The organism is Sagittula stellata E-37 (genome assembly GCF_039724765.1).
Lineage (GTDB): Bacteria > Pseudomonadota > Alphaproteobacteria > Rhodobacterales > Rhodobacteraceae > Sagittula > Sagittula stellata.
The window spans coordinates 280,107-336,037 of sequence record NZ_CP155729.1 but is presented as its reverse complement, the minus strand read 5'-3'; the positions used below and the strand labels follow the sequence as shown (position 1 = coordinate 336,037).

54 protein-coding genes (2 of these 54 cut by a window edge) are annotated in these 55,931 nt (G+C 62.1%); 24 read left to right on the top strand and 30 right to left on the bottom strand.

The genetic code is table 11. The annotated features are described in order from the left end of the window. From ABFK29_RS01655 to ABFK29_RS01610, 10 genes are all read right to left on the bottom strand, one after another. A protein-coding gene (locus tag ABFK29_RS01655) for an EscU/YscU/HrcU family type III secretion system export apparatus switch protein (protein WP_005858532.1) crosses the window boundary here: on the bottom strand, positions 1–373 show its 5' end (the start). It extends 719 nt beyond the left edge of the window; 373 of the gene's 1,092 nt are visible here — the first part of the coding sequence; its start codon is at positions 371–373; its stop codon lies beyond the left edge, outside the window. Between the two features lie 3 nt (positions 374–376). Next, on the bottom strand, positions 377–1,147 hold the full coding sequence (locus ABFK29_RS01650; RefSeq protein ID WP_005858530.1) for a flagellar biosynthetic protein FliR: 771 nt from the start codon (positions 1,145–1,147) through the stop codon (positions 377–379). Further along, positions 1,144–3,225: a flagellar biosynthesis protein FlhA gene (flhA, locus tag ABFK29_RS01645; RefSeq protein WP_005858528.1), complete on the bottom strand. Its 2,082-nt coding sequence runs from the start codon at positions 3,223–3,225 to the stop codon at positions 1,144–1,146. The genes ABFK29_RS01650 and flhA overlap by 4 nt, the downstream gene beginning before the upstream one ends. 182 nt (positions 3,226–3,407) lie before the next feature. Beyond that, positions 3,408–5,699 (bottom strand): hypothetical protein, encoded by a 2,292-nt coding sequence (locus ABFK29_RS01640; protein ID WP_040604488.1) that lies wholly within the window; start codon positions 5,697–5,699, stop codon positions 3,408–3,410. Further along, a complete protein-coding gene (gene motA / locus ABFK29_RS01635) occupies positions 5,696–6,565 on the bottom strand; it encodes a flagellar motor stator protein MotA (protein ID WP_005858525.1) in 870 nt (289 codons plus the stop codon). The genes ABFK29_RS01640 and motA overlap by 4 nt, the downstream gene beginning before the upstream one ends. Positions 6,566–6,635: 70 nt before the next feature. Further along, positions 6,636–7,742, bottom strand: a complete 1,107-nt coding sequence (locus tag ABFK29_RS01630; RefSeq protein WP_005858524.1) for a flagellar basal body P-ring protein FlgI — start codon at positions 7,740–7,742, stop codon at positions 6,636–6,638. Continuing rightward, a complete protein-coding gene (locus ABFK29_RS01625; RefSeq protein ID WP_005858522.1) occupies positions 7,742–8,740 on the bottom strand; it encodes a flagellin in 999 nt (332 codons plus the stop codon). The genes ABFK29_RS01630 and ABFK29_RS01625 overlap by 1 nt, the downstream gene beginning before the upstream one ends. 12 nt (positions 8,741–8,752) lie before the next feature. Beyond that, positions 8,753–10,201, bottom strand: a complete 1,449-nt coding sequence (gene flgK, locus ABFK29_RS01620; RefSeq protein WP_005858520.1) for a flagellar hook-associated protein FlgK — start codon at positions 10,199–10,201, stop codon at positions 8,753–8,755. Between the two features lie 34 nt (positions 10,202–10,235). Beyond that, a complete protein-coding gene (locus ABFK29_RS01615; RefSeq protein ID WP_005858519.1) occupies positions 10,236–11,543 on the bottom strand; it encodes a flagellar hook protein FlgE in 1,308 nt (435 codons plus the stop codon). Between the two features lie 102 nt (positions 11,544–11,645). Then, a complete protein-coding gene (locus ABFK29_RS01610; RefSeq protein WP_005858518.1) occupies positions 11,646–12,485 on the bottom strand; it encodes an OmpA/MotB family protein in 840 nt (279 codons plus the stop codon). 325 nt (positions 12,486–12,810) lie between these two features. Between ABFK29_RS01610 and ABFK29_RS01605 the strand changes: the two genes are divergently transcribed. Together ABFK29_RS01605 and ABFK29_RS01600 are read left to right on the top strand one after the other, a co-directional pair. After that, positions 12,811–14,847 carry a YjbH domain-containing protein gene (locus ABFK29_RS01605; RefSeq protein ID WP_005858516.1) on the top strand — a complete coding sequence of 679 codons (2,037 nt, stop codon included), beginning with the start codon at positions 12,811–12,813 and terminating at the stop codon, positions 14,845–14,847. Continuing rightward, a complete protein-coding gene (locus ABFK29_RS01600) occupies positions 14,844–15,524 on the top strand; it encodes a YjbF family lipoprotein (protein WP_005858514.1) in 681 nt (226 codons plus the stop codon). The genes ABFK29_RS01605 and ABFK29_RS01600 overlap by 4 nt, the downstream gene beginning before the upstream one ends. Here ABFK29_RS01600 and ABFK29_RS01595 read toward each other — a convergent pair. Both ABFK29_RS01595 and ABFK29_RS01590 read right to left on the bottom strand, forming a co-directional pair. After that, positions 15,518–16,150, bottom strand: a complete 633-nt coding sequence (locus tag ABFK29_RS01595; protein WP_005858512.1) for a sugar transferase — start codon at positions 16,148–16,150, stop codon at positions 15,518–15,520. The genes ABFK29_RS01600 and ABFK29_RS01595 overlap by 7 nt on opposite strands. Further along, complete coding sequence (locus ABFK29_RS01590; RefSeq protein ID WP_005858510.1) at positions 16,138–16,998, bottom strand: NAD-dependent epimerase/dehydratase family protein; 861 nt, start codon at positions 16,996–16,998, stop codon at positions 16,138–16,140. The genes ABFK29_RS01595 and ABFK29_RS01590 overlap by 13 nt, the downstream gene beginning before the upstream one ends. 164 nt (positions 16,999–17,162) lie before the next feature. Between ABFK29_RS01590 and ABFK29_RS01585 the strand changes: the two genes are divergently transcribed. Continuing rightward, positions 17,163–18,374, top strand: a complete 1,212-nt coding sequence (locus ABFK29_RS01585) for an MFS transporter (protein ID WP_005858508.1) — start codon at positions 17,163–17,165, stop codon at positions 18,372–18,374. Positions 18,375–18,377: 3 nt separating this feature from the next. Here the strand turns inward: ABFK29_RS01585 and ABFK29_RS01580 are convergent, their stop codons facing one another. From ABFK29_RS01580 to ABFK29_RS01570, 3 genes are read right to left on the bottom strand one after another with little or no spacing between them, the layout of a single operon-like run. Further along, the gene (locus ABFK29_RS01580) at positions 18,378–18,977 is read right to left on the bottom strand and encodes a Smr/MutS family protein (RefSeq protein ID WP_040604486.1); all 600 of its coding nucleotides are present in this window, start codon (positions 18,975–18,977) and stop codon (positions 18,378–18,380) included. Further along, on the bottom strand, positions 18,974–19,972 hold the full coding sequence (mltA, locus tag ABFK29_RS01575; RefSeq protein WP_005858505.1) for a murein transglycosylase A: 999 nt from the start codon (positions 19,970–19,972) through the stop codon (positions 18,974–18,976). Before mltA ends, ABFK29_RS01580 begins: the two co-directional genes overlap by 4 nt. Before the next feature lie 38 nt (positions 19,973–20,010). Further along, positions 20,011–20,670: a Tim44/TimA family putative adaptor protein gene (locus ABFK29_RS01570; RefSeq protein ID WP_005858503.1), complete on the bottom strand. Its 660-nt coding sequence runs from the start codon at positions 20,668–20,670 to the stop codon at positions 20,011–20,013. A gap of 141 nt (positions 20,671–20,811) precedes the next feature. Between ABFK29_RS01570 and ABFK29_RS01565 the strand changes: the two genes are divergently transcribed. Next, a complete protein-coding gene (locus ABFK29_RS01565; protein WP_040604485.1) occupies positions 20,812–21,306 on the top strand; it encodes an FxsA family protein in 495 nt (164 codons plus the stop codon). A 57-nt stretch (positions 21,307–21,363) separates the two neighbouring features. Beyond that, entirely contained in the window at positions 21,364–21,861 is a 498-nt protein-coding gene (secB, locus tag ABFK29_RS01560; RefSeq protein ID WP_005858499.1) for a protein-export chaperone SecB, read from the top strand. Between the two features lie 16 nt (positions 21,862–21,877). Here the strand turns inward: secB and dnaQ are convergent, their stop codons facing one another. The 4 genes from dnaQ to ABFK29_RS01540 are packed head-to-tail and all read right to left on the bottom strand — an operon-like array spanning position 21,878 to position 24,579. Further along, positions 21,878–22,567 carry a DNA polymerase III subunit epsilon gene (gene dnaQ, locus ABFK29_RS01555; protein WP_005858497.1) on the bottom strand — a complete coding sequence of 230 codons (690 nt, stop codon included), beginning with the start codon at positions 22,565–22,567 and terminating at the stop codon, positions 21,878–21,880. After that, the gene (coaE, locus tag ABFK29_RS01550) at positions 22,560–23,153 is read right to left on the bottom strand and encodes a dephospho-CoA kinase (RefSeq protein ID WP_005858495.1); all 594 of its coding nucleotides are present in this window, start codon (positions 23,151–23,153) and stop codon (positions 22,560–22,562) included. Before coaE ends, dnaQ begins: the two co-directional genes overlap by 8 nt. Further along, a complete protein-coding gene (locus ABFK29_RS01545; protein ID WP_005858493.1) occupies positions 23,150–23,983 on the bottom strand; it encodes a shikimate dehydrogenase in 834 nt (277 codons plus the stop codon). The genes coaE and ABFK29_RS01545 overlap by 4 nt, the downstream gene beginning before the upstream one ends. After that, positions 23,980–24,579, bottom strand: coding sequence for a Maf family protein (locus ABFK29_RS01540; RefSeq protein ID WP_005858492.1), 600 nt, complete (start codon positions 24,577–24,579; stop codon positions 23,980–23,982). Before ABFK29_RS01540 ends, ABFK29_RS01545 begins: the two co-directional genes overlap by 4 nt. A 537-nt stretch (positions 24,580–25,116) precedes the next feature. Between ABFK29_RS01540 and rho the strand changes: the two genes are divergently transcribed. The 6 genes from rho to ABFK29_RS01510 are packed head-to-tail and all read left to right on the top strand — an operon-like array spanning position 25,117 to position 31,914. Then, positions 25,117–26,388 carry a transcription termination factor Rho gene (gene rho, locus ABFK29_RS01535; RefSeq protein ID WP_040604484.1) on the top strand — a complete coding sequence of 424 codons (1,272 nt, stop codon included), beginning with the start codon at positions 25,117–25,119 and terminating at the stop codon, positions 26,386–26,388. Between the two features lie 7 nt (positions 26,389–26,395). Beyond that, positions 26,396–27,679, top strand: coding sequence for a tRNA uridine-5-carboxymethylaminomethyl(34) synthesis GTPase MnmE (gene mnmE / locus ABFK29_RS01530; protein WP_005858488.1), 1,284 nt, complete (start codon positions 26,396–26,398; stop codon positions 27,677–27,679). Between the two features lie 3 nt (positions 27,680–27,682). After that, on the top strand, positions 27,683–29,560 hold the full coding sequence (gene mnmG, locus ABFK29_RS01525) for a tRNA uridine-5-carboxymethylaminomethyl(34) synthesis enzyme MnmG (RefSeq protein ID WP_005858486.1): 1,878 nt from the start codon (positions 27,683–27,685) through the stop codon (positions 29,558–29,560). Next, positions 29,560–30,177 (top strand): 16S rRNA (guanine(527)-N(7))-methyltransferase RsmG, encoded by a 618-nt coding sequence (gene rsmG / locus ABFK29_RS01520; protein WP_005858484.1) that lies wholly within the window; start codon positions 29,560–29,562, stop codon positions 30,175–30,177. Before mnmG ends, rsmG begins: the two co-directional genes overlap by 1 nt. Further along, a complete protein-coding gene (locus ABFK29_RS01515) occupies positions 30,170–30,979 on the top strand; it encodes a ParA family protein (RefSeq protein WP_040604528.1) in 810 nt (269 codons plus the stop codon). The genes rsmG and ABFK29_RS01515 overlap by 8 nt, the downstream gene beginning before the upstream one ends. Positions 30,980–31,005: 26 nt before the next feature. Then, a complete protein-coding gene (locus ABFK29_RS01510; RefSeq protein ID WP_040604481.1) occupies positions 31,006–31,914 on the top strand; it encodes a ParB/RepB/Spo0J family partition protein in 909 nt (302 codons plus the stop codon). Here ABFK29_RS01510 and hemW read toward each other — a convergent pair. Genes hemW through rph form a run of 3 tightly spaced genes read right to left on the bottom strand, consistent with a single transcriptional unit; the run spans position 31,911 to position 34,382 of the window. Further along, positions 31,911–33,068 carry a radical SAM family heme chaperone HemW gene (gene hemW / locus ABFK29_RS01505; protein ID WP_005858478.1) on the bottom strand — a complete coding sequence of 386 codons (1,158 nt, stop codon included), beginning with the start codon at positions 33,066–33,068 and terminating at the stop codon, positions 31,911–31,913. The two genes, ABFK29_RS01510 and hemW, sit on opposite strands and share 4 nt — an antisense overlap. Further along, on the bottom strand, positions 33,061–33,672 hold the full coding sequence (gene rdgB, locus ABFK29_RS01500) for an RdgB/HAM1 family non-canonical purine NTP pyrophosphatase (RefSeq protein ID WP_005858476.1): 612 nt from the start codon (positions 33,670–33,672) through the stop codon (positions 33,061–33,063). Before rdgB ends, hemW begins: the two co-directional genes overlap by 8 nt. Further along, positions 33,669–34,382: a ribonuclease PH gene (gene rph / locus ABFK29_RS01495; RefSeq protein WP_040604480.1), complete on the bottom strand. Its 714-nt coding sequence runs from the start codon at positions 34,380–34,382 to the stop codon at positions 33,669–33,671. The genes rdgB and rph overlap by 4 nt, the downstream gene beginning before the upstream one ends. Before the next feature lie 107 nt (positions 34,383–34,489). Here rph and hrcA point away from each other — a divergent pair, with 107 nt between their 5' ends. Both hrcA and ABFK29_RS01485 read left to right on the top strand, forming a co-directional pair. Next, positions 34,490–35,554 carry a heat-inducible transcriptional repressor HrcA gene (gene hrcA, locus ABFK29_RS01490; protein ID WP_005858472.1) on the top strand — a complete coding sequence of 355 codons (1,065 nt, stop codon included), beginning with the start codon at positions 34,490–34,492 and terminating at the stop codon, positions 35,552–35,554. Between the two features lie 3 nt (positions 35,555–35,557). Then, entirely contained in the window at positions 35,558–36,121 is a 564-nt protein-coding gene (locus ABFK29_RS01485) for a nucleotide exchange factor GrpE (protein ID WP_005858470.1), read from the top strand. Between the two features lie 39 nt (positions 36,122–36,160). On the opposite strand, the gene mutS is transcribed toward ABFK29_RS01485, so the two are convergent. Beyond that, entirely contained in the window at positions 36,161–38,794 is a 2,634-nt protein-coding gene (gene mutS, locus ABFK29_RS01480) for a DNA mismatch repair protein MutS (RefSeq protein WP_005858468.1), read from the bottom strand. A gap of 202 nt (positions 38,795–38,996) precedes the next feature. On the opposite strand from mutS, the gene ABFK29_RS01475 reads away from it, so the two are divergent. Next, positions 38,997–41,252 (top strand): NADP-dependent malic enzyme, encoded by a 2,256-nt coding sequence (locus tag ABFK29_RS01475; RefSeq protein WP_005858466.1) that lies wholly within the window; start codon positions 38,997–38,999, stop codon positions 41,250–41,252. A 70-nt stretch (positions 41,253–41,322) separates the two neighbouring features. Here the strand turns inward: ABFK29_RS01475 and ABFK29_RS01470 are convergent, their stop codons facing one another. Both ABFK29_RS01470 and ABFK29_RS01465 read right to left on the bottom strand, forming a co-directional pair. Further along, positions 41,323–41,625 (bottom strand): hypothetical protein, encoded by a 303-nt coding sequence (locus ABFK29_RS01470; protein ID WP_005858464.1) that lies wholly within the window; start codon positions 41,623–41,625, stop codon positions 41,323–41,325. Positions 41,626–41,627: 2 nt separating this feature from the next. Then, entirely contained in the window at positions 41,628–42,494 is an 867-nt protein-coding gene (locus ABFK29_RS01465) for a hypothetical protein (protein WP_005858462.1), read from the bottom strand. Positions 42,495–42,581: 87 nt separating this feature from the next. Here ABFK29_RS01465 and ABFK29_RS01460 point away from each other — a divergent pair, with 87 nt between their 5' ends. Continuing rightward, positions 42,582–43,454 carry a ribokinase gene (locus ABFK29_RS01460; protein WP_040604479.1) on the top strand — a complete coding sequence of 291 codons (873 nt, stop codon included), beginning with the start codon at positions 42,582–42,584 and terminating at the stop codon, positions 43,452–43,454. Positions 43,455–43,460: 6 nt separating this feature from the next. On the opposite strand, the gene msrA is transcribed toward ABFK29_RS01460, so the two are convergent. Then, positions 43,461–44,102: a peptide-methionine (S)-S-oxide reductase MsrA gene (msrA, locus tag ABFK29_RS01455; RefSeq protein ID WP_005858458.1), complete on the bottom strand. Its 642-nt coding sequence runs from the start codon at positions 44,100–44,102 to the stop codon at positions 43,461–43,463. 197 nt (positions 44,103–44,299) lie between these two features. On the opposite strand from msrA, the gene ABFK29_RS01450 reads away from it, so the two are divergent. After that, the gene (locus ABFK29_RS01450) at positions 44,300–44,713 is read left to right on the top strand and encodes a DUF7282 domain-containing protein (RefSeq protein ID WP_040604478.1); all 414 of its coding nucleotides are present in this window, start codon (positions 44,300–44,302) and stop codon (positions 44,711–44,713) included. 69 nt (positions 44,714–44,782) lie between these two features. Here ABFK29_RS01450 and ABFK29_RS01445 read toward each other — a convergent pair whose 3' ends face one another. Continuing rightward, positions 44,783–45,067, bottom strand: a complete 285-nt coding sequence (locus ABFK29_RS01445) for an SCP2 sterol-binding domain-containing protein (RefSeq protein ID WP_005858454.1) — start codon at positions 45,065–45,067, stop codon at positions 44,783–44,785. A gap of 65 nt (positions 45,068–45,132) precedes the next feature. Continuing rightward, a complete protein-coding gene (locus ABFK29_RS01440; RefSeq protein ID WP_040604477.1) occupies positions 45,133–46,356 on the bottom strand; it encodes an argininosuccinate synthase in 1,224 nt (407 codons plus the stop codon). A gap of 166 nt (positions 46,357–46,522) precedes the next feature. Between ABFK29_RS01440 and ABFK29_RS01435 the strand changes: the two genes are divergently transcribed. Further along, on the top strand, positions 46,523–47,242 hold the full coding sequence (locus ABFK29_RS01435; protein ID WP_005858449.1) for a hypothetical protein: 720 nt from the start codon (positions 46,523–46,525) through the stop codon (positions 47,240–47,242). A gap of 41 nt (positions 47,243–47,283) precedes the next feature. Next, positions 47,284–48,510: a threonine ammonia-lyase IlvA gene (gene ilvA, locus ABFK29_RS01430; protein WP_005858447.1), complete on the top strand. Its 1,227-nt coding sequence runs from the start codon at positions 47,284–47,286 to the stop codon at positions 48,508–48,510. Between the two features lie 6 nt (positions 48,511–48,516). Here the strand turns inward: ilvA and ABFK29_RS01425 are convergent, their stop codons facing one another. Beyond that, a complete protein-coding gene (locus ABFK29_RS01425; RefSeq protein WP_005858445.1) occupies positions 48,517–48,852 on the bottom strand; it encodes an Hpt domain-containing protein in 336 nt (111 codons plus the stop codon). A gap of 157 nt (positions 48,853–49,009) precedes the next feature. Between ABFK29_RS01425 and ABFK29_RS01420 the strand changes: the two genes are divergently transcribed. After that, positions 49,010–50,275 carry a PP2C family protein-serine/threonine phosphatase gene (locus ABFK29_RS01420; RefSeq protein ID WP_005858443.1) on the top strand — a complete coding sequence of 422 codons (1,266 nt, stop codon included), beginning with the start codon at positions 49,010–49,012 and terminating at the stop codon, positions 50,273–50,275. Between the two features lie 9 nt (positions 50,276–50,284). Here ABFK29_RS01420 and ABFK29_RS01415 read toward each other — a convergent pair whose 3' ends face one another. After that, a complete protein-coding gene (locus tag ABFK29_RS01415; protein WP_040604476.1) occupies positions 50,285–50,722 on the bottom strand; it encodes an NUDIX domain-containing protein in 438 nt (145 codons plus the stop codon). A gap of 90 nt (positions 50,723–50,812) precedes the next feature. On the opposite strand from ABFK29_RS01415, the gene ABFK29_RS01410 reads away from it, so the two are divergent. From ABFK29_RS01410 to ABFK29_RS01390, 5 genes are all read left to right on the top strand, one after another. Continuing rightward, on the top strand, positions 50,813–51,799 hold the full coding sequence (locus ABFK29_RS01410) for an Hsp33 family molecular chaperone HslO (protein WP_005858439.1): 987 nt from the start codon (positions 50,813–50,815) through the stop codon (positions 51,797–51,799). Next, positions 51,786–52,388, top strand: a complete 603-nt coding sequence (locus ABFK29_RS01405; RefSeq protein WP_005858437.1) for a CoA pyrophosphatase — start codon at positions 51,786–51,788, stop codon at positions 52,386–52,388. Before ABFK29_RS01410 ends, ABFK29_RS01405 begins: the two co-directional genes overlap by 14 nt. Next, positions 52,385–53,548, top strand: coding sequence for a CCA tRNA nucleotidyltransferase (locus ABFK29_RS01400; RefSeq protein WP_005858435.1), 1,164 nt, complete (start codon positions 52,385–52,387; stop codon positions 53,546–53,548). Before ABFK29_RS01405 ends, ABFK29_RS01400 begins: the two co-directional genes overlap by 4 nt. Before the next feature lie 172 nt (positions 53,549–53,720). After that, positions 53,721–55,571 (top strand): ABC transporter ATP-binding protein, encoded by a 1,851-nt coding sequence (locus ABFK29_RS01395; RefSeq protein ID WP_005858433.1) that lies wholly within the window; start codon positions 53,721–53,723, stop codon positions 55,569–55,571. Beyond that, a protein-coding gene (locus tag ABFK29_RS01390; RefSeq protein ID WP_005858431.1) for an ABC transporter ATP-binding protein crosses the window boundary here: on the top strand, positions 55,571–55,931 show its beginning. Its footprint extends 1,502 nt past the window's final position; 361 of the gene's 1,863 nt are visible here — the first part of the coding sequence; it begins with the start codon at positions 55,571–55,573; the stop codon falls past the right edge of the window. Before ABFK29_RS01395 ends, ABFK29_RS01390 begins: the two co-directional genes overlap by 1 nt.

Sequence of the window (55,931 nt, the reverse complement as noted above, 5' to 3'; positions counted from 1 at the left end):
GGAGTTTCGTGCCCGCAAAAGTGAAACCCCGGGTCGCGAAAAGCGTCAGAAGCACAAACACTCCGGGCACAAGCAGAAGGGGAAGCACGGGCGAGATGGCCGCGACCATGACCGACCCGGCCAGAGGCGCGGCGTTTCCGCCAAAGAACCCCTTGGCGATGCGGTCGGGCTGTTCCAGCAACGGCAGCATGACTTCGGCGAACTGGGACAGCATGTACCCGCCCGCGGCAGTGCCGCAGACCAGCATCCCGAGGTAGGACATGGCGGTCAGAAGGTCCGTGGACCGGGGAATTTCCCCTTTCTTGCGCGCCTGGTCCAGCTTTCGCTGGGATGGTTCATGGCTCTTTTCGGCGGCTTCGTCCTGATCGGCCATGCGTCACCGGGCAAAGGGAGCGGCAAGGAACCCTTCGACCGCCGTCAGCCAGACAGACAGCATGAAGGGGGCCGACACAAGCAGGGTGGCAATGGCGCCGAAGGTGATCACCGGCGCGCCCACGAAGGCAACCATGAGCTGCGGCATGGCCTTGTTGATGGCGCCAAGCGTCAGGTTGTAGATCACCGACAGGATCACGAATGGCGCGGCAAGGCTGAAGGCCAGGCCAAAGCTCTGGGCCACGCGCGCCCTTCCGGCCTCGGCGATGGAGGCGGCATTCGGGAATTCCATGAAGGGCAGAATGTCGTAGGAGAGCACGATAAAGGCGGCAACGTTCACGTGAAACCCCGTCGCCATCAGCAGGGCAAGACCGGCCATGGTGAGGATGTGACCTATCGCCGGAAGCGGGTCCATCCCCGCCTGACCGAGCAGTTGCGACAGGGACGTGGATTGCGCCGCGATTGCGCCCGCAGTCTGGATGGCGAACACAAAGGTGCGCAACATGATGCCGAGGAACAGGCCGGATATCGTCTCTGTTGCCAGCGCACGCAAAAAGGCACCGAAAGATGGCGGCGGCAGTTCGATCAGGGGCGCGGCGGCAGGCGTCACCACCACCGTCAGCAGGAGCGCCAGGACAAGACGCACCCGGACGGATATCACCTGCTCGCCGAACGCGGGCAAGATGGCCAAGACCGCCGCGATCCGCAGGAAGACAGCAAGCGACAACCAGGCTGTGTCTCCGAGAAGCCCTTGCAGGATGGCAAAACTGTTCACGCCGCCACCACGCCGACCAGCGAGGGCCGCGCTTCAAGCCCGATTTCTTCGAAGGACAGCACCGGGTTCGTCAGACCCTTGGCGACCATGACGGTCCTCAGGAACCGGCGGCGCCGGGCAGAGGTCACCACAGCCGGAAAGACCCCCTTTCCGCCCGCATCGCCGATTGTCAGCGCAAGGCCTTTCGTCAAGCTCTCGAATTGGTCGGGCGGCAGAGCCACATCCAGCGCGCCATGCGAGCTTTCGACCTGATAGGACTGGAACGTCTCTTCCCATTCCGGCGCGAGCTGAACGAGCGGTATCGTCCCGTCTTCCCTGCGCATTCCCGCAACCAGTTGGAAACCCAGCCGCTGGCGCACGTGTTCGCAGATCGCCTCTGGCTGGCTTTGCTGACCGCGCATTTCCGCAATGGTTTCAAGGATCAGCGGCAAGTTCCGGATCGACACCTGTTCATCCAGAAGCAGGCGAAGGACCTGCAAGAGCGTGTCGACCTGCACCTTGTCCGGGATCAATTCGTCCAGCAGCTTGCGGTTGGCTTCGGCCCGTACCGGATTGGACAGGGTCACCATCTCGTCCAGCAGGCGGCGCAGCGCCTTCAGCGACAGGAGCCGGCCGAAGTTGCGGCGGATCACCTCAAGCAGGTGCGTCGCCAGAACCTCCGTCGGCGTGACGATCGTCGCGCCGGTCATCGCGGCCTGGTCCTGATCGTTCGGCCTGATCCACCGGGCGGGCGCGCCATAGACCGGCTCGGTGACATCTTGTCCGGACGGCAGGCTGTCACCCGCATCAGGAAGCAGCGCGAGCACCATGTCGGGGTTAAGATCCCCCCGGGCCATTTCCACCCCGTGGATGCGCACGACATACGTTCCGGTCGGCAGAGAGGGCGCGTCTGTCAACCGTATTTCCGGAAGGATCAATCCGAAATTGGAGGCAATGTGCGTGCGCATGTTGGAGATCCGGATATCCAGCCCCGTGCCCGGATCCAGCACCATGTTGACCAGGTCCGGAGCGAACTCCACATGGATGTCGTCAAGGTCGAGCACGTCGCCCATGCGCTGGCGTGCAGGCTCTGCCTCCTTCTCCTGCTCTTCCTCGGGTTGCGGTTTTTCCGGCGGGTGCTTCGCGATGTACCATGCCGCCCAACCGAGAATGGCACCGCCCAGAATGAACGGGATGAACGGCAGGCCCGGCACAAGCGCGAAGAGAACCATCAGGATCGCGACCGTCGTCAGCGCCGCCGGATGGCGGCCAAGCTGGGAGATCATCGCCATGTCGGTCGATCCGGTCGCACCGCCGCGCGCCAGAAGAAGGCCCGCAGCGATGGAAATGATGACGGCGGGGATCTGCGACACCAACCCGTCGCCAACGGTCAGGATGGCATAGGTTTCCATCGCGTCGCCCAGCGGCATGTCATGTACCGCGACCCCCATGATCATCCCCATGACGAGGTTCAGAAGGGTGATCAAAAGGCCCGCAACCGCGTCGCCCTTCACGAATTTCGAGGCGCCGTCTAGCGAACCGAAGAACGTCGTCTCAAGCTGCTCGGTTTCGCGACGGGCCTTGGCTTCTGCGTGATCGATGGCACCCGCGGACATGTCGGCGTCGATGGCCAGCTGCTTGCCCGGCATCCCGTCCAGCGCAAACCGGGCGGACACCTCGGCCATCCGTGCGGAACCCTTGGTGATGACCGCAAAGTTGACGATCATCAGCACCCCGAACACCACAAGTCCGAGGAAGACGCTGCCGCCCATTACGAAATTGGCGAAACCCTGGATCACCTCGCCGGCAGCATGCGTCCCGGTGTGGCCGTCACCGATGATCAGCTTCGTCGAACTCACGTTGAGCGAGAGTCGAAGCATCAGGGACGTCAGCAGAATGGTTGGGAACGCCGAGAAATCGAGCGGCCGCTCGATAAACAGCGTGACCGTGAAAATCAGGATCGCGAGACCAAAAGACACGGCAAGTCCGATGTCCAGCACCCATGACGGCATCGGAAGGATCATCATGACGATGATCGCCATGAGCGCGAGCGCCAGAAGCACCGTCGGCTTGAACAGCTGGGATGCGTCGAGTTTCATGCGAAATGACCGCAGATCTGAGGGGTTGTCCGCGGCTCTTTGTCCGTGGCGTCTGACCCGGCCCCATGCGGTCGAACGAGGCGATTTTTGAGGACGCTCTGCGATACCATCATGCTCCGCCCTTTTTGCGAAAATTCTCCTGAATTTTGCTAGGCGAAAATGGTTTAGAATGGGTGATCAGATCAGGTGTCCGGGGCCAACCGCGTGGTTTCGAGCAAAGTCCGGATCGTGTCTCGTGAGCTTTCACTCTCGGCAAAGATATCTTCGGCGGCCTGCAGTGTGACGTCGTTGTCGTCCATGGATGTGCCCGCCTGCTGCAGCATCCTCGCTGCTTCGTTCATCACGCTGTCCGAGCCGTTGGCCATTTCCTCCCAATTGCCGGAAAGCCAAGCAGACGTCGTGGCCGCATCTTCAGCGCCGACCTCACGAAACATCTTCTCCGCAAACACATGGTCACCCATCTGCCGCCGCGCCTCCGCACGCATGATTTCGACATCTTCGCCCCTCAATCCGATCAACTGGATCTCGGCTTCTTCGGGTTTATCCAAGTCCATCAAAGCCGCCGCCCGGATAACGCGGATCGCCCTGTCTTCGCCTTGCCCGGCAACTAGATCGAGCTGATCCAACGCCACATCTGCCATTCCAAGATCCACGAGGCGCCGGGCGATGCCGAGAAGCGTGTCGTTGGTGACACCGCTTTCTCCGCCATGCGTGTCGTCCGCGGCCAAGGCGTGTTTCAGGAAGGTCAGATCCTCCGCCCGCGTCAAAAGCTGATGAAACGCCAGTTCCCGTGTCTCTGACTGAATGTCGTCCGGTATTCCCCTGGCATCGTGCAAAGCGTTGAACGCCTGGTCGAAGGCCCCGTTCTGCAGCAGGGATCGGATATGTGCGTGCCACAGGCCCGCACCTTGTTCCGTATCCCGGTACTCGCTGGCGTATGCTTCCGCGAGTTCCACAATCCGGTCGGGGAGTGGCGCATTTTGTGCCTCGGCAAGCGAAATGCGTGCCTGAATCGCTTCGGGCGTGAGTGAGGTTCCAGTCTCTGACAAGGGTTTCAGGCGTGCAGCTGCATCGTCCAGGTTGCCGTCCTGCAGGTCCATGTTTGCCCGGCCAAGAGCGATCCGGTCTGATTCCAATCCGAAGGCACGCTCAAGCCGAACGTAGACGTCGCGGGCTGCGTCGGCGAAACCTGCACCGGTCAGACGTTCCGCGAGCAAAGGACCGAGGTATTCCTTCAAATGCTTCGGCAACGCCTCGAACGCCTGCAGTATCATGTCGGTTTCAAGATGCGCGCCGCTTCCAAGGTTCGGATTGGACAAGATGGCCCAGAGCGCGGCGGCGCCGGCACAGTTTTCCTGACCAGCAAAAAACCTGCCGGGATCGGGGCGTCCGTCCACGAGATAGCTGAGCGAAATCAACAGGGGATCCGGATTTCCCTCTCCCATCTCGAGGATGACCTTCGCTTCGGCGCCGAAACCATAGTGCAACAGGCTGCGGGCGTAGGATCTCAGGGCAGCTTTGTCGATCCGGTCGAACTCTCCGAACAAAGCGCTTCGGTGCTTGGACATCACGACAGCGGGCTCTGAATCCGGTTCTGACCAGTGGGCAATATCGAGCTTTCTGTCCGGAACGCAGGTATCCGCACCGATGGATACACGACCGCCGCGGAGCGTTTCGTGCGTCGCATTCGTTACGCCTGCAACAAGTTGGCGCGCGAGATCGGCGGAATCCGTCGAAAGCGAGCCTGCATCCGGCGGGATGGAGTCCACGGTGCCGCGCTGCTCCGTCCGTAATTGAACCGTCTGGATGGAGGGGCTGAGCAAACCTTGTGTCGCCGCCGTGGCAAGGTCGCCTGCGATCTGTTCACCCAGTTGCGGTACGTTATTTGCCGGTTCGGCGTCTTCGGTGGCAATCGGTTGCGTTTGCCGGTCCAAGGCGTCCGCTGGACGCCGCATTTTCGGCAGCAGGGGATCGGTCTGCCTGCCCGGACCGATGCCTGCCGCCAGCCCGACACGCACTTTGCTCAGATCCGCGACGAGCGGGCTGACAGACCCGGTCGACGACGGTTCAGGCGGTTGCACCTGAACCTCCCGCGATTGCGGTTCGGGCAAAGGTGCATCCTCGGCCTCCGACAGGTCGAGCACCAGCAGGTTGGTGTCGACAAGGAAACTGTCGGCTTCGCACCTGCAGGCAAGTTCGATCTCCAGAGATCCGTTGCCGACGTCCGTCAGATCGGCGATACGGCTTCGGTCAATACGTTGAAATGCCTGCGAAAGATCGAATGTTACCGATGGGCCGCTGACACCGACAGTGACCGTGCCAACGCCGGGAACGACGTTCCAGTCCGCGCCATCCGGCAGTCGAAGCACCAGCCTTGTGAAGTCGCCGTGTTCACCAGTCCGAACGACCATCGGTTGCGATTGGGCGACTGTCGCCACCAAAAGGAGGGATAGAACCGCGAGCCATCGGGTCATGCCGCCTCCTGCTTGACCGATTTCAGGGCTTCTTCGAGATCTTCGAATGTCGGCCGGAAATGACCCGGGGTGTTCTGCCGGCCAACTTCGATACAGATGTTGGTTGCGTGGTTGTGCAGGTTCGCGACCAGAACCTCGCGGATCAGGTGGTAGAAGTGCATGTCCTCCTCGGCGACCGCCTTGACCTTGCCCGCGAAGGGGCCGACCAAGCCGTAAGCTAGGAACACGCCCAGGAACGTCCCGACCAGCGCGCCGCCGATCAGCTTGCCCAGAACTTCGGGCGGCTGGTCGATTGAGGCCATCGTCTTGATAACACCCAGCACCGCCGCGACGATTCCCAGCGCCGGCAGCGCGTCGGCCATGGACTGGAGCGCATGACTTGAATGCATCGCGTGATGCTCCATCCCTTCCAGGCGCTTGTCCAGAACCTCTTCAACCTGGTGGGGATCGTCATAGTTCATCGAGACAGAGCGCATCGTGTCGCAGATCAGTTCTATCGCGTATTTGTCACCCAGAATTTTCGGGTATTTTCCAAAAATCGTGGATTCTGAAGGGCTTTCGATATGCTCTTCGATTGCGACAGGGTTCTGACGGGCAAGGCGGATCAGTTCGAAGAGGAGGCACAACAGATCGCGATAGTCCTCGTGCTTCCACTTGGCGCCCTTGAAGACTTTCCCGATGTCCTTGAGCGCGTGTTTGACCGTGCCGCCATCGTTGCCGATCAGGAAAGCGCCGACAGCCGCGCCGCCGATCATCATGAATTCGAACGGGAGCGCCTTGAGGATGATGCCCATCTTGCCGCCGGCGGCGAGGTATCCCCCGAACACCATGGCAAAAAGAACGACGATCCCGATGATTCCGAGCATGCTGAAAGCTCCAACTGCGTTTCCCGGGCCAGACTGGCACCGAGCCGTTAAGAAAGCCTCTGCCGGGCTGTCACATTACCACAAAATCAGCATGCAAGGCCCCTGCCGCCTTGATGCTCTTGAGGATGTCGATCATGTCGCGCGGGCTCACACCAAGGGCATTCAGGCCCGCGATCACCTCGGACAGGCTGGTCCCGGACGGAACCTCCGCCAGACCGATCCCCGGCTCTTCCTCGATGGCTGCACCGGTGCGCGGCACGACGACGGTTTCCCCATCGGCGAAAGGGTTCGGCTGGATGGCAAGCGGAGCTTCCTCGATCCGCAGGGTCAGATTGCCCTGTGAAACCGCCACGCGGGAAATCCGGACATCGGCACCCATGACGATGGTGCCAGAGCGTTGGTCCACCACGACACGCGCCCGCCGTTGCGGTTCGACGGCGAGGTTCTCGATCGCGACAACCGCACGTGCGGGGGATGACGCGCCGGTGTTCTGCAGATTGACCTGTATCGTGCCCGCATCCATCATCACGGCAGCGCGCCGCCCGAGAGAACGGTTGATCACGTCCTCGATCCGGGCCGCTGTCGTGAAATCGGGCTCCCGCAAGGCAAGGCGCAGTGAAGACAGGTTCGCGAAATCGAAGGGCACCTCACGCTCTACCCGCGCGCCGGACGGAATGACGCCGGATGTCGGGACACCCTGAACCACGCGGGCCGCTTCGCCCTCGGCCTCCGCCCCACCGGCGATGACGGTCCCCTGGGCCACGGCATAGATCTGGCCATCCGCGGCGTTCAGAGGGGTCATGATAAGTGTGCCGCCCAGAAGGCTCTTGGCGTCTCCGATGGCGGAAACCGTAACGTCCACCTGACCGCCGGTGCGTGCGAAGGGCGGTAGGCGTCCGGTCACCAGCACGGCGGCCACGTTGCGCGGCCGGAACTGTTCGCCGGTTACGTTGACGCCCAGACGTTCGAGGATGTTGGTCATGATCTCTTCGGTGAAGGGCGAGTTCCGCAGCCCGTCGCCCGTACCGTTGAGACCGACCACGAGCCCGTAGCCGACGAGATCGTTTGACCGGACCCCGTCGACCTCGACGAGGTCCTTGATGCGGACGGATTGGGCCGCGGCGGGAAAGGCCGTCGCGGCCGCGATCAGAAACAAGGAAGCCAGACATCTCAACATCACAAGAACTCCGCCAGGGACAGTCGCTGCGAGCGGACCGTTATTGCATAAAGGCTTTCCAGCTGGGCGCGGATGCTCTCGTAACGGGAGGCGGTTTCGTACTGATCCACACCGACAAGATCGAGGCGCGCCATGCTGGTGGCCGTCCGTTCGGCAGCGTTGCGGGTGTTGGTTTCCTCCACCCTCGCCTCAAGCGCGCCCAGGCCCGCCCGAAGTTCGACGACATTCTGCTGCGCACCCAGAAGGTTTCGGCCGGAGGCTGCCAGCATCTCCACCTGGAGGTCCTGAGAAAACCCGAGCGATGCGTCGGTCGCCAGCGTGGCCATGATCAGCGGCTTCAACACTTCCCGAAAGACCGGGTCCGTGGCGCGGATGTCGACGTTGGCCGTTTCCGTTTCGCTGAGACGAAGCGGCGAAATCCCGGTGTTCGATCCCTCGTAGGTCACGGTTTCATAGGTGCCGCCTGCGCCGAAGAAGGTGTCGAGCGCGGTTTCCACATCCGTCATCGTGGTGGCACCGGCAAGGCTTGCACGGGCGTCGGTCAGCAGGTCTTCGATCCCTTGGACCGCACGGCGGTCCGTTGCCGTTCCGGAAAAGAGGAACCGCCCTGCAACACTGCGGTTGAGGCCGTTCAAGATCTGACCCAACGCGTTTTCCGCATCCTCGGACATGGTCTTGAGCAGCGGACCGTTCGGCGTCAGTTCTGCCGAGATGAGCGTCTGCGAGACGATTTCCGACCGTGTCTGGATCTCGTCCAGCGTCGTCTGCATCGAACTGGTCAGAAACGTCGCCTCCGTCGTGTTGATACGGTAAGCCTCCAGCCGGGCGAGTGACCGGTCGATGGCCTGCAACCCGGTCAGATCGCCGTTAAGATGCTGTCCGGGATCCTTGGCGAAGCCTGTGGAGACCTCCACCGCCAGCTTGTCCATTTCCTCGCGCAGTCTGACCTGGTTCGTTCGCAAAACCAGCGCGCGTGCCATGTCGCCGATGACTTCCATGTGAATGTCTCCTTAGATTGACAGCAGACGCTCGAACAGATCGTCGACGGTCGAGATGACCTTGGCGTTGGCCGTGTAGTACTGTTCCACCTGCATCAGCTTCTGAAGCTCTTGGTCGGTGTCGACGCCCTTTGTGAGTTCCATCTCGCGAAGCGCCCTGTTCTGTGCCGACAGAAAGGTGAACGCGTTCTCGGACCGCACGCGTTCACCGGCGACCGAGGACGAGAACTGCGACACCTGATCGATGAAGGTGCGGGCGATGCTGGGCAAAGAAGCCGATCCGGGCACATTGGATGCGCCCAAGGCGTCCGCGATGTCCTGAATGAGCGCCGCGTCGCCGACCTCCCCGGGTGCGGCCGCACCGATCCCGTCGCGAATGCGCCAGGTCCCGCCGCCCGCAGGCGCGAGCAACGCGTTCAGGCTGATCCGACCCGCGATTCCAGTTTCGTTCGCAGCCGTGAAGGCGATCCCGTTGTCTGTGAAGAAGCCCGGATCGGTGGCACCAAGCGTGGTGTCCGGACCGCCGGGACCGAGCCGTTCGATCAGGTCCCGTGCGATGCCGTCGAGTTCTGCCTGCCGGCCCACCGCGGTCACGTCGCGAAGCTCGAACTGCGCGGCCAGGCTGCCTCCGGCGAACATGCCGTTGAAAGACGAATTGATCGGTGCGCCATTCAGGGTCAGGCCGGACAACCCGCCGCTGCCCAACGTGGTGCTGGCGTCGATGGTCCCGGTGGTGCTGAACCCGATTTCATAGGCCTTGCCGTCCAGCAGGACCCCGCCTCGGCGCGTGAAAATGGCGATTTGGCCGCGGTCACGCTCAACCACACGCAGAGGCACGATGCCGGAAATCTCGTTGAGCAGCGCCTGCCGTTCGTCAAGAATGGACGCCGTCTCCGTGCCGGAGGCTTCCGCACTGCGCACGATGTCGTTGATCGCCGCCAGCCGCGATACGGCCGCGTTCAGGGTCGAGACCTGCTTCGCAATCGTCGTGTCGGCGGTCTGCCGGGCAAGTTGAACCTCATTGGAAAGGTCGTTGACCGCGTTCGTCAGATCGGTTGCCGTGACGGCCACCAGTTCCAGCCGCTGCGCGGACGCCGGGTTGGAAGATGCGGATAGCAGCGCGTTTTCGAACGCCGTGATCCGGGAGGTGAGGGAGCCGGATGTGCCCGACTCCCCGACCAGCGTTTCCATGCGTTTCGCGAAGGCATACATGTCGTTCCCCCCCGCGAGTTGAGAGTCCGACGCCATTCGGTCGGCCATCAGAACGGGATCGTACTGCCGGACGACACCCGCGACGAGAACCCCGCCGCGTGTGCCAGATCCGAGGGCGTTCAGTTCCAGTGTCCGCCGCCCGTAGGCTTCGTTCGTGGCATTCGAAATGTTTGTCGAGATCAGCGATGCTGCACGCGTGTTGGCTTTGAGGCCGGACACCGCGGCATTCAGGGCTCCAGTCAGGGACATCTAGCGCCCTCCTCTTCTCAGGATCGGTTTCGGATCAGCGTTTGATGTTGGTGGTTTCCTGCAACATCTCGTCGACCGTCTGGATGACCTTGGCGTTGGACGAATAGGCCCGCTGGGTCTGGATCATGTCCGTCAGCTCGGCGGCGACGTCCGTGGTCGATTCCTCGCGTGCATAGGGAACGATCTCTCCCGTGGGGCCGTCGCCCGCATCCCAGAGGAAGAAGCTGCCGCTTTCCGCCGAGGGCTGGAACAGCTGGTTGTTCAGCGCGATCATGCCATTGGGGTTGGGAACGTCGACCAGTGGGATCTGGAAGATGACAGCGCTGGCACCGGTGTCGAAGTATGCGTAGACCCGCCCGCTTTCATCGACTTCGACAGAGGTCATGTTGCCGGCGGGCGACCCGTCTTTCGCGATGTTCAGCGGTGCGAAGCTGTCGGAGCGCTGGGTCAGGCCGTTGTTGGTGAAGAGCTGCCCGATACTCAGTTCGATCGGGCCGCCCGCCGCGTTCACGACGACCGAGCCCGCCACCCCGTCATAGGCGCCACCGGCACTGATCGGCGCGCTGACGCTTGCCAGTGTACCGCCCGCCGACGGGGTGTTGTCGAAGGTTACCGTGTAGTCGCCGATGATTGCACCACCGCTGGCGGAGTCGGTGATGACCATCGTCCATTCGTTCGAAGAGCCGGTGGCCGGAACGGTAGGTGTGAACGTCACGTTCAGGGATTCCGACCTCCCAAGGTTGTCGAAGTACTCGATAGGCAATTCGAGCGCATCGCCGGCGGCGCCGGCGGTCGTCTCCGTCGCGGGAAGGTTGACACCCATCGTGATCGCGGTCGTAGGTTCGCTGAGATACTGGTTCAGTGCGATCTGGATAGGCTCGAGGCTGGCGGATGTGTCGCGGGCGAGGTTCGGGATGCTGCCGTCCGCGTTGGCCCGCCAGCCCAGCAGCATCAGGCCCGATTCCGTCCTCAGATACCCCTCGGCATCTAGCCGGAAAGATGCCGTCGTCGTCATGAACATCTGCGGATTGCCGTTGCCTGCCAGCACTTCCGTCGCCTGGGCCACCGGAAGGAAACCGGTGCCGCGCACGGCAAGGTCCGTGGCGTTGTTCGTCGTCACCAGCGCGCCATGTTCCGCCACAAGTCGGTTGGTCTGGGTACGGACACCCCCGGCGGTGTAGGTCCCCGAGTTTCCAGAGGTGACCATGGCAGAAAATTCCGTCTCGACACGCTTATAGCCTTGCGTCGCAGAGTTCGCGATGTTGTCGGAAATGGTTGCCAGTCGCGTCGCGTTCGCCGAAAGGCCTGCAACACCTGCGTTGAGGGAAGATGAGATCGTCATTGACACGCCTTTCTGCTGTCTCGCTCAAATTTCACGACAACTGATAAGGCCGCCGGTTTAACGCCCGGCTAACAGCTAAAATCCGATCCAATCTCGTGCCGGTCACAGGTCGCGCAGGAAGACGACTTCGATCCGGTTGTTGCGTGCGTTCATCGGGTTTTTATGTGCGGGTTCACGGTCGGCGTAGGAAGTGACCCGCTTGACACGGTTCTCCGGCACGCCTTCTCCGGTCAGCAATTCCCGGAAGGCAGAGGCGCGCAAACCAGAGACATCCCAGCTTGGATCTCTTGCCAGTACAAGAGGAGAGGATGCGACATGCCCCTCGATCGCCATCTGGTTTGTCACCACCTCCGACGCACGCGCCAGGACAAGCGCCAGATCTTCCAGCAAAGGTGTCGGTGTTGCGTCGCCGGTGAACAGGCGGGCGTGTTCGGATTCGAAGAACTCGATGACCAGCCCTTCGTCGGTGACACGTGTGACGATGTGTTCCATGAGCTCGTCGGCAACCATGCTTTCGCCGCCACGGCCCATGAGCATCTCCTCCACCTCCTTGAAGGCTTCGTCCATGTCCGCCGCGTCGTCACCGGTATCGCCCTCGGTGAAGGTTCCCTGTTCGCCATTCGAGGCCGCCGGGTTCAGGCTTGTGGAGCCGGACCCCATCCGTGGCAGGGTGTTCTCGGCGAATACCGAGTCGCCGCCCAACGGGCCATCGCCACCGCCAGACACACGCGCCATTGCGATCGTTGGTGTGAAGTAGTCGGCAATACCCTTGCGCTGCTTCTCCGTCGTCGCGTTCAATAGCCACATCAACAGGAAGAACGCCATCATCGCAGTCACGAAGTCGGCATAGGCAACCTTCCACGCGCCACCGTGGTGCCCGCCGCCGGCGACGACCTTCTTCCGCTTGATGATGATAGGCGCAAGCTCATTGTCGCCGCTCATCGCACTCACCTTTCTCCCACCGGGGTCAGGTCTATGCTGCGGGAGCTTTCCACCGCCTTAACGATTCAAAGTGTCGGGTTAATTGGTCGGCGCAAGAACCGTGGTCATTATCACACACGCTCCGCGACGAACGGTGCAAATTTATAGACTGTAGGCTGGCAAAACCGTAGCAAGAGTTCGGGCCAAGAAGAGCAGAGGTATGGACATGCCGGGTAATCCTTCCCGACACTCACGACGCGGACGGATCGTCGGGGCGCTTCTCGGCTCCGTCGCGACGCTCTGGTCTTCTGCCGCGGTCCCGCAGGAGGGTCGCGACGCGGCCAGCATGAACCTCTACGGCTCACCGGGTCTTGTCGACATGCCGACGGCCGAAATGCTGCCTGACGCGACAATCAGTGCGACGTTTGGCGGATTCGGCAACTACACGCGGACGACCCTTGGCTTCCAAATCACGCCCCGGTTGTCGGGCAGCTTTCGCTATTCGGAATTGAAAGCCTTTCCGAGCTCAAATTCAGCAGACTACTACGACCGCAGCTTTGACCTTCGTTACCTTCTGATGAAGGAAAGCGGTTGGCGCCCGGCGATTGTCGTCGGCATGTCGGACATCATCGGTACGGGCGTCTACAGTGGCGAATACGTCGTCGCGACCAAGACGCTGATGCCCGGCCTGAAGGTGACCGGCGGGATCGGCTGGGGCCGTTTCGGCAGCGAAGCGACGCTCGGCTCTCTCGGGACCCGTCCTACGACTGTTCTCGGCCAGGGCGGCAAGTTCACGGCCGACCGCTGGTTCCGCGGCGACGTGGCCGCGTTCGGCGGTCTGAGCTACGCCCCAAACGACCGCTTCAAGTTCAAGGTCGAATACTCGTCCGACACCTACGAGCGCGAGGTCGCCAGCGGCGGTGTCGAGCATAAGTCGCCCTGGAACTTCGGCGTCGATTACAAGCTTTGGAATGGCGCCGGTCAGTTCTCTCTCTACAGTGTCATGGGGAGCGAGGTCGGCGCGCAGCTGACACTCTACACCAACCCGAAAACTCTGGGTGTTCCGGGCGGTATCGAGCCGTCGGGTCTGCCCGTCGCTCCGCGTCCGCCCGGTGCTGCCGCCGATCTGGGATGGTCCGTCGATCCGCAGAAGACCACGGCAGCGCAGACGCAACTTGCCCAGACGCTTGCCACCGAAGGCATCAGGCTGGAGGGAATGACCCTCGAAAGCCGACGCGCCGTCGTGCGCGTGTCCAACCCGCGCTTCAACTCCGAAGCGCAGGCGTTTGGCCGCATCGCCCGCGTCATGACCCGGACGCTGCCGGCGTCGGTCGAGCAATTCGAAATCATCCCGATGGTCAACGGTATGGCCATTTCGTCGGTCGTCATCATGCGCTCCGACCTTGAACGGCAAGAGCACGAGGCCGCGATCGAGATCCTGCCGCGCGTTCGCTTCTACGACGGGTTCGGGCGTGAGCCGGAAGCATTCCGCTCGGCCTATCCTCAGTTCGACTGGTCGCTGGCACCCTACGTCGATGTGTCGGTCTTCGACCCCGATGAACCTGTACGGACCGAAGGCGGGGTGCGCGGCAACTTCAGCCTCGATGTCACACCGAACCTCGTGTTCTCCGGTACGGCTTCCTATCGCCTCTCCGGCAACATCAGCAAGATCAGCCGCCGGGATGAATCGGGTCTGCCGCGTGTACGCACCGATGCGCCGGTCTACGCGGCCGAGGGTGATGAGACCATCGAGAACCTGCAGCTGGCCTACTACGGTCGTCCGGGCAAGAACCTCTATGGCCGGATTTCGGCGGGTTACCTCGAAGCGATGTTCGGCGGCGTTTCGGCAGAGATCCTCTGGAAGCCGGTCACCAGCCGTGTCGCCTTTGGCGCGGAAGTGAACTGGGTTCAGCGCCGCGACTACGATCAGCTGTTCGGTTTCCAGTCGATGACCACCACAGACCCCGTGTCCGGTGCCAAGCGTGAAATCCCCGAGTTCAACGGTCACGTCTCGGCGTATTACGACTTCGGCAACGGCTTCCACGGGCAGCTTGACGTGGGCAGCTATCTCGCCGGCGACGTCGGCGCGACGGTTTCGCTGGACCGAGAGTTTGCAAACGGATGGAGCGTAGGCGCATATGCAACGCTCACCGATGCTTCCGCCGACGACTTCGGCGAAGGCTCCTTTGACAAGGGCGTCCGCGTCACGATCCCGATCAGTACCCTCCTCAACACGCCGACACGGCGCGAGAACAACATCAACATCCGGTCTCTGACCCGTGACGGCGGTGCCCGTCTCAATGTTCGGGGGCGGCTCTACGAACAGGTTCGGGACTACCACAAACCCGAAGTTGTCGAGTCGTGGGGGAGGTTCTGGCGATGAAAATGACACGCCTGAAGACAATCGGCCTCGCCCTGTGTGCCGGTCTGATGCTGACGTCCTGCGGCAGCGACAAGTCTGCCAGCGCCTTGGATGTGATCAAGAACTTGCCGGCTTCGATCAAGTCACGCCGCGCAACGCCAAAGCCGATTTCCGCGGCAGAGATCGCCCAGGCCCTGCAAGCGACGAACAAGCCTGTGGCATTGTTCCAGGTCGAAAACCGCAAGAACGCCCAGGTGCTCTTGTCAGAGGTCGAGCGAAACGGCGCATACCAGACCTTCGGCAACCAGTCGCGGCAGGCCGTCGTCTTGCGAGACGGCATGATCACTGCCTCGCGCGGGCTTGGCGGGGACCTGATGTCCGTCGAAGAAGACGAACTGCTGGACATGATCCAGTCACGTGGGAGCGGGAACGTCAGCTACGTGCAGCGTTTCCTGACGCCGGAGTACAAGACGAAGGTGATCATCTACTATTGCTCCGTTCGCCCCGGCGCGGGCAATCACACCCCGCTGGGCCGGGCTTCGATACCGACGTCCTCCGTCGGCGTGTCCTGCAAGGCAACCGGCGAAGCTTCGTTCGAAAACAGCTATTATCTGGCCGGGGACGGGACCATCGTCAGCGGACGCCAGTGGATGGGCGAAACCATCGGTTATGTCGATACGCAATTGCTCCGCTACTGACGCCTGCGCCGGTCGTGCATCGTCACCCGGTCGAAGACCGTCGCGAACATCAGCCGCATGTCCGAGCAGGGCGTGCGGCTTTTTGCATAGATGAGGTCAAGCCGCGCCTTGCGCGGGATGCAGCGATGGCAATAGATCTCTTCGGTGTCCGCGCTGGTCGCAGCGCCCGACAGCAACCGCTCTTCGTGCGCATGGAAGGCCTGTGACGCAAGCCCGGTGACGCCGGGACGGTCTGCCAGAACCTTTGCGTAGAGGTCCGGAAACATCTCCACGTACCGGCGAAGCGGCGGTCTTGGGCCGACAAAACCGACATCGCCCCGGATGATGTTCCACAATTGCGGAAGCTCATCCAGCCGCGTCCGTCTGAGCCAAGCACCGGTCGCGGTGATGCGGCCCATCTTGTCACCGCCGGTGACGCCTCTGTCCCGCTCCGCCGGTCGCATCGTCCGGAATTTCCACAGCGTAAACGATCTGGCCGGATCGTGCATCCGCTCTGAACCGTACAAAACCGGCGGTCCCTCCTTACAAAGGACGATCAGCGCCACGGCCAGAATCAACGGCAACAATAGCAACCCCAGGCCCAGGGCATACACCACGTCGAGGACGCGGAACGTCAGGCGGGACAAGGCAAGGCCCCCCCTGCCCGCGCCTGCGCAACCAATTCGTCAGGTTTTGACGAGATGCACATATTCGGCACCAGACCGGCCAGCTTGGACGTGTCCAGGACGACCGAGCGAAGCGCCCCCTTCGGTGCAGCTCTCCAGCGCACGCCCGTGCCGGCGGCCGTCACAATGTCCGCCATGGACGTCGCTTGGGCCGCAGACACATTGTAAGTACCTGATATATAGATATCTTCTGTCAGGATCTTCAGGACGCGAGCAAGGTCCAAAGGACCGATGTAACTTCGCTGCGGACCGGTGCCGTCTGGAAACTGGTCAAGCGTGACCGATGATCCCAGACGGAGGCTATTTCCAAGGCTGTCCGCCCCGGCCACATTCCCCAATCGGAGGACAATGGAACGGGTGTCCTGACCGTTCCGCAGGTGCCAGTCGGCAATCGCATCCTCCATCTCTCGCTTTGCAAGACCATAGGATCCTGTGGGCCGAAGGACATCCGCCTCTCGAAACGCCCTGTCCGCCGCGCCATATGCCGCAGCGCTGGACATGTGGATCACCTGCGATGCATCCAAAGCGACCGCCAAATCCAAAGCCGCCTCCGCGAGCCTGGCGTTGTCGGACAGATTGCCAGAGGTCGCACCCCACAGGGCAATGATCGCGCGGATTCTGCCAACCAACGCCGCCGGAACGGGATCGCCCGGGGCCCAGACCAAATTCGCGTGACCTTCTGTGCGCGCGACTTTGACCAACTCACCGCTAACAGGCCAGAGGCGGCATATCATGCGGCCAAGCTTGCCGTTCGCGCCCAGCACGACGATCTTTGCCTGCTGGTGCGAGATTTCGGTGGCTGTCGTCATACCTATCCGTGTCCCGACGGGCTTCGTGCCACGTTAACCGCGAAAATCTTGATGGATCGTTACCTTTGACCCGGGCTGGGTCGAGGATGGGGATCCGGCAACGCCCCGGCGGCAACGTATCGGAGCCACTTGTGCCGGTCCGATTTCCGGCAGATAGCGGAAACATGAACCTCCTTCGCTTTCTATCCGAAAACGCCCAGTGGCTGGCAGCGGGTTTCCTGCTGACGTTCCTGTCGAGTTTCGGACAGACGTTCTTCATCTCGATCTTCGCCGGAGAAATCCGCGCGGCGTATGGGCTGACTCATGGCGAATGGGGCCTGATCTACACCATCGGCACATCGGTCTCGGCGGCGGTGATGATCTGGGCAGGATCGCTGACAGACTTCTTCCGGACACGGGTTCTGGGGGCGGCTGTCCTGTCCATGCTGGCCGCGTCCTGCCTATTCATGGCGTTCAACACCTGGGCGGCACTGCTGCCCGTGGTGATCTTCGCCCTTCGCTTCAACGGTCAAGGCATGGCCAGCCACCTTGCCGTCGTCTCCATGTCGCGTTGGTTCGTCGCCACCCGGGGAAAGGCGCTGTCCGTCGCTACTCTGGGCTTCGCAATCGGCGAGGGGCTGCTGCCCCTGACCTTCGTCTGGTTGATGACCCGCATGGACTGGCGCCTGTTGTGGGTTGGTGCGGCAACGGTCGCGGTCTTGGCAATCCCCCTTCTGGTCGTGCTTCTGCGTCAGGAACGGACGCCACAAAGCCATGCCGAAACAGACCATTCCGTCGGAATGGAAGGCCGGCACTGGCGCCGCCCCGAGATGCTGCGTCATTGGTTGTTCTGGTTCATGATCCCGGCGCTTCTGGGTCCGTCAGCTTTCAACACGGCGTTTTTCTTCCAGCAGGTCCATTTTGCGATGGTCAAGGGCTGGAGCCACCTGGAACTCGTGGCGATCTTCCCGCTTTACACGGCGGGAGCGATCACCGCGATGCTGGTGTCCGGGTGGCTTCTGGACCGCTTCGGAACGCCGCGCCTGATCCCGTGGTATCAGCTTCCCATGGTTGTTGGTTTCACCCTGTTCGGGGTGGGACAGAGCCTGTTTTCCGCCATGATCGGGCTGATCTTCGTGGCCATGACGGCCGGCGCAAACTCTACGTTGCCAAACGCCTTTTGGGCCGAATTCTATGGCACCCGAAACCTGGGCTCTATCAAGGCCATGGCAGCAGCCGTCATGGTCCTTGGCTCTGCGCTTGGCCCCGGGCTGACCGGCGGCCTGATCGACGCCGGCGTGGGGATCGAGGTGCAGTACTTCGGCGTCGCAGGCTACTTCATCCTGGCGACGGTCAGCATGGCCATCGGGGTACGGCGCGCGGCACGGCTACTCTGACAGCTATCGTGCCCGCCGCAGGTAGACGTAATAGGCGCCTGCTCCCCCGTGCCTCTGGTGCGCGGGCGTAATCTGCAGGACCGCCGCGGACAACGGCGCCATTTGCAACCACATCGGCACCTGCTGGCGGAGCACGCCCCGTTGACGGGGTGCAGGGTCGTAAGGATCGGGCGCGCTGCCCTTGCCGCTAATGACCAGAACCAGCCTGTGACCTTTCGCATGCGCGCCCATGATGAATCGCGTCAGGGCCGGGTGCGCGCGGTCCAGTGTCATGCCGTGCAAGTCGATGCGGGCATCCGGCGTCAGCTTTCCACGCTTGAGGCGCTGATAGGCTTTGTGGTCCATGTTGACCGGGGCGGCGTGCAGATGGTCTGCGGTTGTTCTCGGAAAATAGTGGGTTTCCGTATGGTCCGCTGCCTTTGCCCCCAACGAGAAGGGCGACACAGATGCAGGTGCGTGTGTGGGTTGCGCAGGCCGACTGACGACCACCGGTTCGGGTGGCGTGACCCGGTGAGACTTCAGCTTGCCCGGCAAAGGTTTGGCGCTGCGAGCGATCTGCGACCAGAGCTCCAGTTCCTCGGGGCGCACGCGGCGCCGGCTCATTGCACCCAGTCCGGTGCGAAGGCATAGGCGCGCTGGATGGGCATCAGGACGACCATCCGGCCGGTGTCCTTGATGCCCCCCGCGGTGCGCCCGGCTTCGTCGCCGGTTCCGTAGAAGATGTCGGCTCTCTGCGCCCCCTTGATGGCCGAGCCGGTGTCCTGCGCGATCATCAGGCGGTTGAGCGGCGTTTCGCCCTTCTTCTCGATCCAGACCGGCGCGCCAAGCGGCGTGTACTTCGGATCGACCGCAATCGACCGCATCGCCGTTATGGACCGGTTCATCGCCCCAAGCGGTCCCTTCTCCGCCGGAACTTCACTCACCTCGCGGAAGAAGACGTAGCTGTTGTTATGGAGCAGAAGCTCTTCGCCCAGCATCGGGTTGTTGCGCACCCAAGCCTTGATGACCTGGGCCGACACCTGATGCACAGTGAACAGGCCGCGCCGAACCAGTTCCTTGCCGATCGAGCGGTAATCATGCCCGTTCGAACCGCCGTACCCCACGCGAATGTGACGGCCGTCCGGGAAGCGAACACGGCCAGAACCCTGTATCTGAAGGAAAAACAGCTCGACAGGATCGTCGACCCAGGCAATCTCCAACCCGCGCCCGTCCATGACACCCGACTTGAGGATGTCACGCCGTGTCAGCCACGGGCGATTGAGACGCGCTTCAGGGGGCATGGCGTAGATCGGATACCGGTAGCGACCAGATCGGAACGGCGCACCGTCAAGTTCGGGCTCGAAATAACCGGTAAACAGCGGTTCGGCCCCATCGCCAATCACGACCGGTCTGAACAGCAACTCGAAGAATCCACGTGCATCGTCCGTGGCCGAAGCGACGTTGCACAGCACCCGCCAGTCCGGATCATTCATGTCGGCGCAGGTGCTGCGGAACACCTCAAGCGCGGCGAAGTGATCGTCCTCCGCCCAGCCTTCGAGTTCGTCGAAATCGAGAACCGTGTACGAGGTCTCGGCCTCGCCTTCCGCCGAGGCGCTCATGGGTAAGAGAACCAGCGAAAGCGCGAAGACAAGTCGGATCATTCGTCCGTGGCGACCAGTTGCCAGTTCGGATCGTCGGCACCCATGGTGCGGGCATATGTCCAGATGTCCTTCTGGCGCTTCACCGCGGTGGGCGAGCCCTCGACGATCTCGCCTTCGGCGTTCTTCACGACAGAGGTCAGTTCGCCCACGTAGCGCACCGTGATTTCCGCCTCGCGCGTGTCGGGATCGAAGGATGCACCGGCAAGCGTCATCTCGCGCACACCGACGAAATCCGCGTCGATGGTCAGGCCCTCGGACTCCCGCGCCTCCACCACCTCGGAGAAGGTCTCGAAAACGTCATCGGCGAGGAATGGCTTCAGTCCTTCGATGTCGCCACGTTCGAACCCCATCAGGATCATCTCGTAGGCGCCACGCGCACCGCCAAGGAACTCCGACACGGAGAAGCTCGGCTCCACCCGTTTCATCGCTGCCAGTGCATTGGCGGCATCGGTACCTTCTGCGACGTGGTCGGTTATGTCGTGATCGGGACCGCCTTCGATCACCTCGAATTCGCGGCGCGAGGTCGTTTCCTTGCTCTTTTCGGCAGGGGTCGGTCGCTCGAACCCGTCTCGTGTTCCCAGCACACTGCGCAAACGCAGCACTAGGAAGACGGCTATGCCGGCCAGGACGAGAAGCTGGAGGAGCGGGTTCTGCATCGGGGCCTCATGATGGCTACGGATGGAAACTTCGGGCTTGGCTTCCTATGTAGGTGACGTGTCTGAACAAGTCCACACGGGCGGCGGCCATGCGGTACGTTGACCCGATATGCTTCAGACGCTGGTCAAGGAGGAATGCGCATGTGGCTGTTTCTGGTCTTTCTGATGGTCCCGCTGATCGAGATCGCCCTTTTTATCCAGGTGGGCGGGCTGATCGGGCTGTTCCCGACTTTGGCCATCGTGGTGCTTACGGCGATTATCGGCACGTATCTGGTGCGGTCTCAGGGCGCGCGTGCACTTGCAGACCTGCGACGCAGCTTTTCCGAACTTCAGGACCCCAGTGAGCCGTTGGCCCATGGTGCCATGATCCTTCTGTCGGGCGCGCTTCTGCTGACCCCGGGATTCTTCACCGACGCCGTGGGCTTTACCCTTCTCGTGCCGGGCGTCCGTCTGGCCGTGATGCGGTGGGCGCGTCAGCGCATCACGGTCACCCGTTTTCAGATGGGTCCGGAACCCCAGCGGCCCCCGCACCATAACCCGACCTCTGCCCGCGACGAGGTAATCGACGGCGATTTTACCGAAGTTCCGCAGGGCAAGTCACCCAACCATCCCGGTTCCGGCTGGACGAGGCATTGAGAAACCTACCAGTGCCTGCTAATCCAGCTCTCAAGACATTCAACCGGAGTACCATTCATGGCAGAATCCAACGGGGCAGCCCAGGCGCCTCAGCCGCCCAAGATGAACGTGCTTGCGCAGTTTATCCGTGATCTTTCCTTCGAGAACATCCTTTCCCAGAAGGGCGTATCCGGAGAAGTGCAGCCGGACGTTCAGGTGCAGGTCAACCTCGATGCCAAGAAACGGACGCCGGAACATCAGTTCGAAGTCGTGATGAAGCTGAAGGTGGAATCCAAGTCCAAGGAATCCTCTGAAGTGCTGTTCATCCTCGAACTCGACTACGTGGGCGTGTTCCACATCGAGAACGTGCCCGAGGACCAGCTTCACCCGTTCCTGCTGATCGAATGCCCGCGGATGATCTTCCCGTTCGTGCGCCGCATCGTGTCTGACGTGTCCCGCGACGGTGGCTTCCCGCCGCTGAACCTGGAAACGATCGACTTCCTTGCGCTGTACCGTGCGGAGCTTCAGCGCCGGGCCGCCGCTCAGCAGGAAGCGTCCAGCACTCCGACGCAATAAGATCAGTGAAACGCGATCAGGACCGGTTCCAGATCGCGTTTTCCCCGAGCTTCTCGACAAAGGCGGCGTGAGCCGCCTTTTCCGTGTCCGTCAGGCGCGACGGCAAGGGTGTGGACCTTGGTTTCGGGCGCCAGTTCGTCACTGTTTCACCGACACTCGGCGTGTTGGACGCGGACGTCAGACCGAAATCGGGCTGTTTGCCACCGATGAGTTCGAGGTAGACCTCTGCCAGGATTTCGGAGTCGAGCAAGGCGCCGTGCAAGGTCCGGGAGGAGTTATCGATCCCGAACCTGCGGCAAAGCGCGTCGAGCGACGCAGGCGAGCCCGGGAACTTCCGCCGGGCAATATCCAGCGTGTCGATGGCGCAATCTTTCGCCAGGGTTGGACGGTTGGCCCAGCGAAGTTCGGCGTTGAGGAACTTCACGTCGAAGGCCGCGTTGTGGATCACCAGTTTCGAGTCTCCGATGAAGGTGCGGAACTCATCGACGATTTTGGCGAAGACCGGCTTGTCCCGGAGGAAATCGTCGCCAAGCCCGTGAACGGCAAATGCCTCCTGCGGCATTGACCGTTCAGGATTGATGTACTGGTGATAGGTCTCGCCGGTCGGAACGTGATTGAACAACTCGACGGCCCCGATTTCGACGATGCGGTCGCCCTGCTCCGGCTCGAACCCCGTGGTTTCCGTATCGAGTACGATTTCACGCATCGGTCAGCCTTTCCTCGATCTCGTTCAGGATGCGCAACACCTGTTCGCGCGCGTGTTCAGGCGTATCTGTCTCGATGGTCCATGTCGACCGGGCACATTTTTCCTCGGACGGCAATTGCCGGGCAAGAATGCGCTGAAGATCGGCTTCCGTCATCGTGCCACGGGCCAGAACCCGCTCTCGCTGTATTTCACGTGAAACAAAAACGCAGGCGGTTGCGTCCATCTCTGCATCGCCGCCCGTCTCGAAAAGCAAAGGAATGTCGAACACCCCGATCTTGTCGGCGTTGTCCCGAACAAATATCTCTCGGTCGGCCTGGACCAGCGGGTGAACGATCCGCTCGAGATCGGGCAACGCTTCTGGATCGCTGCCGATGATCGTCTTGAGAACGTCGCGAGAAACCTTGCCGTTCTGGACCGCTTCGGGAAAGCGCGCGCTGATCGGGCCGACCGCAGCGCCTCCGGCGGAATACAGCCGGTGCACTGCAGCGTCGGCATCCCAAACGGCGCAATCCTCGGCGGCAAAGATCGCGGCCGTCGAAGATTTGCCCATACCGATGGACCCTGTCAGTCCCAGTTTGAACCTCATCGCAGGACGGCAGCGCGTGTCGCCTCGTCTACCTCCGGGCGGGTGCCAAACCACCGCTCGAAACCGGGCACCGCCTGATGCAACAACATGCCAAGCCCGTCGACAACTGTGCTGCCCGCCTGTTCCGCCTCCCGCAGCAGACGGGTCTGCAGGGGTGTATAGACAAGGTCGGACACCACCATGTCCGGTGCCAGCGCATCGAGCGGGACGCGAAACTCGGGCTTGCCGGTCATGCCGAGCGACGTGGTGTTCACCACAGTCCGGCAGTCTTCGATGATGTTGCCCGCCTGGACCCAGTCATGCACCTGCACGCGATTGCCAAAGTCAGACCGGAGCTGTTCGGCACGCACCCGCGTCCGGTTGGTCAGCCGGATTTCGGGCACCCCCACGTCGATCAGCGACGCGATGACCGCGCGGGCCGCTCCCCCTGCCCCGAAAACCACCGCTGGGCCCGCAGTCGGATCCCAGTCCGGCGCCGACTGTCTGAGATTTTCGGAAAAGCCGTAGCCGTCGGTGTTGTCTGCATGGATCATCCCGTCCTTACGGAAGATCAGCGTGTTGGCGGCCCCGATCAGCGTCGCCCGGTCAGAGGCGAGATCGGCGATTTCGAGGATCTTCTCCTTGTAGGGGATCGTGACATTGACGCCCATGAACCCCAGGTCGGGCAAAAGCCGGATGGTTTCAGCCAGTTTGTCGGCAGGAACCTCGATCGGAATATAGTGCCCCGGGATGCCATGTTTCCTGAGCCAATGCGCAAACAGGCGCGGGGACCTCGAGTGCGCAATGGGCTTGCCGATGACGGCGGCGAGGGGAATTCGAGGCAGGGTCATGCGGAGATGGTTCCTCTGACGGACAGGAAGTTGAGCAATTCAAGCAAAGGCAAACCGAGGATTGTGAAGTGGCTGCCATCGACGTGGGCGAACAACCGCACACCCTCCTTTTCAAGCTTGTATCCACCGACCGACGTACCGATATCCGGCCAGTTTCTGTCGAGGTAGTCTTCGACGTAAGCGTCTGAAAAAGCGCGCATCATCAGCCGAGCAGTGCCCACGTGACGCCATATTGGCTTTGAATCTTCATAGATGACGGCAGCGGAAAGCAGTTGGTGTGTCTCACCGCGCAGGGCGGCAAGTTGCTCGCGCGCCTCTTCCCGGCTGGAAGGTTTCGACAGGATCGCACCCTTGAAAGCCAGAACCTGATCGCATCCGAGGACAAGCGTCTCAGGGTGTCGTCCCGACACCTTCTGCGCCTTTGCCTCTGCCAGGGTATCAGCGATGTCCCGCGGCGTGGCGCCTTCGGCCAACAGCGATTCCCGAATCATGTCTTCATCGATTCGAGCAACATCCGACGCAACCTTCAGACCGGCGGACCGGAGCAGACTGGCGCGGATTTCGGAGCTGGAAGCGAGGATCAGGTCCTCTTTCATGGGGATAAATCTTGGTATGAGTGTGTGGGCTGGATCGATGACGTTTGTGCGAAAAAACGGTTCTACATGCAAGCGCGGGAAAGACCCCGATTTCCGATGTCCTGTTCCGCAGGGCTTGCCCATGTTGACACGGATAACTCATACCGCGTGACAAACGTCGTCAGCGACAGGACATCCCGGTCTTATCCAAGCCTGGACAGACACACCGGAAATTTTACAAGTTACTGTTATATAATGATTTTCTGAGAAGAATTCTCAGACGTCCCGAGACGATCCACCAAGTTTTCCATAGACTCGTGGCATGTTTGTAAGTGTGTTAAAGTTTCCTTAATCCACAGAACCAAGCCCCCCATACATCTTCAAATACCTTTCTAAATTTCTATTTTAAGTATCTTGGGTGGCCCCCGAAGCCTGGCCCTAAGTCGGGCATTGACTTCGGAGGGTCGGAGAGACTACCTCTCTCCCGGTCCTGTTCTGGATCATGTTCTCCCTAGAAACGAAGAAAGCGCGACACGCCTTGTTGTCGCGATGTGGCGTATGAGCGAAGAAAAACTGAACCTTGCCGATTTGAAAGCCCAAAGCCCCAAGGACCTTCTGGCCATGGCGGAAGAGCTGGAGATCGAGAACGCCTCGACCATGCGCAAGGGCGAGATGATGTTCCAGATCCTCCGGGAGCGTGCCGACGAGGGCTGGCTGATCTATGGGGACGGCGTTCTGGAAGTGCTTCAGGACGGTTTCGGTTTTCTCCGCTCTCCGGAGGCGAACTACCTGCCCGGTCCGGACGACATCTACGTGTCACCCGACATGATCCGGAAACACTCTCTGCGGACGGGTGACAGCATCGAGGGCGAGATCCGCGCACCTGACAACGAGGAGCGCTACTTTGCCCTGGTGTCTGTGGGTGCGATCAACTTCGAGGATCCGGAACGCGCGCGTCACAAGATCGCTTTCGACAACCTGACGCCGCTGTATCCGGACGAACGGCTGAAGATGGAGATCGAAGATCCGACTATCAAGGATCGCTCCGCCCGTATCATCGACCTGGTGTGTCCCATCGGTAAGGGACAACGGTCGCTGATTGTCGCGCCGCCGCGCACGGGTAAGACGGTTCTGCTGCAAAACATCGCGGCGTCCATCGAAAAGAACCACCCGGAATGCTACCTGATCGTTCTCCTGATCGACGAACGCCCGGAAGAAGTCACCGACATGCAGCGTTCGGTGAAAGGTGAGGTCATTTCGTCCACCTTCGACGAACCTGCCACGCGTCACGTTGCTGTCAGCGAAATGGTGATCGAAAAGGCCAAACGTCTCGTCGAACATAAACGAGATGTCGTTATCCTTTTGGACTCTATCACAAGACTTGGTAGAGCCTTCAACACTGTTGTCCCGTCCTCGGGCAAGGTTCTGACCGGTGGTGTCGATGCAAACGCGCTGCAAAGGCCCAAGCGGTTCTTTGGCGCCGCCCGTAACATCGAAGAAGGCGGGTCGTTGACCATCATTGCAACTGCGCTGATCGACACGGGATCGCGTATGGATGAGGTCATCTTCGAAGAATTCAAGGGCACGGGCAACTCCGAGATCGTTCTGGACCGCAAGGTGGCGGACAAGCGGGTCTTCCCTGCCATCGACATTCTCAAGTCCGGCACCCGGAAAGAGGATCTGCTTATCGACAAGATCGATCTTCAGAAAACGTTCGTTCTGCGTCGGATTCTCAACCCGATGGGTACAACCGACGCCATTGAGTTCCTCCTTTCGAAACTGAAGCAGACGAAGACCAACTCCGAATTCTTCGATTCTATGAACAGCTGATACGCCGATGGATACGATCTTTGCCTTGGCATCGGCGCCGGGCAGGTCCGGTGTCGCCGTGGTCCGCGTGTCCGGAGATCGTTCCTGGGAGGCCGTGAAGGCGCTTGCGGGATCGGTTCCCGAGCCGCGCCGCATGGTCTTGCGTACTTTGCGGGATACGTCTGGCGCGCACGTCGACAAAGCCATGGTTGTGGTTTTTGCGGCGGGTGCGAGCTTTACAGGCGAAGAGTCTGCAGAGTTTCATCTACATGGAAGCATCGCCGTCGTTCGCGCGATACTTCTTGAGTTGTCGCTTTTGGAAGGGTGTCGCCCAGCACAGCCAGGAGAATTCACGCGGCGTGCCCTGGAAAACGGGTGCATGGATTTCACCCAAGTGGAGGCGCTGGCCGACCTGATCGAAGCGGAAACGGAAGGCCAACGAAAGCAGGCGCTTGCTGTACTGTCCGGCGCATTGTCGGGTCGGGTGTCCGAATGGCGTCAGAAGCTGGTGCGCGCCGCGTCCTTGCTGGAAGTGACGATCGATTTCGTAGATGAGGATGTGCCTGTCGATGTGGCTGGCGAAGTTGTCGGCCTGCTTAAGGATGTTCTGTCCGATATTCAGGCGGAGTTGCGCGGGTTGGATGCGGCGGAACGTGTGCGGATGGGGTTCGAGGTAGCGATTGTTGGACCGCCAAATGCAGGGAAGTCCACCCTGTTGAACAATCTGGCAGGTCGCGACGCGGCGATCACTTCGGAAATCGCGGGGACAACGCGCGATGTGATCGAGGTGCGTATGGACGTAGGAGGCTTGCCGGTCACCTTTCTTGACACCGCCGGGCTGCGCGAAACGGAGGATCCGGTTGAACGTCTTGGGATCGATCTGGCGCGTCGGCGGGCAGAAGCCGCTGACCTCAGGGTTCACCTTGTGGAGCGTGGCGGTCAGCCCGAAATTGGCGTACGATCAGGGGACGTGGTCCGCTGGGCGAAAGATGACTCGGGATCATTGGATGATGGGCTTTCCGGTCGGACCGGCTATGGTGTCGCGCGCGTTTTGTCCGAAATTGCCGAAGAGCTTTTGGAGCGAACCGCCGGGATGAGTCTGACTTCTCGTGAGAGGCACCGTGACAGTTTGGTCCGTAGTCAGATGTTTCTTGAGCGAGCTGTGTCCGGTTTGGAAAGCGGTATGAGTGAAGTGGATATTCTGAGTGAGGATATTCGCTTGGGGATTCGCCAACTGGAGATCCTCGTCGGAAGGGTAGAAGTTGAGCACTTGCTGGACGAGATATTCTCTTCGTTTTGCATCGGGAAGTGAGGAGTGTTTCACGTGAAACAAACGACGTTCGATGTTGTTGTCGTAGGCGCGGGGCATGCCGGCGCTGACGCTGCTGCGGCTTCCGCACGCATGGGCGCTAAGACCGCGCTCGTAACTCTCAAGAAGTCCGATCTTGGCGTGATGTCCTGTAACCCTGCAATCGGCGGCCTTGGCAAAGGGCATCTGGTGCGTGAGATAGACGCCCTGGACGGTCTTATGGGGCGCGTGGCCGACTATGCCGGGATTCAGTTCCGGCTGTTGAACCGCCGCAAGGGCCCTGCTGTGCAAGGGCCGCGCGCCCAAGCAGACCGCAAGCTTTATGCTTTCAAGATGCAGGAAGAGCTTACCGCCATCGAGAACTTGGAGATCGTGGAAGCCGAAGTTGTCGATTTTACCATCGAGAACGGTCGCGTTGCCGGGGTCGTTCTAAGAGACGGTCAGCGAATTTCGTCAGGTTCCGTTGTTTTGACCAGCGGCACTTTTCTACGTGGTATCATCCACATAGGGGACAGGTCCTATCCCGGCGGACGTGTCGGCGACGATCCCGCAGTTCGGTTGGCGGAACGGATCGAGGAACTCAAACTTCCGCTCGGCCGACTGAAGACCGGCACGCCTCCGCGGCTGAATGGCAAGACAATTTCTTGGGATGCACTGGAACAGCAGCCGGGCGACGATGACCCGGTCCTGTTCTCCTTCCTGTCGAAGGCACCGCTGGCGCGGCAGATCTCATGCGGGATCACCCATACGAACGCAAGAACCCATGACATCATTCGGCAGAACCTCTCCCGGTCGGCCATGTACGGGGGGCATATTGAGGGAACCGGACCCAGGTACTGCCCGTCCATAGAGGACAAGGTCGTGCGATTCGCCGAAAAGGAGTCTCACCAGGTATTTCTGGAGCCAGAAGGTCTTGACACAGACACCGTTTATCCGAACGGCATTTCCACGTCACTTCCGGCTGACGTGCAGGAAGACTACGTTCGCAGTATAACCGGGCTTGAGAAGGTCGAAATCCTCCAGCCGGGATACGCGATCGAGTACGATTTCGTGGATCCGACCTCTCTCGATTCCACGTTGAGAGTAAAGGACCTAGAAGGGCTGTACCTGGCTGGGCAGATCAATGGCACCACGGGGTATGAAGAGGCTGCCGCTCAAGGCCTCGTTGCGGGTTTGAATGCCGCGGCCTTCGCCCTTGGACGTGATCGGATAAATTTCTCGCGGACGGACAGCTATATTGGTGTGATGATCGACGACCTCACGACGCGCTCGGTGACGGAGCCCTACCGTATGTTCACCAGTCGGGCCGAGTTTCGTTTGTCTCTTCGGGCGGACAATGCCGATCAACGGCTTACGCCAAAGGCTATTGACTTGGGCATCGCGTCAGAAAGTCGGATCGGTTCGTTCACGCGAAAAATGGAAGCTTTGTCGTCGGGTAGGCAATTGCTCGAGGAAACGACTTTTACGCCGTCGCAAGTTAAGACGTTGGGAATTGTGGTCAATCAGGACGGCGCGCGTCGATCTGGGTTCCAACTCCTGTCGTTCAAGGATGTTACGCTTGGGCATCTCTCTCAGCTCGAACCTGCGTTCCTGGAAATTGACGAAGAGACGGGTGCGCAAATTGAGAAAGAGGCGCTTTATGCCAACTATCTGGATCGTCAGGCAAAGGATGTGGATACACTGAGGCGTGATGAAGCCGTCCGGATACCGTTGGATTTCGATTTCGGTTCCTTGCCGAGCCTCTCGAATGAGCTTCGTAAGAAGCTGGAAGACGTGCGCCCTGAATCCATTGCCCAGGCGTCCCGCATCGAAGGCATGACCCCCGCAGCTTTGATGCTCATTCTCGCAAAACTGCGTCAAGGCGAGCGCAAGACGGTCGCGTGATGGAATTGAACCTCGGCACAATGGCCAATGTTTCACGTGGAACATCGCTGAAACTGGAGCAATACCTATCGCTCTTGAAAAAGTGGAACACTGTCATCAACCTAGTGTCCCCGAAGACTTTGGACGATGCGGTCAAACGGCACTTCCTCGACTCCGCACAACTTGTCGATTTGATGCCAGAAGATGCCGGGACCTTGGTCGATCTCGGTTCCGGCGGCGGATTTCCCGGCCTTGTGATTGCGATTTTGTCTGCCGAGACGCGCCCAAATCTCAAGGTAACACTCGTCGAATCCGATCAACGCAAGGCCAGCTTTCTGCGCACGGTCCTAAGAGAGACAGAGATCTCAGGCACAGTTCTTTCCAAACGGATTATGGACGTTGAACCGTTGCAGGCAGACATTTTGACGGCCCGCGCACTGGCGCCTCTTCTGGAACTTTGCCAATTCGCCGACCACCATTTGATGTCGACGGGCGTGGCCCTGTTCCCGAAAGGCAAAAACTGGGGAAAAGAGGTCGAAGATGCACGCGCAGAATGGCAATTCCGCTATACTGCGCATACAAGCAAGACAGACGCAGATGCCGTCGTTCTGGAAATACGAGATCTCGCACATGACTGACCCCCTTCGGCCGAACGGGCCTCGAATAATCGCCGTTGCCAACCAAAAAGGCGGTGTCGGCAAAACGACCACGACGATCAACCTGGGCGCCGCGCTGTGCGAACTGGGACAGAAGGTTCTGGTCGTCGATCTCGACCCTCAAGGCAACGCATCGACCGGTCTGGGCATTGAGCCTGAGGACCGGGAATACACGACATATGAACTCCTCCTGGACGAAGCCGATCTGGACTCCGTTATCCTTTCGACGTCTACGGACAATCTTCATCTCATCCCGGCGACCGTCGACCTCAGCTCGGCAGACATTGAACTGATCTCCAACGAAAAGCGCAGCTACCTCCTTCATGACGCTTTGCGGCAACCCGCCATGTCCCGACTGGACTTCGATGTTGTCCTGATCGACTGCCCGCCCTCGCTCAACCTTTTGACAGTCAATGCGATGGTCGCGTCCCATTCTGTCCTGGTGCCGCTGCAAAGCGAGTTCTTCGCGCTCGAAGGTCTTTCTCAACTCATGCTGACCATCCGCGAAGTCCGCCAGTCCGCCAATCCGGGCCTGCGTATCGAAGGCATCGTCCTGACGATGTACGACGCGCGAAACAACCTGTCGCAACTGGTTGAGGCCGACGCCCGCTCTAACCTTGGCGACTTGGTCTTCAGCACAGTTATTCCCCGGAACGTTCGCGTCAGCGAAGCGCCGTCTTATGCCCTGCCCGTCCTGGCCTATGATACGGGCTCGAAAGGCGCTCAGGCCTATCGGGCGTTGGCGGCGGAGCTCATCAAAAAATACGAAAAGCACGCAGCCTAATGGTCGGCGTGACAGAGGAGGCTCAAATGGCAGAAAAGAAAGAAAACCGTCGTGGCCTCGGCCGTGGCTTGTCTGCGTTGATGGCTGACGTGACTCCGGCTCCGGACAGCGCGCCGCAGGAAGGACCCCGCCGTCCGGACCGCCTGCTCCCGATCGAGCAATTGCGCCCGAATCCCGATCAGCCGCGCCGGACCTTCACGCAAGAACATCTGGACGATCTCGCGAACTCCATCCGTACAAAGGGCGTCATCCAGCCTCTCATCGTGCGGCAGGATCCGGACGATCCCAGCATGTATGAGATCGTTGCGGGCGAACGCCGGTGGCGCGCCGCGCAGATGGCACAGCTGCACGAAGTTCCGGTTCTTGTCCGTGACTTCAACGACACCGAAGTGCTCGAAATCGCGATCATCGAGAACATCCAACGCGCCGATCTTAACCCCATGGAAGAGGCGGCTGGCTATCGGCAGTTGATGTTCAAGTTCGGCCACACGCAGGAAAAGTTGGCCGAAGCGCTCGGCAAGAGCCGTTCCCACATCGCCAACCTGATGCGGTTACTGAACTTGCCCGAAAGCGTCCAAGGCATGGTCTCCGAAGGCACTCTAAGCGCCGGTCACGCCCGCGCGCTGATTACGGCTCCCAACCCGGAGGTTCTGGCAAAGACAATTGTGGACAAGGGTCTCTCGGTCCGCGACACGGAAAAGCTCGTCAAATCCGGACCGAACCCGGACAAGCCGCGAAAGCCTTCGACAGACGGCGCATTCCAGATGGAAAAGGACGCTGACACCAAAGCACTTGAAGGCGACCTTTCCGCTGCCCTTGGTATGAAGGTGCAGATCGATCACAAGCCAGGGCAAGAGAAGGGTAGGATTTCTATTTCCTACGACACGCTGGAGCATCTCGATGCGCTCTGCGGGCTGCTAAGCACCTATCGCTAAGGCAGCAGCGACTCGATCACGGAGTTCAAGACCAGACGTCCCCGGGGGGTCGCGACCAACCTCCCGGAGTACACCTCCAAAAGCTGCATCTCTTGTAGATCCTTGATTTGCTTCAGAGTAGCCACATTGCGCGACATCTGGTGTAATCTCGCCAGATCCAGACCCTCCGATAGGCGCAACCCCATCATAAGGTATTCGATCGCCTGATCGTTGCCATCGACGGATGAGCGCAATTCGTCGCCAGACTTCACCTCTTCCACGGCGGTAAGCCATCGGCCCGGCATTCTCCAGGCGACGCTTTCCATCCGCTGCCTGTTCAGATCGAACCGCCCATGCGCGCCGGGTCCGACACCGACCCAGTCGCCATATCGCCAGTAAACGAGGTTATGACGGGATTCCGCATCCGCGCCCGCGTGGTTTGACACTTCATACGCCGGCATGCCGGCACGCGCGCACATCTCCTGCGTCAGTTCGTACATATCGGCGCCCAGGTCGTCGCTCGGCAACCCGCGCAATTTGCCCGCTTGTGAGCGGTCCCAGAAGGCCGTCCCAGGCTCGATTGTCAGTTGGTAAAGGGATAGATGGTCGACAGCCATGTCGAGCGCCTCACCTAATTCCTCTTCCCAACCGGCCAATGTCTGGCCTTGCCGCGCATAGATCAGGTCAAAGCTCACGCGGTCAAAGACCTGACGTGCGATGGCAAAGGCCGCGCGCGCTTCTGTCACGTCATGAAGCCGACCCAGTTTGCGCAAGTCCGGTTCCCGCAAAGACTGTACGCCCAGCGACACACGATTGACGCCCGCCCGCGCGTAGCCCTCGAACCGGGCGGCCTCCACGGAGCGTGGATTGGCTTCAAGCGTGATTTCGATGTTGTTGCCGAAGGTCCAGCCGTCCCGGGCCGCGTCGATCACAGCCGCGACGGTCTCCGGGGCCATTAGCGATGGGGTGCCGCCACCGAAGAATATCGACCCCAGAACCCGCCCCGAAGTCTCTGCCGCCACGCGCCGCACTTCCGAGGCCAGGGCCGCCGCCCAGCGGGTCTGGTCGATCTCCCGCACCACGTGGCTGTTGAAGTCGCAGTAGGGGCATTTGGCCTCGCAAAACGGCCAATGCACGTAAAGCCCAAAGCCCCCCTGCTGCCAGTTCTCAGGCAAAACAGCCGTCGACGAACTTGCGGAACGCATCGGCACGGTGGCTGATCTTGTTCTTTTCCCAGCGATCCATCTCGCCGAAGGTCACATCGTAGCCTTCCGGCTGAAAGATCGGATCGTAGCCATGCCCCTGTTCCCCCCGCATGGGCCAGACCACACGGCCTTCCATCTTGCCGGGAAACACTTCGTCATGACCGTCGGGCCAGGCAAGGACCAGCGTGCAACAGAACCGCGCGATCCAGGGCTCCGGTGCGCCTGATTTCACCAGAAGATCGTGCGACTTGGTCATGGCCATAACGAAGTCGCGGCCCGTCTCGGTTTCCGCCCAGTCCGCCGTATAGACCCCCGGCGCCTTGTCGAGCGCGTCGATCTCGATCCCGGAATCGTCCGACAATGCGGGCAGACCTGTCGCCTTGGCTGCGGCGTGGGCCTTGATCCGCGCGTTCTCGATAAAGGTCGTGCCGTCCTCGACGGGTTCCGGCAGACCCATGCCCGCCGCACCCACGACCTCGACCCCGAACGGTTTCAGAAGATCGGCGATCTCTTCCAGCTTCCCCTGGTTATGGGTCGCAACGAGAAGTTTTTCGCCCTCGAACTTGCGTGTCATTTCACCGCTGCCCGCTGCGCCGCAACCAGTTCCACCACGCCCTTCTCGGCGAGGTCCATCAGTTGCGTCATCTGGTTGCGGGAAAAGACCGAGCCTTCGGCGCTCATCTGGACTTCGATCAGCGCGTTGTCGCCACGCAGGATGAAGTTGCCGTCAACGCCCGCTTCGCTGTCCTCGGGGTAGTCGAGATCCAGCACCGCTTGCCCCGCGTAGATCCCGCAGCTCACGGCCGCGACCTCGGAAATCAGCGGATCCGTGACGATGTCACCGGCCTTCATCAGCTTGTTGACCGCCAGCCGCAAAGCCACCCAGCCGCCGGTGATCGACGCGCAGCGCGTGCCGCCATCCGCCTGGATCACATCGCAGTCCACGGTGATCTGCCGTTCGCCGAGAGCGTTGCGATCGACGCCCGCGCGCAGGGCGCGGCCGATCAGGCGCTGGATCTCGACCGTCCGGCCGCCCTGCTTGCCCATTGCCGCCTCGCGCCGCATCCGGGACGACGTGGAGCGCGGCAGCATGCCGTATTCCGCCGTCACCCAGCCCTGCCCGCTGCCCTTCACGAAGGGCGGCACGCGCTCTTCCAGGGATGCGGTGCAGAGCACATGCGTGTCGCCCATCTTTATGAGGCAAGAGCCCTCTGCGTGCTTCGTTACTCCGGTTTCGATTGAAACCGGGCGCATCTCGCTTAAGTCTCGTCCCGACGGTCGCATGGTCTGTCCTTTCCTGTTTCTCACGGGATAGACAGGGCGCACCCGTAAGCGCAACCCCGATTGACGCGCGTCCGACATGCTCTTTAATGACGAGCAAAGGGGCAAGTATGGCCGAAGCAAACGAAATTCTGTCCGAGCTGAACGACCGATCCCGCGAAGTCTTTCGCCGGGTCGTCGAGGGCTACCTCGAAAGCGGCGAACCCGTCGGGTCGCGCAGCCTAACCCGCATGCTCTCTGAACGTATCTCGGCGGCGACCATTCGCAACGTGATGCAGGACCTCGAATTCCTCGGCCTGCTCGACAGCCCGCACGTGTCCGCAGGCCGCGTGCCCACGCAGCTTGGTCTGCGCATGTTCGTCGACGGCCTTCTGGAAGTGCGCGATCTGGACAACAGCGACCGTGAAAAGCTGGACGCCACGGTTGGACGCAGCGGCGACGTCGGCGGCCTTCTGGACGAAATAGGCTCTGCCCTCTCCGGCGTCACGCGCGGCGCTTCTCTCGTCCTGACCCCGAAACACGAGGCACCGCTGAAACACATCGATTTCGTCTCGCTCGCTCAGGACCGCGCACTGGTGGTCATCGTCTTCGCCGACGGGCACGTGGAAAACCGTGTGTTCACACCGCCGCCGGGTCTGACTCCCTCCGCGATGCGCGAGGCGGCGAATTTCATCAATGCGCTGGCCGAGGGCCGCACACTCTCCGATCTTCGCAAGGTCATGCAGGAAGAGGTCAAGGCCCGCCGCCGGGAAATCGACACGCTCGCTGCAGATCTCATAGACGCGGGCATCGCCATCTGGGACGGCGAGGGGCGCAACTCCGAACGGCTGATCGTGCGCGGTAGGGCGAATCTTCTCGATGAGTCGGCAGAAGAAGAGCTTGACCGAATCCGCAGCCTGTTCGACGACCTCGAACGCAAACGGGATATCGCAGAGTTCCTCGAATTGACCGAAGACGGCGAAGGGGTGCGCATTTTTATCGGGTCAGAGAACAAACTTTTCTCACTTTCGGGTTCCTCTCTGGTGGTGTCTCCATATATGAACGCAGACCGAAAGATCATCGGTGCCGTCGGGGTCATCGGACCCACCCGTCTGAATTACGGGCGCATCGTCCCGATCGTGGATTATACAGCGCAACTGGTCGGCAAGCTGATCACCGACCGGAGCCAGAGGTGAAGAATGGCAGATCCGAAAGAAGAGCAATTCCTCGACGATGTCGAAAGCGCCGAAGCCGAAACATATGCCGGTGCCGAGGAAGAGATTGACGACGAGGCCGCGGAAGTGGACGCCCTCCGCGCGGAACGCGACGATTACAAGGACCGCTTCATGCGCGCCCTGGCTGACGCGGAAAACGCGCGCAAGCGTGCCGCCAAGGACCGGCAGGAAGCACAGGCTTACGGCGGTTCCCGCATCGCACGCGACTTGCTGCCCGTGTACGACAACCTGAACCGCGCCCTGCTTGCGGCGAAGGAAGACGGCTCCAACGCATCGACCGCACTCGTTGAAGGTGTCGAGCTGACGCTGAAAGAGCTGATGAACGTCTTCGATCGTCACGGCATGACCCGCGTGTCGCCAGAAATCGGCGAGCGATTCGACCCGAAACTGCACGAAGCGATGTTCGAAGCCCCGGTGCCGGGCACCTCGGCCGGCGAGATCATCCAGGTTTCTGCCGAGGGCTTCATGCTGCATGACCGTCTCCTGCGCCCCGCGCAGGTCGGTGTCAGCTCCACCCCGGCAAAGTGACGTCTTAAGGTCCTGGCAAGGTGGGTCGGTGACCCACCTTCACCCCTTCATCAGCGCTTTCAGGTCGTAGAGCATCTGAAGCGCTTCCCGCGGCGACATCTCATCCGGGGTGATCGCCGCAAGTTTTTCTTCCACCGCCGAAGGTGTTTCCCGTGAAACAGCGGGCGCCGGTGTCTTCGCCGCGGCGGAGAACAGCGGCAGATCGTCGATCAAGGCCTTGGGCGACGCGCGTTCCCGCTCTCCCTTCTCCAGCGCTTCCAGCACGTCGCGGGCCCGCGTTATGACGGCCTTGGGCAACCCGGCGAGTTGTGCGACCTGGACACCGTAGGACCGGTCGGCGGCACCGTCGTGCACCTCGTGCAAGAAGATCACGTCGCCGTCCCATTCCTTGACCGCCACCGTGGCGTTTTTCACGCCGGGCAGCTTTCCCGCCAGCACGGTAAGTTCATGGTAGTGCGTGGCGAACAGACCGCGCACGCGATTGACTTCATGGAGGTGTTCCAGCGTGGCCCAGGCGATGCTCAGCCCGTCGTAGGTGGCCGTTCCGCGACCGATCTCGTCAAGGATGACCAGCGCGCGATCGTCCGCCTGATTGAGGATTGCGGCTGTTTCCACCATCTCGACCATGAAGGTCGACCTCCCCCGCGCCAGATCGTCGGAGGCCCCGACCCGGCTGAAGATCTGGCTGACCACCCCGATATGCGCCGAACGCGCGGGAACGTATGACCCGATCTGCGCCAGAAGCGCGATCAGCGCATTCTGCCTCAGATAGGTCGATTTGCCGGCCATGTTCGGGCCGGTCAGCAAGCGCACCGAAGCGGCATCGCCTTCTGCGCTCAGGGCGCAGTCGTTGGCGATGAAGGGCTCCCCGGCTTTCTGCAGCGCCGCTTCTACCACCGGATGCCGCCCGGCCTCGATATCGAAGGCACGGCTGTCGTCGACCTTGGGCAGACACCAGTCCCGCTGCCGCGCCAGTTCTGCCAGACCAAGCGCCAAGTCGATTTCCGCCAACGCGAATGCAACCTCGGCCAGCACCCCTGCCCTATCCAGAATCTCATGTCTCAGGGTGTCATAGAGCCGCTTTTCGATTGCGGCCGCTTCAGCTCCGGCGTTCAGGATGCGTGTTTCCAGCTCCGACAGTTCGGTCGTCGTAAAGCGCACCTGGTTGGCGGTCGTCTGGCGATGGATGAACCGGTCGCTGCGGGCGTGCATTTTGTCGGCATGGGTGGCTGTCACCTCGATGAAGTAACCCAGCACGTTGTTGTGCTTGATCTTGAGCGAACTGATCCCGGTCTCTTCGGCATACTCCCCCTGCATCCGTGCGATGACGCCACGGCCCTCGTCCCGCAGGGTACGGGCCTGGTCCAGCGCTTCGTCGTACCCCTGCGCGACAAAGCCGCCATCGGACACGCGCAGTGGCGGCTCTACAATCAGGGCCGCGTCCAGCACCTCCAACAGGGCATCGTGCCCCGACAATGCGTCTCTGCTCCGCCGCAAAAGGGCCGGCAGCTCCACACCGTCCAGCCGTTCACAGATCGTCTGCGCCTGGGTCAGGGCGCTGCGCACCGCCGTCAGGTCGCGCGGGCCGCCCCGGTCCAGACCTAGCCGAGACAGGGCGCGCTCGACGTCCGGGACACGACGCAGCAGCTCCCGCAGCGCGTCCGAGAACGACCCCTCGACGCCCCAACGCACCGCATCCAGCCGCTCTTCGATCACTGCCAGGTCGCGAGAGGGAGAAGACACCCGCCGCTCCAGCAGTCGCGCGCCGCCCGATGTCACGGTCCGGTCAATCGCCGCCAGCAGCGATCCTGACCGGCCGCCGGACATGGCAGAGGTCAGTTCAAGGTTCCGGCGCGTCGCTGCGTCGATCTGCATCAGCCGCGCGCCAGCCTCCTGCCGGGGCGTCTGAAGCAGCGGCAGCTGCCCCTTCTGGGTGATGTCCAGATAATCGACAAGGGCGCCCATCCCCGAGAGTTCCGCCCGCGAAAACGACCCGAACCCTGCCAAGGTCTGTACGGCGAAGGTGCTGCACAGGCGTTGCTCGGCGGCGCCGGAGTCGAACGATGCCGCCCCCAGAACCGTTGCCTCGATCCCCAGATCGCCCAGCACGTCGCGCAGCGTCTCGTCGACCTTTTCGGACACCAGGACTTCGGACGGGGCCAGACGTGCCAGTTCCGCGCCGATGCGGGCCTGTCCCAGCGGCATCACGTGAAACGCGCCGGTCGAAATGTCGGTCCACGCCAGCGCCCATTCGTCTCTGACATTGCCCAATGCGCAGAGGAAATTGTGCCGACGCGCCTCCAGCAGCGTGTCCTCGGTCAGCGTGCCGGGTGTCACCAGCCGCACGACGTCGCGTTTCACGACTGCCTTGTAGCCGCGTTTCTTCGCCTCTTCGGGGCTTTCCAGTTGCTCGCCGACGGCGACCCGGAATCCCTTGCGGATCAGCGTCAGCAGGTAGCCCTCTGCCGCGTGCACCGGGACCCCGCACATCGGGATATCGTCGCCGTCGTGCTTGCCGCGTTTCGTCAGGGCGATGTCCAACGCTTCCGAGGCCGCCACGGCGTCGTCGAAGAACATCTCGTAGAAGTCACCCATCCGGTAGAACAGCAGCGCATCAGGGTACTGCGCCTTGATCTCCAGGTATTGTGCCATCATCGGTGTGACGTTGGACATGGGCCTTTCCTTCCGCTTGGTCCGAAGCCGTATATCAGTCCGGTCGCGCTGTGAAAGGGCCGGTTCGGGCACAGGCGGGACACTGTCGCCACAATGGTCGCGCTAGCACCTGAAATGGTCGCGCTAGCAGCGCCCTTGACCCATTGTTGCCTGATCAATCCAAGGGTAATGAATCCGGACACCAAAACGGGGAGGCCGGTCCATGGCAAAAGTGAAGTTCACCCGCGAAGAGGCGCTTGCCTTCCATCTGGAACCCACGCCCGGCAAGTGGGAGGTGCAGGCCACGGTTCCGATGACCACGCAGCGCGATCTGTCGCTTGCTTACTCACCCGGCGTGGCGATCCCCTGCGAAGACATCGCCGAGAACCCGGAACTGGCCTACGACTACACCAACAAGGGCAACCTCGTCGCGGTGATCTCGAACGGGACGGCTGTGCTGGGTCTCGGAAATCTCGGCGCGCTCGGCTCTAAACCGGTGATGGAGGGCAAGTCGGTTCTCTTCAAGCGGTTCGCCGACGTGAACTCCATCGATATCGAGCTGGACACCGAGGACCCTGAAGAAATCATCAAGGCCGTGCGTCTGATGGGACCGACCTTCGGGGGCATCAACCTGGAAGACATCAAGGCGCCGGAGTGTTTCATCATCGAGCAGACGCTCAAGGAGCAGATGGACATCCCCGTCTTCCACGACGATCAGCACGGCACTGCCGTGATCTGTGCTGCGGGCCTCATCAACGCCCTGCACCTGTCCGGAAAGAAGATCGAGGACGTGCGTATTGTCCTGAACGGTGCGGGTGCGGCGGGGATCGCCTGCCTCGAACTGCTCAAGTCCATGGGGGCCAAGCACGAAAACTGCATCATGTGTGACACGAAGGGCGTGATCTACCAGGGCCGCACCGAGGGCATGAACCAGTGGAAATCGGCCCACGCGGTCAAGACCGAACTGCGCACGCTCGAAGACGCGATGAAGGGGGCCGACGTCTTCCTCGGCGTGTCTGCCAAAGGTGCCGTCACGCAGCAGATGGTCATGGACATGGCCGACGACCCGGTGATCTTCGCCATGGCGAACCCCGATCCGGAAATCACGCCGGAGGAGGCCCACGAGGTCCGTGCCGACGCCATCGTGGCCACCGGCCGTTCGGACTATCCCAACCAGGTGAACAACGTCCTGGGTTTCCCCTACCTCTTCCGCGGGGCGCTGGACATCCACGCCCGCGCGATCAATGACGAGATGAAGATCGCCTGTGCCGAAGCGCTTGCCGCCCTCGCGCGTGAGGATGTGCCGGACGAGGTAGGCCTCGCCTATGGCAAGACGCTTTCCTTCGGGCGTGACTACATCATCCCGACGCCCTTCGACCCGCGCCTGATTCATCGCATTCCGCCCGCCGTGGCGCGCGCGGGCATGGACACCGGTGCAGCCCGTCGCCCGATCGTCGACATGGGCGCCTATACGGAACGGCTGAAGGCACGGATGGACCCGACCACACCGATCCTGCGGTCGATCAACAACCGGGCGCGTGCGGCGCAGGCCCGCATGATCTTTGCCGAGGGCGACGATCCCCGCGTGTTGCGTGCCGCGGTGCTGTACCAGCGCAATGGCTTCGGCAAGGCGCTGGTCGTGGGCCGAGAGGCGGACGTGAAACAGAAGCTGGAAGAAGCGGGCCTTGCTGACGCGGTGCGGGAACTCGAAGTGGTGAACGCCGCCAACAGCCGCCATCTCCAAACCTACAAGGATTTCCTTTACGAGCGCCTGCAGCGCCGGGGCATGGACCGTCAGGACGTTCACCGGCTTGCCGCGCGCGACCGCCACGTCTTTGGTGCGCTGATGCTGGCCCATGGTCACGGCGACGGGCTGGTCACGGGCGCGACACGCAAGTCGGCCCACGTGCTCCAGCTGATCAACCACGTCATCGACGCCGACGCCAAGCACGGCGCCGCCGGAGTCACCGCGATCCTGCACAAGGGGCGGATCGTGATGATCTCCGACACGCTGGTGCACGAATGGCCGAACGAAGAGGATCTCGCCACCATCGCCGAGCGTGCCGCCGACGTGGCGCGCCACCTGGGTCTTGAACCGCGTGTCGCCTTCGTCAGCTTTTCGACCTTCGGATACCCGGTGTCGGAACGGGCCGAGAAGATGCACCTCGCGCCGCAGGTTCTCGACCAGCGTGGCGTGTCCTTCGAATACGAGGGTGAGATGACGGTCGACGTGGCGCTGAACCCGAAGGCCCAAGAGTCCTACCCGTTCCAGCGTCTGACCGGACCGGCGAACATCCTCGTCGTTCCGGCGCGGCACTCGGCGTCCATCTCGACCAAGCTGATGCAGGAACTGGCGGGCGCGACGATCATCGGTCCGATCCTTGCAGGCGTCGATCACTCGATCCAGATCTGTTCGTCGGCGTCCACCGCGAATGACATTCTGAACATGGCCGTGCTTGCGGCCTGCAAGGTCGGCTGACCACAGGTTGACCATGCGTTGGCCACTGGGGCCAAGCGGTTGGCGCGGGACAGTCCCGCGCCGCCGGTCCCTATTCCTCGGTCACGCGGGTGACGGTGCCGTCCTCCGCGTGGGTGACGGCGACGGTCATGACGTTCGGGCCGCCCTCGTGCAGGATCTTCACTTCGTAGACGTCGGTGCTGATCTGACGAATGCCGCCGATCCCGCCACCGCCGGTGCGTTTGTAGGTATCGGTGAGATGGGCGAGAATGGCCTCGTAGGCGCAGATCGAATGGGCAAGAGGTGACATGCAGGTGGTATCCTGTTCAGAAAGGGCTGGAGTGGTGAACGCGGCGACGGCCACGGCGCTCAGGAAAAGACGGATCGGTTTCATCTCTATCGCCTCGTGATCAGGGCACCCGCCGCCAGTTCTTCCTTGGTCCGCGGATAGTGTCGTTTCATCTTCGCCGGCCACTGGGCGCCCATGGCGATGAAGCCGACTTTCAGCTTCTCCCATTGTGCCGCTACCTTGTCGGTCCGGTGTTTAACCGCGACGTTGACCATGGCATCCTGCCATGGCTTCGCGTGTTCGGTCCGCAGCTTCATGCCCGACCCCATGACCGAATTCATGTCATGGTCCGTCGTGCCGTAACAGGCCTGTGCATTGGTATTGCCGTTGGCCGGGCACGCGGCGGTGCCTTCGGCGACATGGCCAAGACCCATCAGGTGTCCGACTTCGTGCACATGGGCGCGTTGCATCACCGGCTTGTTGTTGCTGTCCGTGCCCTTTTGCACCGACTTGATATCGTTGCTGTCATATAGGGTGGAGTGGGACCCGAACCAGTTCTCGTTCGGATCCAGCCGCACGACCTCGATCTCGTGGTGGTTGGTGCCGCCACCGGTCGAGTCGCTGCACTTCAGGTTGAACCGGCAATAGACGTTCGGATACCAGACCTTTCCCTTGTCCTCGAAGGCAAAGAACCCGCCAGTATTGATCAGCCAGAACTTCTTGGACCAGAAACGCTCCACCTCGCGCTCGAACGTGCGTTTCCACTGCGACCAGGACGGGTCGGTCCACTTGACGATGTTGCGCGTAGGCTCTGTCGCGTCGCCGTAATCGTGATACGTGCCGTTGGCCGCACCACCTGACGGGTTGATCTGCTTGAAGCCCAGCCTGAGCGTCAGGGTGAGCTCTGCGTTGTTTCGATGGTCACATGGCTTCGTGTTGAATTCAGCGTCAAAGCGCTGCATTTTGATAATCATAATGGCATCCGATCAAAAATGTCTTCCGTCCGCAGGATCGCAGGGCATCGGATCATCGCCAAGGACATAATTTTTTCAGATGGGCAAATGACGATCTTTAATCTCGGGTCCGTGAATGCGGACCTCTTCTATCGCCTTCCCCACCTTCCCGCCGCCGGAGAGACTCTGGCCGCCGCCGGTTTCACCCGCGGTCTGGGCGGCAAGGGCGCGAACATGTCCGTCGCCGCGGCCCGCGCGGGCGCACATTGCCTGCACATCGGGGCCGTCGGTGCAGATGGGGCGTGGGCGGTCGAACGGCTGACCGAATATGGCGTCGACACCCGCCAGTTGCGCGAGGTCGAAGAACCCACCGGCCATGCCATCGTCCTGCTGGATGCCGAGGGCGAAAACAGCATCGTCATTTTCCCCGGTGCGAATCATGCCTTGTCAGAGACACATATTGCCGAGGCGATGGGCAGCGCGACCTCGAACGACATCTTCCTCTTCCAGAACGAGACGAATGCCCAACGGCAAGCCGCCGAACAGGCCTCCCGCCTCGGGATGAAGGTGGCCTACGCCGCCGCCCCCTTCTCGGCCGAGGCGACTCTGGCGGTTCTGCCGCTGCTGGACGTTCTGATCCTGAACGCGGTAGAGGCGCAGCAGCTGGAACAGGCCACGGGCCGTGCTGCAGAGAGCCTGCCGGTCCGCGATGTCGTCATCACGCTGGGGGGCGACGGATGCCGCTGGCACAACACCGACGCCGGTTCGGTCCGTGACCTGTCCGCGCCAAAGGTCACGCCGGTCGACACGACGGGTGCAGGCGACACCTTCACGGGCTATCTGCTGGCCGGTCTCGACCGGGGCATGCCGATGGAGCAGGCGATCGGGCTGGCACAGAAGGCCGGGGCTCTGATGGTTACGCGCTACGGCACCGCCGACGTGATCCCGGACCTGAAAGAGGTCCAGGAGGCGTTTTCCTGACCTTCGTCAGTTCACAAAGGGCGCGGCGTCTCCCCAAAGCTGCTTGACGCGCTGATCGCGGCCGCAGGCGTCTCGATACCGCTTGTAGGCGTCCTTCTGCTTGATCGGACCGAAGCGCGTCAACGTCCGGCTGTCGCCCTTGTAGTAGTTCTGATGGTAGTCCTCCGCCTTGTAGAACGGTCCCGCGCTCAAGATCGGTGTGACGATCTTCTTGCCAAGCGCCTTTTCGGCCTCGGCCTTCGCAGCCTCGGCTGCCTGCTTCTGGGCGGCATTAGTGACGAATATCGCGGTCCGGTAGCTTTCGCCACGATCGCAGAACTGGCCACCGGCGTCGGTCGGATCGACTGAGCGGAAGAACAGATCGTAGAGCTGGCGGGCCGTCACCTCGCCTTCATCATAGTTGATGCGCACCGCCTCGTAATGTCCGGTGCCCCCGCGCGAAACCTGTTTGTAGGTCGGGTTCTTCGTCGAACCGCCGGTGTAGCCGGACACCACCTCGTCGACGCCCCTGACCTTCTCGAAATCCGCCTCCACACACCAGAAGCAGCCGCCCGCGACAAACAATTCCGCCGCTTCTGCGCGCTGCCCCTGCACCGCTAGCCCCGCGATCAGCGCGGCGACTGTCGTCAATATCCTGATCGTATTCATGTCGGGTCTCCTTCTGGCCCTACCCTGCGCGCGCCCTCCCCGGTCTGGCAACTGCCGCGAGGTCCGTTCACCGCATGGTGAGCCCGTTGTGAACGATTTTCCCGAAAGTTCGAAACTCCTTCGCAGGTTGCAACGTGACTGCTGATGTTCAACGCGGGACCAGGCCCGCCAAATCCAAATGATCGGGAGATTAAGTAATGAAAATTCAAGCACTTGCCGCAGCACTTGCCGTCACCGCAACGACCGCTTTCGCAGCGAGCCACTCGATGGCGCCGATGGTCGAAGCGGCGGACCAGGACGTCTCCAACGGTGTCGTCTCTGCGACCAAGGTCGTCGCACCGGCCAACGGCTGGATGGTCGTGCACCGCACCGACGCCGAAATGAAGCCGGGCCCGGTCGTCGGCTACGCGCCGCTCCGCATGGGCGAGAACATGGACGTCGCCGCGATCCTTCAGGAAGAAGTCGCCTCCGGTGACATGCTGATGCTGATGGTGCACTCCGAAGACGGTGGCATGAGCACCGGTGTCTTCGAGTACACGCTTGGCGCCACCGAGGACGGCCCGATCAAGCCGGACGGCAACCTCGTGATGACGACCATCACTGCGCAATAATTGCCCTACGACAAAAGACCCCGGCGAACAGTTTCGCCGGGGTCGTTTCCTACAGGAAAAGTCTCTGTTTCAGCCCAGAAGCTGGCCAAGCTTCAACGCCAGCGCCATATCGCCGGACACGCGGATCTTGCCCATGGCGAAGCCGGTCATCGGGTTCATCCTGCCCTGGATCAGCTTTCTCAGGTTGTCCGCCGTCATGTGGATCGTGCACTGCGCGGGCCGGTCTTCCAGCACCGCTTGCCCGTCCTGAAGCGTGATCGACCCGTCCTGACCACAGTCGAACTTTATCACCTCGTCCAGCGGGCGCTTGTCCAGCCCCCGCTGCATCGTGTCGCGAATGTCTGTCAGGCTCATGCTGTCTCCCTCGTGCCCGGCGACTGTGCCCGGGCACGAGGTCTGCGCAAGAGTGACGTTGCGGATCAGCCCAGGCGACGCTTCCGCGCGGCCAGCAGACGCAGACGCAGCGCGTTGAGCTGTATGAAGCCCGCGGCGTCCTTCTGGTCGTAGGCGCCGGCGTCGTCCTCGAACGTCACATGCGCTTCGGAATAAAGCGACGCGTCCGACCAGCGACCGACGGTGCGGACCGAACCCTTGTAGAGCTTCAGCCGAACGGTGCCGGACACCAGTTCCTGCGACTTGTCGATGGCGGCCTGCAGCATCTCGCGCTCGGGCGAGAACCAGAACCCGTTGTAGATCAGCTCCGCGTAGCGCGGCATAAGGCTGTCCTTCAGGTGGCCCGCGCCGCTGTCGAGCGTGATCTGCTCGATCCCGCGGTGCGCTTCCAGAAGGATCGTGCCGCCGGGCGTCTCGTAAATGCCGCGGGACTTCATGCCGACGAAACGGTTCTCGACAAAGTCGAGGCGACCCACGCCGTGCTTGCGGCCATATTCGTTGAGCTGCGTCAGGATCGTTGCCGGGCTCATCGCCTCGCCGTTGATCGCGACCGCGTCGCCCTTTTCGAAAGTGATCTCGATGACCTCGGGCGTGTCGGGCGCGTCCTCCGGGTTCACCGTGCGCTGATAGACGTAATCCGGGGCGTTCTCGGCGGGATCCTCCAGCACCTTGCCCTCGGACGAGGTGTGCAGCAGGTTCGCGTCCACGCTGAACGGCGCCTCGCCCCGCTTGTCCTTGGCGATCGGGATCTGGTTTTCCTCGGCAAAGGTCAGAAGCGAGGTGCGCGAGTTCAGGTTCCATTCCCGCCAGGGCGCGATGCACTTGATGTCGGGGTTCAGCGCGGCGGCAGAGAGTTCGAACCGCACCTGGTCGTTGCCCTTTCCGGTGGCGCCGTGGGCGATGGCATCGGCGCCGGTTTCCTCGGCGATCTCCACCAGCCGCTTGGAAATCAGCGGACGGGCGATGGACGTGCCCAACAGGTACAGACCCTCGTACACGGCGTTGGCACGGAACATCGGGAAGACGAAATCGCGCACGAATTCCTCGCGGACGTCTTCGATGTAGATGTTCTCGGGCTTGATCCCCAGCAGCTCCGCCTTCTTGCGCGCCGGTTCCAGCTCCTCTCCCTGGCCGAGATCGGCGGTAAAGGTCACCACCTCGCAGCCGTATTCCGTCTGCAGCCATTTCAGGATGATGGAAGTGTCGAGGCCGCCGGAATAGGCCAGCACGACTTTTTTGGGCGCGTTCATGTGGAGGATCCTCATCGCAGATTTGGCGCGGTGCGTAACGGGTTTTTAACGCATGGGCAAGGTGAACGCGGGCCGGGGCCGTGGCCTGAGGGGGCACGGGTCTTGACACCCGTGCCCCCTGCGCCTTCCTTCTGCACCATCCGTCCCATTCCGGAACTTCACGCCCTTGCCTCTCTTCTCGCTCATCGTCCTGACTGTTCACCTCATCAACAGGCACATCTTCCAGGGTCTGCGCCTGTCGGTTGTCCCGGTCGTGGCAGGGCTGGTGGTCTGGTACAACTACCTCGCCTACGCGCAGGGCATGGGGGACAGCCTGTTCCTGTCGATTGCCGCAGCGGGGGGCATGCTGTTCGTCTTCAGTCTCTGTGTCGCCTGGTTTGCCGTTCGCTGGCACCGCTACCTGCTGCTGGCAGAGCCGCAGCATCCGCTGGCCACCGACCGCCCCATCGACGTCTTCACACGCTACGGCTGGCGGCTGTTCCGTCTGATCTTTGGCCTGTTGTTCGCCGGTGTGCTGATCCTGATCTTCCTCGACATGCTGCTGCACCCCGGGCCGCTTGTGCATGCGCTCCTGATCAACATCGTTTGGTTCACGGTCTTCTGGGTGTTCCTGCGGCTCAGCCCGGTCTTGCCCGGAATCGCCGTCGACCGCGTGATGCGCCTGCACGAGGCCTGGGCGGCAACCCGGAGGCAGACCGTGCCGCTGTTCGGTCTGGCCGTGACACTCTTTGTGCTGACCATCGGCATCCAGCTCATGATCCCGGTCGAGGGTGCCGCGGCCAGCGCGCTCGACGCGGTGTTCGTGCTGGTGACCTTTTGGGTACAGGTGCTGATCCACACCACCGCGGTCACTGCGATCTTCCACGCCGGGGTGCTGCGGCGCTGATCCCACTTGCCAAGCGGCGCCGCCGGTGCCAGCACGGAGCCATGACCGAGTTCCAGGATATTGCCCGCGCCGCCGAGACGGCCATGCGCGAGGTCTTCCCCGCGACGCCGCTCTTGCGCAACGATCACCTGTCGGAGCGCTTCGGCGCAGAAGTGCTGTTGAAGCGCGAGGATCTTTCGCCAGTGCGCTCCTACAAGCTGCGCGGCGCGCTGAACGCCATGCGCAAGCGTCCGGAGGTAGAGCTTTACGTGGCCGCCTCTGCCGGGAACCACGCGCAGGGTGTCGCCTACATGTGCCGTCATTTCGGGGTGCGTGGCGTGATCTTCATGCCGGTGACGACACCGCAGCAGAAGATCCAGAAAACCCGCATGTTCGGTGGTGCTCAGGTCGAGATCCGGCTGATCGGCGACTACTTCGACGATTGCCTGCACGCCGCGCAGGCCTTTTGCCGCGACACCGGCGGGCACTTCCTGTCGCCCTTCGACGACGACGATGTGATCGAGGGGCAGGCCTCCGTCGCGGCCGAGATCGAGGTCCAGCTTGGCCGCGCGCCCGATCACATGGTGATTCCGGTGGGCGGCGGCGGTCTGGCGGCGGGCATCCTGTCCTATTTCGGAACCGACACGCAGTATACCTTCGTGGAGCCTTCCGGCGGTGCCTGTCTGCGCGCGGCTTTGCAGGCGGGCCGTCCGGTTGTGTTGCCGACCGTCGATACCTTTGCCGACGGCGCCGCCGTGGCCAAGATCGGCGAACGCAGCTTTGCGCGACTGAAGGGCGTGGGGCTCGCCAATTCCCTGACCATCGCCGAAGATCGGCTGTGCACCACGATGCTGGAAATGCTGAACGTGGAGGGGATCGTCCTCGAACCCGCGGGCGCTTTGTCTGTCGATGCGCTGAAGGACCTTGGGCAGGGGATCAGCGGGCGGACTGTGGTCTGCGTCACCTCCGGCGGCAACTTCGACTTCGAACGCCTGCCCGAGGTGAAGGAACGCGCCCAACGCTACTCTGGCATCAAGAAATACTTCATCCTGCGCCTGCCGCAGCGCCCCGGCGCACTGAAGGATTTCCTGAACATGCTGGGTCCCGAAGATGACATCGCGCGTTTCGAGTACCTCAAGAAATCCGCCCGCAACTTCGGCTCCGTGCTGATCGGGATCGAAACGAACGCGCCTGAAAGCTTCGACCGCTTGTTCGGCCAGCTCGATGCGAATGGCTTCAATTACAAGGACATCACCGATGACGAGATCCTGTCGCAGTTCCTGATCTGAACCGCGTCAGGCCGCCAGCCGCTTCGGCAGTTCGCGTTCGAATTGCGCACGGGAGCTGGCATAGATCTGTCGGACCTCTTCGGCGGAAACCACGTCCGGACGTCTGGCTGCGGCGGCCTTCTCTCCCTTGTTGCAAAGCTGGGCCATCGTCTCGAACCCGAGGTTCAGCGCCGCGCCCTTCAGGAAATGAAGCTGTTCCTCGACCACCACCGGATTGCTGGCGCCTTCCTCCAGCAGGCCGATGGCATGGTCCACTTCCATCAGGAACAGTTCCACCACTTCGTCGAAGTCCTCGGCTCCGATTTCGTCGACGAGTTCGTTCACGCGCATCCAGTCGATCATGCTTCACCTCCCGTTCTGCCAGTCCGGGATAGGTCGAAACCGTGAACACAAGCTTTAGCGGCGGCGGGAGTTGGCGCAAATTCTATGTTTGATGGACCGTTAAGAAAATACCGCTAGCAGGATCGACGGGGGATGGAACGTAGCTGAAGGAAGTGCCTTGCACGCCGAAGAGTTCATCAAGTCACCCGTTCTCACGGGCTCGATCCGGCGCGTTCTTGTCGTCGACGACAGTCAGCTTCAGTTGAAGATCGTCGGCCTTGTCCTCGCGCGGTGGGGGTTCGAGGTGTTGACTGCCACCTCCGGTCCCGAAGCGCTGCGCATCTGTGCCGAAACGCCGCCCGACCTCGTGCTCTCCGACTGGATGATGCCCGGCATGGACGGACTGGAACTGTGCCGCAGGTTCCGTGCCCTCGACAGGGAGAAATACGGCTATTTCATCCTTCTGACTTCGAAAAGCGAGAAGGGGGATGTGGCACAGGGGCTCGACGCCGGGGCCGACGACTTCTTGACGAAGCCGGTCAACAACCACGAACTGAGGGCGCGAATCAACGCTGGCGAACGCCTGTTGGCCATGCAGCGGGAACTGTCGGTTAAGAACCGGCACCTCTCGGTCGCGCTTGAGGAACTGCGCGAGATCCACAAGGCGATCGACAACGATCTCAGACAGGCACGCACGATCCAGCAGTCCCTGGTTCCGGAAAGGGTCGCGGAGATTGCCAGCTCTCGCGTCAGCCTGCTTTTGCATCCCTGCGGCCATGTCGGCGGCGACCTCGTGGGCATGTTCCGTCACGGCGGCGACCGGCTTGGCCTCTACAGCATCGACGTGTCCGGCCACGGGATCACCTCGGCGATGGTGACAGCGCGTGTGGCCGGCTATCTCTCCAGTACCTTCCCCGAACAGAACCTTGCCCTGCAGACCATGCCCGGCAACCGGTTTGCCATGCGTGAACCGGCGGAAACCGCGCGCCTCCTGAACCAGCGCCTCGCCGCGGACCCGGGGGTGGAGGAATACCTGACGCTTGCCTATGTCGCCGCCGATCTGCACAGCGGAAACATGCGGCTGGTGCAGGCGGGCCATTCCCCCGCGCTTCTCCTGCGCGCAGACGGACGGATCGAATGGATCGGCGACGGCGGCCTGCCCATAGGCCTTGTCGAGGAAGTCAGCTACGAACAGCACGAGTTCCGGATGGCCAGCGGCGACATGCTCTTGCTCTACTCCGACGGCTTCACCGAGGCGGTCATGAAGGACGGAACCATGCTGGGCGAGGACGGGCTGGCGCGGCTGTTCAGGGAAAGCGCGGCCACCGGCTCCGGCCCCGACCTGATGGAGGACATGTTCTGGCGCCTCACCAGCGAGATGGAGAATTCGGAAAAGCTGGGCGACGATGTCTCTGCCGCGCTGCTGGAGTTCGACGTTCTCTAACCCCTGACCTCAGAGGATGTGGCGCGTCACAAGGTCCCGCTCACCGGGATTGCCCAGCTCTTGCGCGGCCACGGTGGCAGGCACCCAGTGCGCGGTATGGCCCGGTTCGGTCGGATCGCCCAGCGCATAGACCGGTCGCGCGGTGTAGATGACACACAGCTTCTCGGCCCAGATCTCGTACTCCGGCATCCAGGTGAAGCGCCGGAACGCGCCCAGCCGACGGGCATCCGCGATCCGCCAGCCCGTCTCCTCCATGACCTCGCGATGCAGCGCGGTCAGCGGATGTTCCCCCGGATCGACGCCGCCGCCGGGCAGTTGAAACTCCGGATAGGGGGTCGACTGATGGGTCAGAAGCAGCTTCCCCGCGCGTGGCAGGATGACGTAGACGCCGGGGCGGAAGGTGTAGTTTTGCCCGGCCTTCGGACTGTCCCCGTATCTGCGCATGATCCCTGCCCCTTTGCGTTCCGGACATGAAGCCCCTATATGACCGCCTATTGCCAGCCACAGGCAGCCAGGAAAACCCCCAAGGACCTATTCATGAGCTTCGGTGACAAGATCGCCTGGGACGATACCGTCCTTCCTTTTCAGCTTGATCGCAGCGATATGCGCGGTCGCGTGGCGCGCCTCGACGGCGTTCTGTCGGGCGTGCTGAAGCAGCACGACTATCCCGCCCCGGTCGAGGCACTGGTGGCCGAGATGGCGCTGCTGACCGCGCTGATCGGCCAGACGATCAAGCTGCGCTGGAAGCTGTCGCTCCAGGTTCAGACCAATGGCCCGGTGCGGATGATCGCAACGGATTACTACGGCCCCGACAAGGAGGGTCAGCCGGCGCGCATCCGGGCCTATGCCAGCTTCGACCGGGATCGCATCACGGATGCGGCGCCGTTCCAGCAGCTTGGCGCCGGCTACTTCGCGATCCTGATCGACCAGGGCGAAGGAATGCAGCCCTACCAGGGCATCACTCCGGTCGCGGGAAGCAGCCTGTCGGATTGCGCCGCCGCCTACTTCGCACAGTCGGAACAATTGCCGACCACCTTCGCGCTGACCTTCGGCCGCTCGAAGGAGCCGGGGCAGGAAGAACACTGGCGGGCCGGCGGCATGATGCTGCAACACATGCCCAAGGCCTCGCCCTTCGCGGCGAAAGAGGGCGGGACCGGCGAAGAGGGACTGTTGCAGGCCGACGACCTCGTGTCGGGTGACGAGAAGGAGAACTGGAACCGGGTCAACGCCCACCTCCAGACGCTTGAGGAATTCGAGCTCATCGGCCCCTCCGTACCGCCGACCGACCTCTTGGTGCGCCTGTTCCACGAAGAGCAGCCGCGCGTCTACGAAAGCCAGCCGGTGCGGTTCGGCTGCACCTGCTCGGAAGATCGTGTGCGCCAGTCGCTGTCGATCTACTCCGCGAAGGACATCTCGCGGATGACCACGGACGATGGTCTCGTGACCGCCGACTGCCAGTTCTGCGGGGCGCATTACGAGCTCGACCCGAAGACGGTGGGGTTCGAGGCGGATGACGACGCGTGACCAGGCCGATGCCCTGCGCCGGGCGCTGGGCGCCCCGGCCGGGCAGTCGTCGGATTTCGACCTCAATCCCGAGGTCGAGTTGCCCGCCGGGCGCAAATTGCGTCCCGCGGGCGTTCTGGCGGCTTTTCAGGACACGCCCCAGGGCCTGCAACTCCTGCTGACCAAACGCTCCAGCCGGTTGAAACATCACCCCGGCCAGATCGCCTTTCCTGGCGGCAAGGTCGATCCCGGCGACAAGGATGAGGTCGCCGCCGCTCTTCGGGAAGCACATGAAGAGGTCGGGCTCGATCCGAGCAACGTCGACGTGCTGGGCACCTTGCCCGCGCATGAGACCGTGACCAGCTTCCTCGTGACGCCGGTGGTGGCCCTGATCCGTGCGCCGTTCACACTGGTGCCCGAACCGGGCGAGGTCGAAGAGGCGTTCTACGTCCCCTTCGATCACATCACCGACCCGGCCCGTTTCAGCGTCCAGTGGCGGCGCTGGAGGGGCCAAAGGCGTCTCTATTACACCGCACCTTACGGTCCCTATTACATCTGGGGCGCCACAGCGCGAATGCTGCGCGGGCTGGCGGAGCGGGTGCAGGCGTGACCCGTGTCACCGGCGACTGGCTGACCGCGCCGGGCGCGCAAGCCGTGCTGACGATGCTGGAAGCCGGGGGCCATCGCGCCTATGCCGTCGGGGGCTGCGTTCGCAACGCGCTTCTGGGTGAACCGGTCGCGGACGTCGACGTCTCTACCGATGCGCGCCCCGAACGGGTGATCGAACTGGCGAGGGCGGCGGGCCTCCGGGCCGTTCCCACGGGCATCGACCACGGCACCGTGACGATTGTTGCTAACGGCACCGGATACGAAGTCACCACCTTTCGCGCCGATATCGAAACGGACGGCCGCCGTGCCGTCGTCCGCTTCGCCGATGACGTGGCCGAGGACGCCGTGCGCCGCGACTTCACCATGAACGCCCTGTACGTCGACCGTCATGGCGAGATCACCGATCCGCTGGGCGGCCTGCCCGACTTGATGGCCCGGCGATTGCGTTTCATCGAGGATGCCGACCGGCGGATTCGCGAGGATTACCTGCGCATCCTCCGGTTCTTTCGTTTCTATGCCTGGTACGGAGACCCGCAGGCCGGCGTGGATGCCGATGCGCTCGCCGCAATCGCCGCCAATCTGGACGGTCTGGAAACGCTGTCGCGCGAACGGGTCGGGCAGGAGTTGCTGAAGCTTTTCGCCGCGCCCGATCCCCTTGCCGCGACCGCTGTCATGGCCCGCGCGGGTGTCCTCCAGGCCGTCCTTCCCGGTGCCAGCGAAACACCGCTCGGCCCTCTGCTGGAGCATGAGACAACGCTCGACCTGCCGCCCGATCCGCTGCGCCGGCTGGCGGCCATCGGTGCCTTCGACGGTGAGGCGCTGCGCTTTTCAAAGGTCCAAAAGAAGCGTCTTGAGCAATATCAGGGCCTGATATCCGATCCGATCCCCCTGCCCGAAGTCGCATATCGCTTCACTGCCGACATGGCGCGTGACGTGCTTGTCCTGCGTGCCGCGACCTTTGGTGCGCCGCTCGATACCTCTGCCCTGCCCCGCATCAAGCGCGCTGCCAAAGCGCGGTTCCCGGTCGCAGCATCTGACCTCAAGGACCGCTTCCAGGGGCCCGCCCTTGGAGAGGCGCTCCGGCGGCTCGAAGCGGAGTGGATTGCGTCGGATTTCGCGCTCGACAAGGCGACCCTGCTTTCCCGTGCCGGAAATGCGTGACAACAGCATTCATCTGGGCTAAGAGATCTTCGAACCCTATCGGAGGCTGCTTGATGAGAATTGCACGGTCCCTACCCAGCTTTGCCTGAGTGACCCTGCGCGCGTGGGTTCGCCTCTGGCCCCACGCTGTTTCATCATGCCCGTTTAACGCCACGAACAAAGGCGCCTCCGAATGTTCCGTTTCTTTGAAAACCTTGTCGATCCCTACTGCGACTATCCGCAAACCGACCGTCCGCCGACCCGCCTCTGGCCGTTCCTCTGGGACTACGCCCAGCCGTTCAAGCGCATCTTCGTCTGGGCGACGCTGCTGTCGTGCCTGACCGCTTTCGTGGAGATCGGTCTGATCTGGGTCATGGGCTGGGTGGTCGATGTGCTCTCTGGCGATCCCGCGCAGGTCTGGGCCGACCATGGCACCACGCTGATCCTGCTGGCGCTGTTCATCCTCTTCATCCGGCCCGCGCTGCAGATGCTCGACGTGCTGGTGCTGAACAACGGTATCATGCCCAACTTCGGGACACTGATCCGCTGGCGGTCGCATGCGCATGTCCTGCGCCAGTCCGTCGGTTGGTTCGAGAACGACTTTGCCGGTCGCATCTCCAACCGCATCATGCAGACCCCGCCCGCCGCGGGTGAGGTCGTCTTCCAGGTCTTCGATGCGGTGTCCTTCTCCATGGCCTACGTCATCGGGGCGCTGGTCCTGCTGGGCGACAGCGATCCGCGCCTGATGGTGCCCCTGGCGCTGTGGCTGGGGCTATATGCGCTGCTGATGCGCTGGACGATCCACCGGGTCGGGCCCGCGTCCAAGGACGCCTCCGACGCCCGCAGCCTTGTCACCGGGCGCGTGGTGGACGCCTACACCAACATTCACTCCGTCAAGATGTTCGCCCATCACGACCGCGAACTGGCCTACGCCAAGGAAGCGATCGAGACCACGCGCGAAACGTTCCAGCGTGAAATGCGGCTCTATACCATCATGGATGTGTCTCTGGTGGTGCTGAACGGCCTGCTGATCGTGGGGGTCGTCGGCTGGGCCGTGGCGCTCTGGATGCAGGGTTCGGCGACTGCGGGTGCGGTGGCTGCGGCAACTGCGCTGACCCTGCGGCTGAACTCCATGACCGGCTGGATCATGTGGGCGCTGACCACGCTGTTCCGCCAGCTTGGCGTCGTCGCGGAAGGGATGGAGACCATCGCCCAGCCCATCGCCCTGACCGACGCGCCGGGTGCCAAGCCACTGCAGCTGACCGAGGGCAAGATCGAGGTGCAGGACCTCTCGCACCATTACGGGCGCGGGGCAGGGGGGCTCGACCGGATTTCCCTGACGATCCGTCCGGGGGAAAAGGTCGGCCTCGTCGGCCGTTCCGGTGCTGGCAAGTCGACGCTGGTGAAACTGCTCCTGCGGTTCTACGACGCCGAAGGCGGCACGATCCGCATCGACGGGCAGGATATCTCGCACGTCACGCAGGACAGTTTGCGGCTCAACATCGGCATGGTTCAGCAGGATTCGAGCCTGTTGCACCGCTCTGTCCGCGACAACATCCTCTATGGCCGCCCCGATGCGACCGAAGAACAGATGATCGCCGCCGCGAAACAGGCGCAGGCACACGATTTCATCCTCGATCTGCAGGATCCGTCCGGCCTGACCGGCTATGACGCCCATGTGGGCGAGCGTGGCGTGAAACTGTCCGGTGGGCAGCGCCAGCGTGTAACACTGGCCCGGGTGATCCTGAAGGACGCGCCGATCCTGATCCTGGACGAAGCGACCTCCGCCCTCGATTCCGAGGTCGAGGCGGCCATTCAGGACACGCTTTACGGCATGATGGAGGGCAAGACGGTGATCGCCATCGCGCACCGCCTGTCCACCATCGCGCGCATGGACCGGATCCTCGTGATCGAAGACGGCCACATCGTCGAGGACGGCACCCATGACGCGCTTTTGGCGGGGGGCGGTCTATATGCCTCCTTCTGGGCTCGCCAAAGCGGCGGGTTCCTCGATCTCGATACCGAAGAAGAGGCAGCAGAGTGATGCAACGCGCGTTCACCAACTTCATCCACCGCGCTGGCAACCAGATCACCCCCGACGCCCCGGTCGGGGACGCGCCGCCGACGACGCTGCGCGCCTTCATGGGCTGGACGCTGACGGGCGGCTGGCGGGTGATCTGGCTGGGCGTGATGGTTTCTGTCCTTGCCGGCATCATCGAGGTCGTGTCGATGAAACTTCTCGGGTCCGTGGTCGACGCCGTGTCGACCACGCCGCCCGACCGATTCCTGTCGCTGCACCTCGGGCTGGCGATTGCCTGTGTCGCGGTCTTCCTCGTGGCGCGGCCGCTGCTGTTCGGCGGCCTTGCCCTGACCCAATCGGTGATGATCGGCCCGAACATCTTCG

Excerpts from the sequence above, each read along its gene's own strand:
- flhA (WP_005858528.1), bottom strand. The coding sequence starts at position 3,225 with ATGAAACTCGACGCATCCCAGCTGTTCAAGCCGACGGTGCTTCTGGCG.
- ABFK29_RS01640 (WP_040604488.1), bottom strand. The coding sequence starts at position 5,699 with ATGACCCGATGGCTCGCGGTTCTATCCCTCCTTTTGGTGGCGACAGTC.
- motA (WP_005858525.1), bottom strand. The coding sequence starts at position 6,565 with ATGCTCGGAATCATCGGGATCGTCGTTCTTTTTGCCATGGTGTTCGGG.
- ABFK29_RS01630 (WP_005858524.1), bottom strand. The coding sequence starts at position 7,742 with ATGTTGAGATGTCTGGCTTCCTTGTTTCTGATCGCGGCCGCGACGGCC.
- ABFK29_RS01625 (WP_005858522.1), bottom strand. The coding sequence starts at position 8,740 with ATGGAAGTCATCGGCGACATGGCACGCGCGCTGGTTTTGCGAACGAAC.
- flgK (WP_005858520.1), bottom strand. The coding sequence starts at position 10,201 with ATGTCCCTGACTGGAGCCCTGAATGCCGCGGTGTCCGGCCTCAAAGCC.
- ABFK29_RS01615 (WP_005858519.1), bottom strand. The coding sequence starts at position 11,543 with ATGACGATCTCATCTTCCCTCAACGCAGGTGTTGCAGGCCTTTCGGCG.
- ABFK29_RS01610 (WP_005858518.1), bottom strand. The coding sequence starts at position 12,485 with ATGAGCGGCGACAATGAGCTTGCGCCTATCATCATCAAGCGGAAGAAG.
- ABFK29_RS01605 (WP_005858516.1), top strand. The coding sequence starts at position 12,811 with ATGAACCTCTACGGCTCACCGGGTCTTGTCGACATGCCGACGGCCGAA.
- ABFK29_RS01600 (WP_005858514.1), top strand. The coding sequence starts at position 14,844 with ATGAAAATGACACGCCTGAAGACAATCGGCCTCGCCCTGTGTGCCGGT.
- ABFK29_RS01590 (WP_005858510.1), bottom strand. The coding sequence starts at position 16,998 with ATGACGACAGCCACCGAAATCTCGCACCAGCAGGCAAAGATCGTCGTG.
- ABFK29_RS01585 (WP_005858508.1), top strand. The coding sequence starts at position 17,163 with ATGAACCTCCTTCGCTTTCTATCCGAAAACGCCCAGTGGCTGGCAGCG.
- ABFK29_RS01580 (WP_040604486.1), bottom strand. The coding sequence starts at position 18,977 with ATGAGCCGGCGCCGCGTGCGCCCCGAGGAACTGGAGCTCTGGTCGCAG.
- mltA (WP_005858505.1), bottom strand. The coding sequence starts at position 19,972 with ATGAGCGCCTCGGCGGAAGGCGAGGCCGAGACCTCGTACACGGTTCTC.
- ABFK29_RS01570 (WP_005858503.1), bottom strand. The coding sequence starts at position 20,670 with ATGCAGAACCCGCTCCTCCAGCTTCTCGTCCTGGCCGGCATAGCCGTC.
- ABFK29_RS01565 (WP_040604485.1), top strand. The coding sequence starts at position 20,812 with ATGTGGCTGTTTCTGGTCTTTCTGATGGTCCCGCTGATCGAGATCGCC.
- secB (WP_005858499.1), top strand. The coding sequence starts at position 21,364 with ATGGCAGAATCCAACGGGGCAGCCCAGGCGCCTCAGCCGCCCAAGATG.
- dnaQ (WP_005858497.1), bottom strand. The coding sequence starts at position 22,567 with ATGCGTGAAATCGTACTCGATACGGAAACCACGGGGTTCGAGCCGGAG.
- coaE (WP_005858495.1), bottom strand. The coding sequence starts at position 23,153 with ATGAGGTTCAAACTGGGACTGACAGGGTCCATCGGTATGGGCAAATCT.
- ABFK29_RS01545 (WP_005858493.1), bottom strand. The coding sequence starts at position 23,983 with ATGACCCTGCCTCGAATTCCCCTCGCCGCCGTCATCGGCAAGCCCATT.
- ABFK29_RS01540 (WP_005858492.1), bottom strand. The coding sequence starts at position 24,579 with ATGAAAGAGGACCTGATCCTCGCTTCCAGCTCCGAAATCCGCGCCAGT.
- rho (WP_040604484.1), top strand. The coding sequence starts at position 25,117 with ATGAGCGAAGAAAAACTGAACCTTGCCGATTTGAAAGCCCAAAGCCCC.
- mnmE (WP_005858488.1), top strand. The coding sequence starts at position 26,396 with ATGGATACGATCTTTGCCTTGGCATCGGCGCCGGGCAGGTCCGGTGTC.
- rsmG (WP_005858484.1), top strand. The coding sequence starts at position 29,560 with ATGGAATTGAACCTCGGCACAATGGCCAATGTTTCACGTGGAACATCG.
- ABFK29_RS01515 (WP_040604528.1), top strand. The coding sequence starts at position 30,170 with ATGACTGACCCCCTTCGGCCGAACGGGCCTCGAATAATCGCCGTTGCC.
- ABFK29_RS01510 (WP_040604481.1), top strand. The coding sequence starts at position 31,006 with ATGGCAGAAAAGAAAGAAAACCGTCGTGGCCTCGGCCGTGGCTTGTCT.
- rdgB (WP_005858476.1), bottom strand. The coding sequence starts at position 33,672 with ATGACACGCAAGTTCGAGGGCGAAAAACTTCTCGTTGCGACCCATAAC.
- rph (WP_040604480.1), bottom strand. The coding sequence starts at position 34,382 with ATGCGACCGTCGGGACGAGACTTAAGCGAGATGCGCCCGGTTTCAATC.
- hrcA (WP_005858472.1), top strand. The coding sequence starts at position 34,490 with ATGGCCGAAGCAAACGAAATTCTGTCCGAGCTGAACGACCGATCCCGC.
- ABFK29_RS01485 (WP_005858470.1), top strand. The coding sequence starts at position 35,558 with ATGGCAGATCCGAAAGAAGAGCAATTCCTCGACGATGTCGAAAGCGCC.
- mutS (WP_005858468.1), bottom strand. The coding sequence starts at position 38,794 with ATGTCCAACGTCACACCGATGATGGCACAATACCTGGAGATCAAGGCG.
- ABFK29_RS01475 (WP_005858466.1), top strand. The coding sequence starts at position 38,997 with ATGGCAAAAGTGAAGTTCACCCGCGAAGAGGCGCTTGCCTTCCATCTG.
- ABFK29_RS01470 (WP_005858464.1), bottom strand. The coding sequence starts at position 41,625 with ATGAAACCGATCCGTCTTTTCCTGAGCGCCGTGGCCGTCGCCGCGTTC.
- ABFK29_RS01465 (WP_005858462.1), bottom strand. The coding sequence starts at position 42,494 with ATGATTATCAAAATGCAGCGCTTTGACGCTGAATTCAACACGAAGCCA.
- ABFK29_RS01460 (WP_040604479.1), top strand. The coding sequence starts at position 42,582 with ATGACGATCTTTAATCTCGGGTCCGTGAATGCGGACCTCTTCTATCGC.
- msrA (WP_005858458.1), bottom strand. The coding sequence starts at position 44,102 with ATGAATACGATCAGGATATTGACGACAGTCGCCGCGCTGATCGCGGGG.
- ABFK29_RS01450 (WP_040604478.1), top strand. The coding sequence starts at position 44,300 with ATGAAAATTCAAGCACTTGCCGCAGCACTTGCCGTCACCGCAACGACC.
- ABFK29_RS01445 (WP_005858454.1), bottom strand. The coding sequence starts at position 45,067 with ATGAGCCTGACAGACATTCGCGACACGATGCAGCGGGGGCTGGACAAG.
- ABFK29_RS01440 (WP_040604477.1), bottom strand. The coding sequence starts at position 46,356 with ATGAACGCGCCCAAAAAAGTCGTGCTGGCCTATTCCGGCGGCCTCGAC.
- ilvA (WP_005858447.1), top strand. The coding sequence starts at position 47,284 with ATGACCGAGTTCCAGGATATTGCCCGCGCCGCCGAGACGGCCATGCGC.
- ABFK29_RS01425 (WP_005858445.1), bottom strand. The coding sequence starts at position 48,852 with ATGATCGACTGGATGCGCGTGAACGAACTCGTCGACGAAATCGGAGCC.
- ABFK29_RS01410 (WP_005858439.1), top strand. The coding sequence starts at position 50,813 with ATGAGCTTCGGTGACAAGATCGCCTGGGACGATACCGTCCTTCCTTTT.
- ABFK29_RS01405 (WP_005858437.1), top strand. The coding sequence starts at position 51,786 with ATGACGACGCGTGACCAGGCCGATGCCCTGCGCCGGGCGCTGGGCGCC.
- ABFK29_RS01395 (WP_005858433.1), top strand. The coding sequence starts at position 53,721 with ATGTTCCGTTTCTTTGAAAACCTTGTCGATCCCTACTGCGACTATCCG.